This is a genomic window from Hymenobacter monticola (genome assembly GCF_022811645.1).
GTDB classification, from domain to species: Bacteria; Bacteroidota; Bacteroidia; order Cytophagales; family Hymenobacteraceae; genus Hymenobacter; species Hymenobacter monticola.
In genome coordinates, this window is sequence record NZ_CP094534.1 from 3387483 (window position 1) to 3444057 (window position 56575).

The 56575-nt window shown below is 63.4% G+C and carries 50 protein-coding genes (2 of these 50 only partly in view); 20 read left to right on the forward strand and 30 right to left on the reverse strand.

The annotated features are described in order from the left end of the window. Positions 1 to 132, forward strand: partial view of a hypothetical protein gene (locus MTP16_RS14090; protein ID WP_243510380.1) — the end only. It extends 243 nt beyond the left edge of the window; 132 of the gene's 375 nt are visible here — the last part of the coding sequence; its start codon lies beyond the left edge, outside the window; its stop codon occupies positions 130 to 132. 226 nt (positions 133 to 358) lie between these two features. After that, positions 359 to 1774 carry an MATE family efflux transporter gene (locus MTP16_RS14095; protein ID WP_243510382.1) on the forward strand — a complete coding sequence of 472 codons (1416 nt, stop codon included), beginning with the start codon at positions 359 to 361 and terminating at the stop codon, positions 1772 to 1774. A gap of 58 nt (positions 1775 to 1832) precedes the next feature. Here MTP16_RS14095 and MTP16_RS14100 read toward each other — a convergent pair whose 3' ends face one another. Then, positions 1833 to 3047, reverse strand: coding sequence for an MFS transporter (locus MTP16_RS14100; RefSeq protein ID WP_243510383.1), 1215 nt, complete (start codon positions 3045 to 3047; stop codon positions 1833 to 1835). A 143-nt stretch (positions 3048 to 3190) separates the two neighbouring features. Here MTP16_RS14100 and MTP16_RS14105 point away from each other — a divergent pair, with 143 nt between their 5' ends. Next, complete coding sequence (locus MTP16_RS14105; RefSeq protein ID WP_243510388.1) at positions 3191 to 4375, forward strand: MFS transporter; 1185 nt, start codon at positions 3191 to 3193, stop codon at positions 4373 to 4375. Between the two features lie 48 nt (positions 4376 to 4423). Here the strand turns inward: MTP16_RS14105 and MTP16_RS14110 are convergent, their stop codons facing one another. The 4 genes from MTP16_RS14110 to MTP16_RS14125 form a co-directional block, all read right to left on the reverse strand. Next, positions 4424 to 4726, reverse strand: a complete 303-nt coding sequence (locus tag MTP16_RS14110) for a DUF3817 domain-containing protein (protein ID WP_243510389.1) — start codon at positions 4724 to 4726, stop codon at positions 4424 to 4426. Positions 4727 to 4786: 60 nt separating this feature from the next. Beyond that, positions 4787 to 5542: a succinate dehydrogenase/fumarate reductase iron-sulfur subunit gene (locus MTP16_RS14115; protein ID WP_243510391.1), complete on the reverse strand. Its 756-nt coding sequence runs from the start codon at positions 5540 to 5542 to the stop codon at positions 4787 to 4789. Positions 5543 to 5672: 130 nt separating this feature from the next. Further along, positions 5673 to 7607 (reverse strand): fumarate reductase/succinate dehydrogenase flavoprotein subunit, encoded by a 1935-nt coding sequence (locus tag MTP16_RS14120; RefSeq protein ID WP_243510392.1) that lies wholly within the window; start codon positions 7605 to 7607, stop codon positions 5673 to 5675. Between the two features lie 108 nt (positions 7608 to 7715). Next, positions 7716 to 8474 (reverse strand): succinate dehydrogenase cytochrome b subunit, encoded by a 759-nt coding sequence (locus MTP16_RS14125; RefSeq protein ID WP_243510393.1) that lies wholly within the window; start codon positions 8472 to 8474, stop codon positions 7716 to 7718. Positions 8475 to 8743: 269 nt separating this feature from the next. Here MTP16_RS14125 and MTP16_RS14130 point away from each other — a divergent pair, with 269 nt between their 5' ends. The 3 genes from MTP16_RS14130 (at position 8744) to fabD (ending at position 15905) form a co-directional block, all read left to right on the forward strand. Then, a complete protein-coding gene (locus MTP16_RS14130; RefSeq protein WP_243510394.1) occupies positions 8744 to 11677 on the forward strand; it encodes a T9SS type B sorting domain-containing protein in 2934 nt (977 codons plus the stop codon). Positions 11678 to 11895: 218 nt separating this feature from the next. Next, positions 11896 to 14868, forward strand: a complete 2973-nt coding sequence (locus MTP16_RS14135) for a T9SS type B sorting domain-containing protein (RefSeq protein WP_243510395.1) — start codon at positions 11896 to 11898, stop codon at positions 14866 to 14868. Between the two features lie 152 nt (positions 14869 to 15020). Beyond that, positions 15021 to 15905: an ACP S-malonyltransferase gene (fabD, locus tag MTP16_RS14140; protein ID WP_243510396.1), complete on the forward strand. Its 885-nt coding sequence runs from the start codon at positions 15021 to 15023 to the stop codon at positions 15903 to 15905. A gap of 92 nt (positions 15906 to 15997) precedes the next feature. Here the strand turns inward: fabD and folK are convergent, their stop codons facing one another. Both folK and MTP16_RS14150 read right to left on the reverse strand, forming a co-directional pair. After that, the gene (gene folK, locus MTP16_RS14145) at positions 15998 to 16489 is read right to left on the reverse strand and encodes a 2-amino-4-hydroxy-6-hydroxymethyldihydropteridine diphosphokinase (protein ID WP_243510399.1); all 492 of its coding nucleotides are present in this window, start codon (positions 16487 to 16489) and stop codon (positions 15998 to 16000) included. Continuing rightward, positions 16486 to 17343, reverse strand: a complete 858-nt coding sequence (locus tag MTP16_RS14150) for an alpha/beta hydrolase family protein (protein WP_243510407.1) — start codon at positions 17341 to 17343, stop codon at positions 16486 to 16488. Before MTP16_RS14150 ends, folK begins: the two co-directional genes overlap by 4 nt. Positions 17344 to 17569: 226 nt before the next feature. Here MTP16_RS14150 and MTP16_RS14155 point away from each other — a divergent pair, with 226 nt between their 5' ends. Then, the gene (locus MTP16_RS14155) at positions 17570 to 18577 is read left to right on the forward strand and encodes a polyprenyl synthetase family protein (protein ID WP_243510409.1); all 1008 of its coding nucleotides are present in this window, start codon (positions 17570 to 17572) and stop codon (positions 18575 to 18577) included. 191 nt (positions 18578 to 18768) lie between these two features. Here MTP16_RS14155 and MTP16_RS14160 read toward each other — a convergent pair whose 3' ends face one another. Next, positions 18769 to 19065 carry a hypothetical protein gene (locus MTP16_RS14160; RefSeq protein WP_243510411.1) on the reverse strand — a complete coding sequence of 99 codons (297 nt, stop codon included), beginning with the start codon at positions 19063 to 19065 and terminating at the stop codon, positions 18769 to 18771. A 148-nt stretch (positions 19066 to 19213) separates the two neighbouring features. Here MTP16_RS14160 and MTP16_RS14165 point away from each other — a divergent pair, with 148 nt between their 5' ends. After that, entirely contained in the window at positions 19214 to 20617 is a 1404-nt protein-coding gene (locus MTP16_RS14165) for a cytochrome P450 (protein WP_243510413.1), read from the forward strand. Positions 20618 to 20690: 73 nt separating this feature from the next. Here MTP16_RS14165 and MTP16_RS14170 read toward each other — a convergent pair whose 3' ends face one another. Both MTP16_RS14170 and MTP16_RS14175 read right to left on the reverse strand, forming a co-directional pair. After that, positions 20691 to 21566: a universal stress protein gene (locus MTP16_RS14170; protein WP_243510417.1), complete on the reverse strand. Its 876-nt coding sequence runs from the start codon at positions 21564 to 21566 to the stop codon at positions 20691 to 20693. A gap of 169 nt (positions 21567 to 21735) precedes the next feature. Continuing rightward, positions 21736 to 23064, reverse strand: a complete 1329-nt coding sequence (locus MTP16_RS14175; protein WP_243510419.1) for a TlpA disulfide reductase family protein — start codon at positions 23062 to 23064, stop codon at positions 21736 to 21738. 247 nt (positions 23065 to 23311) lie between these two features. Here MTP16_RS14175 and MTP16_RS14180 point away from each other — a divergent pair, with 247 nt between their 5' ends. The 5 genes from MTP16_RS14180 to MTP16_RS14200 all read left to right on the forward strand — a co-directional run bounded on the left by MTP16_RS14180 (position 23312) and on the right by MTP16_RS14200 (position 29107). Then, positions 23312 to 25603 (forward strand): aconitate hydratase, encoded by a 2292-nt coding sequence (locus MTP16_RS14180; protein WP_243510421.1) that lies wholly within the window; start codon positions 23312 to 23314, stop codon positions 25601 to 25603. Positions 25604 to 25705: 102 nt separating this feature from the next. Further along, complete coding sequence (locus tag MTP16_RS14185; RefSeq protein ID WP_243510423.1) at positions 25706 to 25903, forward strand: hypothetical protein; 198 nt, start codon at positions 25706 to 25708, stop codon at positions 25901 to 25903. Positions 25904 to 26270: 367 nt separating this feature from the next. After that, positions 26271 to 27092: an alpha/beta fold hydrolase gene (locus MTP16_RS14190; RefSeq protein ID WP_243510427.1), complete on the forward strand. Its 822-nt coding sequence runs from the start codon at positions 26271 to 26273 to the stop codon at positions 27090 to 27092. A 33-nt stretch (positions 27093 to 27125) separates the two neighbouring features. After that, positions 27126 to 28037 (forward strand): carbohydrate kinase family protein, encoded by a 912-nt coding sequence (locus tag MTP16_RS14195; protein ID WP_243510430.1) that lies wholly within the window; start codon positions 27126 to 27128, stop codon positions 28035 to 28037. Positions 28038 to 28153: 116 nt separating this feature from the next. Continuing rightward, positions 28154 to 29107: a toxin-antitoxin system YwqK family antitoxin gene (locus tag MTP16_RS14200; RefSeq protein ID WP_243510440.1), complete on the forward strand. Its 954-nt coding sequence runs from the start codon at positions 28154 to 28156 to the stop codon at positions 29105 to 29107. A 31-nt stretch (positions 29108 to 29138) separates the two neighbouring features. Here MTP16_RS14200 and MTP16_RS14205 read toward each other — a convergent pair whose 3' ends face one another. From MTP16_RS14205 to MTP16_RS14215, 3 genes are all read right to left on the reverse strand, one after another. After that, positions 29139 to 29897, reverse strand: a complete 759-nt coding sequence (locus MTP16_RS14205) for an EcsC family protein (RefSeq protein ID WP_243510442.1) — start codon at positions 29895 to 29897, stop codon at positions 29139 to 29141. Between the two features lie 78 nt (positions 29898 to 29975). Further along, positions 29976 to 30401, reverse strand: coding sequence for a hypothetical protein (locus tag MTP16_RS14210; protein ID WP_243510446.1), 426 nt, complete (start codon positions 30399 to 30401; stop codon positions 29976 to 29978). A 33-nt stretch (positions 30402 to 30434) separates the two neighbouring features. Beyond that, entirely contained in the window at positions 30435 to 31196 is a 762-nt protein-coding gene (locus MTP16_RS14215; RefSeq protein WP_243510449.1) for a glycosyltransferase family 2 protein, read from the reverse strand. A gap of 137 nt (positions 31197 to 31333) precedes the next feature. On the opposite strand from MTP16_RS14215, the gene MTP16_RS14220 reads away from it, so the two are divergent. Further along, complete coding sequence (locus MTP16_RS14220) at positions 31334 to 32068, forward strand: adenine nucleotide alpha hydrolase (protein WP_243510452.1); 735 nt, start codon at positions 31334 to 31336, stop codon at positions 32066 to 32068. A gap of 91 nt (positions 32069 to 32159) precedes the next feature. Here MTP16_RS14220 and MTP16_RS14225 read toward each other — a convergent pair whose 3' ends face one another. Continuing rightward, the gene (locus tag MTP16_RS14225) at positions 32160 to 33746 is read right to left on the reverse strand and encodes a MutS-related protein (protein ID WP_243510455.1); all 1587 of its coding nucleotides are present in this window, start codon (positions 33744 to 33746) and stop codon (positions 32160 to 32162) included. A 306-nt stretch (positions 33747 to 34052) separates the two neighbouring features. On the opposite strand from MTP16_RS14225, the gene MTP16_RS14230 reads away from it, so the two are divergent. Then, positions 34053 to 34742 (forward strand): TIGR02117 family protein, encoded by a 690-nt coding sequence (locus MTP16_RS14230; RefSeq protein ID WP_243510458.1) that lies wholly within the window; start codon positions 34053 to 34055, stop codon positions 34740 to 34742. A gap of 156 nt (positions 34743 to 34898) precedes the next feature. Here MTP16_RS14230 and MTP16_RS14235 read toward each other — a convergent pair whose 3' ends face one another. Then, positions 34899 to 35147, reverse strand: a complete 249-nt coding sequence (locus MTP16_RS14235; RefSeq protein WP_243510463.1) for a hypothetical protein — start codon at positions 35145 to 35147, stop codon at positions 34899 to 34901. Between the two features lie 229 nt (positions 35148 to 35376). On the opposite strand from MTP16_RS14235, the gene MTP16_RS14240 reads away from it, so the two are divergent. Further along, on the forward strand, positions 35377 to 35829 hold the full coding sequence (locus tag MTP16_RS14240) for a LexA family protein (RefSeq protein ID WP_243510467.1): 453 nt from the start codon (positions 35377 to 35379) through the stop codon (positions 35827 to 35829). Positions 35830 to 35929: 100 nt separating this feature from the next. Next, positions 35930 to 37258 (forward strand): Y-family DNA polymerase, encoded by a 1329-nt coding sequence (locus MTP16_RS14245; protein ID WP_243510469.1) that lies wholly within the window; start codon positions 35930 to 35932, stop codon positions 37256 to 37258. Between the two features lie 199 nt (positions 37259 to 37457). On the opposite strand, the gene MTP16_RS14250 is transcribed toward MTP16_RS14245, so the two are convergent. The 7 genes from MTP16_RS14250 to MTP16_RS14280 form a co-directional block, all read right to left on the reverse strand. Further along, positions 37458 to 40274, reverse strand: a complete 2817-nt coding sequence (locus tag MTP16_RS14250; RefSeq protein WP_243510471.1) for a S8 family peptidase — start codon at positions 40272 to 40274, stop codon at positions 37458 to 37460. Between the two features lie 158 nt (positions 40275 to 40432). Further along, positions 40433 to 40699, reverse strand: a complete 267-nt coding sequence (locus MTP16_RS14255) for a hypothetical protein (RefSeq protein WP_243510474.1) — start codon at positions 40697 to 40699, stop codon at positions 40433 to 40435. A 54-nt stretch (positions 40700 to 40753) separates the two neighbouring features. After that, complete coding sequence (locus MTP16_RS14260) at positions 40754 to 41047, reverse strand: hypothetical protein (RefSeq protein ID WP_243510476.1); 294 nt, start codon at positions 41045 to 41047, stop codon at positions 40754 to 40756. Between the two features lie 90 nt (positions 41048 to 41137). Further along, positions 41138 to 41692: a hypothetical protein gene (locus MTP16_RS14265; protein WP_243510485.1), complete on the reverse strand. Its 555-nt coding sequence runs from the start codon at positions 41690 to 41692 to the stop codon at positions 41138 to 41140. Between the two features lie 32 nt (positions 41693 to 41724). Beyond that, on the reverse strand, positions 41725 to 42477 hold the full coding sequence (locus MTP16_RS14270) for a hypothetical protein (protein WP_243510488.1): 753 nt from the start codon (positions 42475 to 42477) through the stop codon (positions 41725 to 41727). 114 nt (positions 42478 to 42591) lie between these two features. Beyond that, positions 42592 to 43365, reverse strand: coding sequence for a DUF2490 domain-containing protein (locus MTP16_RS14275; RefSeq protein WP_243510491.1), 774 nt, complete (start codon positions 43363 to 43365; stop codon positions 42592 to 42594). A 106-nt stretch (positions 43366 to 43471) separates the two neighbouring features. Then, complete coding sequence (locus MTP16_RS14280) at positions 43472 to 43990, reverse strand: hypothetical protein (protein WP_243510494.1); 519 nt, start codon at positions 43988 to 43990, stop codon at positions 43472 to 43474. Positions 43991 to 44240: 250 nt separating this feature from the next. Here MTP16_RS14280 and MTP16_RS14285 point away from each other — a divergent pair, with 250 nt between their 5' ends. Beyond that, positions 44241 to 46397 carry a TonB-dependent receptor family protein gene (locus MTP16_RS14285; protein ID WP_243510508.1) on the forward strand — a complete coding sequence of 719 codons (2157 nt, stop codon included), beginning with the start codon at positions 44241 to 44243 and terminating at the stop codon, positions 46395 to 46397. 73 nt (positions 46398 to 46470) lie between these two features. Here the strand turns inward: MTP16_RS14285 and MTP16_RS14290 are convergent, their stop codons facing one another. Together MTP16_RS14290 and MTP16_RS14295 are read right to left on the reverse strand one after the other, a co-directional pair. Further along, positions 46471 to 46749, reverse strand: a complete 279-nt coding sequence (locus MTP16_RS14290) for a hypothetical protein (protein ID WP_243510511.1) — start codon at positions 46747 to 46749, stop codon at positions 46471 to 46473. A gap of 30 nt (positions 46750 to 46779) precedes the next feature. Continuing rightward, positions 46780 to 47256, reverse strand: a complete 477-nt coding sequence (locus MTP16_RS14295) for a hypothetical protein (RefSeq protein ID WP_243510513.1) — start codon at positions 47254 to 47256, stop codon at positions 46780 to 46782. A 132-nt stretch (positions 47257 to 47388) separates the two neighbouring features. Here MTP16_RS14295 and MTP16_RS14300 point away from each other — a divergent pair, with 132 nt between their 5' ends. After that, entirely contained in the window at positions 47389 to 47664 is a 276-nt protein-coding gene (locus tag MTP16_RS14300) for a GNAT family N-acetyltransferase (protein WP_243510515.1), read from the forward strand. Positions 47665 to 47905: 241 nt separating this feature from the next. Here the strand turns inward: MTP16_RS14300 and MTP16_RS14305 are convergent, their stop codons facing one another. Beyond that, the gene (locus MTP16_RS14305) at positions 47906 to 50242 is read right to left on the reverse strand and encodes an endonuclease (protein WP_243510540.1); all 2337 of its coding nucleotides are present in this window, start codon (positions 50240 to 50242) and stop codon (positions 47906 to 47908) included. Positions 50243 to 50433: 191 nt separating this feature from the next. Between MTP16_RS14305 and MTP16_RS14310 the strand changes: the two genes are divergently transcribed. Then, a complete protein-coding gene (locus tag MTP16_RS14310) occupies positions 50434 to 50739 on the forward strand; it encodes a rhodanese-like domain-containing protein (RefSeq protein ID WP_243510542.1) in 306 nt (101 codons plus the stop codon). An 85-nt stretch (positions 50740 to 50824) separates the two neighbouring features. On the opposite strand, the gene MTP16_RS14315 is transcribed toward MTP16_RS14310, so the two are convergent. The 5 genes from MTP16_RS14315 to MTP16_RS14335 form a co-directional block, all read right to left on the reverse strand. Further along, the gene (locus MTP16_RS14315) at positions 50825 to 51979 is read right to left on the reverse strand and encodes a sterol desaturase family protein (RefSeq protein ID WP_243510543.1); all 1155 of its coding nucleotides are present in this window, start codon (positions 51977 to 51979) and stop codon (positions 50825 to 50827) included. Between the two features lie 376 nt (positions 51980 to 52355). Continuing rightward, complete coding sequence (locus MTP16_RS14320) at positions 52356 to 54293, reverse strand: RecQ family ATP-dependent DNA helicase (protein ID WP_243510548.1); 1938 nt, start codon at positions 54291 to 54293, stop codon at positions 52356 to 52358. A gap of 118 nt (positions 54294 to 54411) precedes the next feature. Next, positions 54412 to 55020, reverse strand: a complete 609-nt coding sequence (locus MTP16_RS14325; RefSeq protein WP_243510550.1) for a hypothetical protein — start codon at positions 55018 to 55020, stop codon at positions 54412 to 54414. 251 nt (positions 55021 to 55271) lie between these two features. Then, positions 55272 to 56075 carry a PA2169 family four-helix-bundle protein gene (locus MTP16_RS14330; protein WP_243510552.1) on the reverse strand — a complete coding sequence of 268 codons (804 nt, stop codon included), beginning with the start codon at positions 56073 to 56075 and terminating at the stop codon, positions 55272 to 55274. Positions 56076 to 56368: 293 nt separating this feature from the next. Next, positions 56369 to 56575 carry the 3' portion of a TolC family protein gene (locus MTP16_RS14335; RefSeq protein WP_243510566.1) on the reverse strand. Its footprint extends 1227 nt past the window's final position, so the window shows 207 of its 1434 coding nt (coding positions 1228–1434); its start codon lies beyond the right edge, outside the window; its stop codon occupies positions 56369 to 56371.

Genomic DNA, 56575 nt, shown 5'->3' on the forward strand with positions numbered 1-56575 from the left:
ACTGACCAGCTGCACCTGCTGAAGCTCTCGCCCACCGGCGACAAGTTCATCTACCTGGCCGTGAACTCGCGCGACACCAACCTCGCCCAAGCCCGTCAGATTATGAAAATGTACTCGGCCAGCCTGGACTAAGTTAAACGGCCTTTGCCTGTTGGGCAGCCCGTCGGCGTTTTGCCGGCGGGCTGCTCTTTTTATGAAGTCGTTTGAGCGAGTCGGAACGTGTACCCCGAAGCTCTGCTTCGGCTCGCGTAGATGTCGTTCAACGAGCCGAAGCGGAGCTTCGGGGTACTCGTTCTGCTACCCAAACAGTAGGCCGCAACCTCGGCCGAATGCGGGCACCGCCCGTACTGATGGACCTATGCACCCCATCGCTGCCCGCCCCAACCTCACCCAAGGCTCCATTCTGAAAGCGCTGCTCACGTTGGCACTGCCCATCGTATTCGGCAACCTGCTCCAGACCGGCTACCAGCTGGTCGATGCCTTTTGGGTGGGGCGGCTGGGGGCCAGCGCGGTGGCGGCCGTGGCCGTGAGCTTCCCGGTCAATTTCCTGCTGATTGCGCTGGGGTCGGGGTTTTCGGTGGCGGGCTCGGTGCTGGTGGCCCAGAACTACGGCGCCCGCAACTTGCCCATGGTGAACCACATTGCAGCCCAAACGCTGGTGCTCGAAACCGGTCTGGCGCTGGTGCTCACGGCGGTGGCGCACTGGGGCTCGCCGCTCATTCTGCGGCTGATAGGGGTGGGGCCCGACATCTTCGCGCAGGCCAACCAATTTCAGCGCATTCTGTTTCTAGGGCTGGGGTTCAACTTCGGCTTTCTCATGTTTCAGGCCCTGATGCGGGGCGTGGGCGAGGTGCGCATTCCGCTCTACATCAACATCGGCACGCTGGCGCTCAACTTCCTGCTCGACCCGCTTTTCATTTATGGCTGGGGGCCGGTGCCGGCGTATGGGGTGGCGGGCGCGGCCGTGGCCACCCTGGTGACGCAGGCGCTGAGCGTGGCGGTGGGCATCATGGTCCTGCTGCGGGGGCGTTCGGGCATTCAGTTGTCTTTTAAGGCATTTAAGCCTGACTTTGCGCTAATGCGCCGGGCGGTGAAGCTCGGCGTGCCCTCGTCCATCGAGCTGTCGGCCCGGGCGCTGGGGCTGTCGATGATGACGGTGCTGGCGGCGGCTTTTGGCACCACGGTGCTGGCCACCTACGGCATTGGCTCGCGCATTCTGGCGCTGGGCATCATCCCGGCGCTGGGCATCTCGCTGGCTTGCTCCACACTGGTGGCCCAAAACATCGGGGCGCGCAACCTACCTCGCGCCGTGAAAACGGCTAACTACGCCATTGCCATTAGCTTCGGCGGGCTGCTGGTGGTGGGGCTGCTGGGCTACCTGGCGGCCGGGCCCCTGGTGCGGTTTTTCTTGAAAGGCGACGAGGCCGTGAGCCGGGATGCCATCGAGTTTGTGCGCATTGCCGTGTTCAGCCTTTGCTTCACGGGGGCACAGCAGTCGGTGTCGGGGGCCTTGCGCGGCTCGGGCAACACGCTGTCAGCCATGATGCTGACCATCATCGGCGTGTGGGTGTTTCAGTTTCCGGTGGCTTGGTACCTGTCGCAGCACACGGCGCTGGGCTTCCACGGCCTGTGGTGGTCGTTTGTGGTGGCCAACGTGCTGGCCGCCATACTGGCGCTGCTCTGGTACCTGCGCGGCGACTGGAAAGGCAGCGACCTGGCCGACCCGCTGCAAGGCAAAGCCAACCAGGCGGTACAACTGGAAGAGAAGCCGTAGGGATGAAGAAATGAGGCATGAAACATAATCAGGTTTTTCTAGAAATCTGATTATGTTCTCACTTCTCACCTTTATGCGCTGCCAGCCCCGCCACGGCCGCCAGGCACAGTGCAAACCATGCCCACGGCAGCCGCAAATCGAGCACCGACAGCGCTCCAAACACCAGCGTGGTGCCAAAGCTGGCCAGCCCCTGAAACGCCTGGTTGAGGCCGAAAATCTCGCCCCGGTCGGCTTCGGTGGTGCGGTGGGCCAGGAGGCCTTCGAGCAAGCCCTGAATGAGGGAAAGGGTGAGGCAATCGATGGTAACCAGCACGTAGAGGGCGGTTTTTGAAGTGCCAATCAGCCCGTAGCCGGCCAGCACCGGCACGCCCAGCGCCGCCAGCCACACAATGGCGCGGCGCTGGTTGATGCGGTCGGCGAGGTAGGCATAGAACCCGTAGTTCAGCACCACGCTCAGGGCCCCGAAGTACATGAAAAAGTAGGAAATGCTGCGTGCATCCAGGTGCAGCGGCCCCAGGCTGGCAAACGGCACGAAGTAGAAATAGTATCCCGTGCTGAGGGTGAGGGCCACTTGCGTGAGCACAATGCGCCGGATGCCGGGGTTCTGCCGGTTTTTTTCGCGCAGCCGCGCCCACAGCGTGAGCGGGTTGATGGCCAGCGCCAGTTCGGCGCGTAGCTCGGTGCCGCGCACGCCGTTGCGCTGCCGGTGAGTTTCGGGCAGCCACAGGGTGAGCAGCACGTTCAGCGCGGCCAGGGCCAGCGCCAGGCGTACCACGTAGGTAGCCTGCAGTCCGGCCGGCACCTGCAGCGAGGTGAGGAGCAGCCCCGACGCCATGGGTCCCAGCACGAAGCCCAGCGAAATGATGGCGCCCTCGATGCCCAGGTTGCGAAACAGCTGCTCGGGCCGCGAACTGTCGGTGATGGCCGAGCGCACCGTGGCGTACATGCCGTTGGTAAGCCCATCGGAAACCCGGTTGACGAAGTACAGGCCCGCCCGCACCGGCAGCAGCAGGGCATTGGCCAGCAGCGTGCCCAAGGCCGAAAGCAGGAAGATGGGCCGACGCCCGTAGCCGTCGCCCAGCCGCCCCAGCAGCGGCGCCGAAAACAGCTGCACGCCCAAAAACAAGCCCGTGCCCACCGAAAGCCACAACTGCGGCTGCCGCAGCCCGCGCACAAACTCCGGCAGCACCGGCCCAATGGCGGCTCCCACCACTACATCAACCAGAATGATGGCGTACAGCAGCGGTAAGGTTCGGCGAGGGAGGGGCGGCATCTCCACAAAATAACGTCTTTATTCGCCGGCAAATGGCCTTTTGCTTTCGTCAGGCGTAGAAACTGGGCTCGTGTTGGCTACCAAACCAACCAAGCCTGCGCCCGACCAAGCGTGGGTGGCGGCAGGACGAGGCAATGGGTATTATGAGTGAAGCAGTTGTTGAGCCGCGCGCTGCGGCGCATCCCTCGCGGGCCCGGGTGGCCATTGCGCTGTTCTTTTTTGTGTCGGGCTTCGGGTTTGCTACCTGGGCGTCGCGCATTCCCGTCATCCAGCACCGCCTGGGGCTGAGCGAGGCCCAATTAGGCGCCGTGCTGCTAGCCCTGCCGGCGGGCCTGATGCTGACATTACCCGTGACCGGACAACTGCTCCAGCGTTTCAGCAGCCGGCAGGTGATGCTGGCGGGCGCCGTGCTCTACAACCTGGCGCTGGGCCTGCTGGGCTTCGCGGCCCACACCTGGCAACTGGCGGCGCTGCTGTTTGCCTTCGGCTGCTCGCGCAACCTGCTCAACCTATCCGTCAATGCCCAGTCAGTGGGTGTGCAAACGCTTTACAGCCGTTCCATCATTGCCACGTTTCACGGCATCTGGAGCGTGGCGGGCTTTGCTGCGGCAGGCCTAGGCGCGTTGCTCATTGGCCACGACGTGGCTACTACCACGCATTTTGCGGCGGTTTCGGTGGCGCTTACGGCGTTGGCTTTTGCCTTCTTCCCCAATACACTGGCCCTGCCGCCAGCGCCGGAGAAGAAGTCCTTCTTCAGCTGGCCCGAGAAAACGGTGTTGAAATACGGCCTCATCACCTTTGCCTCGATGGCCTGCGAAGGCACGTTCTACGACTGGAGTGGGGTGTATTTCGCCGAAACCGTGCACGCCCCGAAAGCCATTGCCGGCCTGGGCTTCACCCTCTACATGGTGGCCATGACCAGCGGCCGTTTCCTGGGCGACTGGCTGGTGGGCCGCTTCGGCATCAAGCAAATCCTGCAAACCAGCGGCGTGCTGATGACCACCGGTTTATTGCTGGCAGCCGCTTTTCCCACGCCGGTAGTGGCCGGGCTGGGCTTCGTGCTGGGCGGTTTGGGCGTGTCGTGCGTGGTACCGCTGGTGTTCAGCCTCGTGGGCCGCGCCAACCCCTTAAGTGCCGGCGCGGCCATTGCCTCCGTGTCCACGGTCAGCTACTTCGGGTTTCTGATGGTGCCGCCGCTGGTTGGGTTCGTGGCCAAAGCCGCCAGCCTGCGCTGGTCGTTTGCGCTGGTTTCGGTGCTGGGCCTGCTGGTGGTGTGGCTGGTGCCGAAGTTGCAGGTCGGAGAGGGGACGACTCAAGCTGACTTATAACCTCTTACGGCCCATTCATTTCATAGCACCTAGGATAACCGCGCGTTACTAAGCGTTGGCCTGAAACAGCTTTTTATCAGCCCAAAAAGTGCCCAGCGGCACCAAAGAGGCAATAAACCCCAGCAGCATTTTCTTAATGGACCAGCCCCGCTCGATGCTTTGCTGAATCAGCAGCAGCACGTAAAGCACAAACAATACCCCATGCGCCATACCCACGTGCCTGACTGCCTGCGGCTGCCCGGCAAGGTACTTCAAGGGCATGGCAATCAGCAGCAATACTAAAAAAGAGACGCCTTCGAGAATGGCCACAAGGCGCAAGCGTCCCAAGCCAGTGAGCAGAAAATGCTTCATACAAAAACAAAAAAGCGCGGCGAATGGACGCCACGCTTTTTATATAAAACGGCGTTATGATTAGGCTAGGTTGTTCGAAGTAGCCTTGGCCGACAGGAACTCGCGGTTCAGAATGGCAATGTTTTCGAGCGAAATGCCCACCGGGCACTCGGCGGCACAGGAGCCAATGTTGGAGCAGGCGCCGAAGCCTTCCTTGTCCATCTGGGCAATCATGTTTTCGACGCGGCTCTTGCGCTCGGGCTGGCCCTGGGGCAGCAGCGCCAGCTGCGATACCTTGGCCGACACAAACAGCATGGCCGAGGCATTTTTGCAAGCCGCCACGCAGGCGCCGCACGAAATGCAGGTAGCCGCTTCAAAGGCACGGTCGGCAATTTCCTTCGGAATCGGAATTTCGTTGCCGTCGGGCGCGCCGCCGGTGTTCACGCTCACGTAGCCACCGGCCTGAATGATGCGGTCGAAGGCCGAACGGTCCACGCTCAGGTCCTTGTTTACAGGAAAGGAAGCTGCGCGCCAAGGCTCGATGGTGATGGTATCGCCATCCGAGAACTTGCGCATGTGCAGCTGGCAGGTGGTGGTGCCTTTCTCGGGGCCGTGCGAGCGGCCGTTGATGAACAAGTCGCACGAGCCACAGATGCCCTCGCGGCAGTCGTGGTCGAAAGCCACCGGGTCTTGGCCGGCGCGTAGCAGGTCCTCGTTCAGCACGTCAAGCATTTCCAGGAAGGACATATCGGGCGAAATGTCCTTCACTTGGTAATCCACAATTTTCCCCTGCGCCTGGCGGTTGGGCTGCCGCCACACTTTCAGGGTCAGGTTCATCGGTTTAGCGTTGGGGTTGGAACCGGCCATTTTTCTTATGAGAGGTGAGACGAGGAGACGTGAGAAGCGAGACAACTCGGATAATACTGAGAATCTTGCTTCTCAAATCTCATTTTCTCATGTCTAAAATTTATTTGTAGCTGCGCTGCGTCAGCTTCACGTTTTCGAACGTCAGGGCTTCCTTATTGAGTTTCTCGGGCTGGTTGTCGCCCTGATACTCCCAAGCTGCCACATAAGCGTAGTTTTCGTCGTCGCGCAGGGCCTCACCTTCGGGGGTCTGATACTCTTCGCGGAAGTGGCCGCCGCAGCTTTCGTTGCGGTTGTAGGCGTCGTCCACCATCAGCTCACCCAGCTCCAGGAAATCGGCCACGCGGCCGGCTTTTTCTAGGGCCTGGTTCATTTCCTCACCGGAGCCCACCACTTTCACGTCCTGCCAAAACTCCTTACGGAGCTGCTGAATCATGCCTTTGGCCTTTTTCAGGCCCTCGGCGGTGCGGGCCATGCCGCAGTATTCCCACATGATGTGGCCCAGGGCCTTGTGGAAATCGTCGGGCGTGCGGTTGCCCTTGATACTGAGCAACTGCTCGGCGCGGGCCTGCACGTAGGCCTTCGACTCGGCAAAAGCGGGATGGTTGGTGTCCACCGGCTTGGGCGGCGTCTGGGCCAGGTAATCGCCGATGGTGTAAGGGATGACGAAGTAGCCGTCAGCCAGGCCCTGCATCAGGGCGGAAGCACCGAGGCGGTTGGCGCCGTGGTCGGAGAAGTTGCACTCGCCGGTGGCGTAGAGGCCGGGCACGGTGGTTTGCAGGTTGTAGTCTACCCACAGGCCGCCCATGGTGTAGTGCACCGCCGGGTAGATGCGCATGGGCATCTGATAAGGGTCTTCGTCGGTGATTTTCTCGTACATGGCAAACAGGTTGCCGTACTTCTGGCTCACCGCGTCGGCGCCCGTGCGCTTGATGATTTCCGAGAAGTCGAGGTACACGGCCAGGCCGGTGCTGCCTACGCCACGGCCCTCGTCGCACATCATCTTGGCGTTGCGCGAAGCCACGTCGCGCGGCACGAGATTGCCGAAAGCGGGGTACTTGCGCTCCAAGAAGTAGTCCCGCTCGTCTTCGGGAATATCCTGTGGCTTAATCTGGCCCTGGCGCACGCGCTCGGCCATTTCCACCGTTTTGGGCACCCACACGCGGCCGTCGTTGCGGAGCGATTCCGACATCAGCGTAAGCTTCGACTGGTAGTCGCCGCTTACCGGAATGCAGGTGGGGTGAATCTGGGTGAAGCAGGGGTTGGCGAAGTAGGCACCTTTCTTGTGGGCGCGCCAAGCGGCCGTCACGTTGCAGTATTTGGCGTTGGTGCTCAGGTAGAACACATTGCCGTAGCCACCGGTGGCCAGCACCACGGCGTGAGCGGCGTGGGTTTCAATCTCGCCGGTAATGAGGTTGCGCGTCACGATGCCGCGGGCCTGGCCGTCGACTACTACCACGTCGAGCATCTCGGAACGGGTGTACATCTTCACCTTGCCGTAGGCAATCTGGCGGCTCAGGGCCGAGTAGGCGCCCAGCAGCAGCTGCTGTCCGGTTTGGCCGCGGGCGTAGAACGTGCGGCTCACCTGGGCACCGCCGAAAGAGCGGTTGGCCAGCAGGCCGCCGTATTCGCGGGCGAAGGGCACGCCCTGGGCCACGCACTGGTCGATGATATTCACCGACACCTGGGCCAGGCGGTACACGTTGGCTTCGCGGGCGCGGTAGTCGCCACCCTTGATGGTGTCGTAGAACAGACGGAACACGGAGTCACCGTCGTTCTGATAGTTTTTAGCGGCGTTGATGCCGCCCTGCGCAGCGATGGAGTGCGCGCGGCGGGGCGAATCGTGGTAGGTAAAGGCCTTCACGTTGTAGCCGAGCTCGGCGAGCGAGGCGGCGGCGGCACCACCGGCCAAGCCCGTGCCCACCACAATCACGTCGTATTTCCGCTTATTGGCGGGGTTTACGAGCTTGACGTTGAACTTGTGCTTCTCCCACTTTTCGGCGAGAGGACCTTCGGGAATTTTGGAATCCAACTGCATAGCAATACGGAGTGAGGTTAGTTATTCAGTTGTTGGTTGTCAGTTAGTAGCAAGCGCTAGGTTATTGCCACAAACCGGCAATAATTAACCAATAACCAACCGCGAAAGTTAGAAAGCGGAAGCTACGGATTGCAGCAGGGCCGGGGTATTGGCCGCCAGCTCGCCTTGGGCATTTGTAAATAAGAAGAAGTAGAGCGGCATAGACGCAAAGCCAGCCGATACCAGCACGGCGAAGGCATAGCCCACGTACTTAATCATCGGGGTGTATTTGCGGTGGTTCAGGCCCAGCGTTTGGAAGCCCGAGCGGAAGCCGTGCCACAGATGGTAGCCGAGGCTGATTTGGGCGGCTACGTAGAGCAGCACGTACCACCAGATGTGGAAGGAGTCGACCACGGCCATGTACAGGTTGTCGTAGTCGCGGGTCGTCGGGTCGGCACCGCCCATCTTGGGGATGTCGCCGGCGAAACGGGCGCGCCAGAAGAAGTTGTAGAGGTGCACCAGCAAGAAAATCAGGATGATGGTGCCCAGAATGCCCATGTTGCGCGAGGTCCATTCCGAGTTCTGCTCGGAGTGGTTGCTCACGTACCCCTGGCTGCCGCGGGCCACTTTGTTGCGGCGCGTCAGCATCAGGGCCTCGTAGATGTGGAAGCCGAAACCCAGCACCAGGCCCCATTCGATGGTGCGAATGATGGGGTTGGTGCCCATGAAGTGGGAGTAGGTGTTGAAGGCTGCGCCCCCGTCGTGCTTAAAGAGCTGCAGGTTGCCAATGAGGTGAACCAACAGAAAGGTGCACAGAAACAGGCCCGTGAGGGACATGATAATTTTCCGGCCGATGCTGCTGGTGAATGTTTTCGTTATCCAACTCATAAAGTAGCCAAACTTGGAACGTGGGAGGGTGTGTTTAGAGGGCTCAAAGGTAGCCCCCACTCGCTAACCGGGCAACGGACGAGTGGTTTACTTCCACGGCAATGGCCATTGAAGAAACATTGCGGGCCGTGGTGAATCTATCCTGAGCCGGCATCGTTTACACACGCACGGGTACAGCTCCCATACTTTGCGTATCTTGAGTTAGGCTAGCGGCACGGCGGCTGAGGCTGGGCGGACACCCGAAGGGTATTTTTTGTAATTCAATCAGTATGATACAGTTTTCTCTACTTCGGGTTGGGACATGGGCGCGAGCCGCGCTGCTGCTCACCATCATTGCCGCAGGGCTGAGCTTGCGTCCGGACTCGGCCTGGGCGACCCACATCCGCGCCGGCGACATTCAGGCCAAGCCCGACACGGTGACCAATAACCCCAGGCGCGTCTTTTTCAAGCTGGTGCTTTATACCGACAACAGCTCGAGTGTGCCGGCCGATTTTGCCACGGTTTTCTACGGCGACGGCACCTCCAGCTGCAGCCCGGGCGTGCCGCGGTCGGGCCCGCGCCGCGCCATTCCCGGCAACACCGATACCAGCGTCAATATTTACTATTTCGACCACGTGTACCCGTCGACGGGCAGCTTCACGGTGAGCTACATCGGCGAAAACCGCAACGCGGGGGTGCTGAACATGGACAATTCGGTAAACACGACTTTCTACATCAGCACCACCATTACCATTGACCCCGCGCTGGGCCGCAACCGCTCACCCATTTTCACGGCCCCGGCTGTTGACAAAGCGGCCAGGAACCAGGTGTACCTGCACAACCCCGCGGCCTACGACGCCGACGGCGACTCGCTGGCCTTCCACCTGCGCTCCAGCCAGATGGTGCCGCTGGGCATTACCGGCACGCAGGGACCGCCCTGCGCCGGCACGGGCACCAACAACCCGGCTCCGGTGCCGGTGACCAATTTCCGGCTCCCCAACAGCACGAGCATAACCGGCTCGACGCCGCTGCAGGTGGCCTACGGGGGCACTCCCCCGGGCCGGGTCGGTGACCCCGCCATTTTTGAGCAGGACGTGAACACCGGGCAGATTACCTGGAATGCGCCGGAGGCCCTGGGCTTCTACAACGTGGCCTTTGAAGTGGAAGAGTGGCGCCGCACGCCGCTGGGCCGGCGCCGCATTGGCGTGGTTATCCGCGACATGCAGATTATTGTGACGGCCAGCAACAACCTGCGGCCCACCATCACCGTGCCGGCCGACATCTGCGTGGTGGCCGGGCAAACCGTGACAGGCTCCGTGACGGCCGTGGACGACGCCACCGGCGGTGCCCAGCAAACGCCGATTTCGCTGTTTGCTTATTCCGGCATCATCCCGCCGGCCACCTTCCGGCAGTCGCAAACCGGGCCGCCGCAAGCGCAGGGCACTTTCACCTGGCAAACCGATTGCAGCAACGTGGCCCGACTGCCCTACTTGGTGGTGTTCAAAGCGCAGGACTCGCCGGCTGCGCCGGCGCCGCCGCTCATCGACGAAAAGGCTTGGCGTATCACGGTGGTGGGCCCGCCGCCGCAAAACCTGCGCGCCACCCCGGCCACCGGCACCCTGACGAGCGCCGTGCTGACGTGGAACCCCTATATCTGCACCAATGCCTCGCAGATTCACATCTACCGCAAGGTGAACTCGTCGAACTTTGTGCCCGGGCCCTGCGACACGGGCATTCCCGCCTCGGCCGGCTACACGCGCATTGGCACGGTGGCGGCCTCGGCCACCACGTTCACCGACACTAACCTGAATGCCAGCGGCGTGGCGCAGGGCCTCGACCGCGGCCAGACGTATTGCTACCGCATCTATGCCGAGTTTCCGCTGCCGGCCGGCGGGGCCAGCATCGCCTCGCAGGAGGCCTGCGTGTCGTTTCAGGGCAACGCGGCCCGCTTGGTGAAAGTGGATGTGGAAAACACCAGCACGACCACCGGCCAGATGCAGGTGTGCTGGACGCGCCCGCGCCCGGCCGGCGGTGGCACCTTCGACGGCACGCCCAGCTACGTGCTGTCGCGCGGCGAAGGCTTGAACCCGAGCACGTTTGCGCCCATTGCTACCCTCAGCTCGCTGGTCGATACCTGCTACACCGACACGCAGCTGAACACTCAGGACCTGCAGTATACCTACAAGCTGGAGTTTGTGCGCACCTTTCCACCCGGCGACGCGCGTGCGCCCATTCGGGAGGCCTCGCCCACGGCCAGCAGCGTGCGCACCAGCGCCGTGCCGGCCTCGGCCGCGGCCACGGCCGTGCGCGTAAGTTGGACCTATAACGTGCCCTGGGACAATGCGTCGCGGCCAGCCATTGTCTTCCGCCGCACCGGCAGCAGCGGGGCCTTTGTACGCATCGGCACGGCTCCTACTACAAATTCTGGCGGAACCTATACCGACAGCGACCCCACCCTGGTGAAGGGCCAGACCTACTGCTACTACGTCCAGACGGACGGCCAATACCCCGGCGTGGCCTACCTGAACTCGTTGCAAAACCGCAGCCAGGTACGCTGCCTGGTACTCCAGAGCCCGCCGTGCACGCCCAAGCTGACGCTGGAGCCCACCAACTGCGACGAACTGGCGGCCCGCCCGCAGTACCCCACGCCCAACGACCGGTATACCAACCGCCTGAGCTGGACGCTGAGCGACTCGCCCACGGGCTGCGACACGAACGTGAGCGGCTACCGCGTGTATTACCGGCCAACGCCCTCGGGGGCCTTCACCTTCCTGGGCACCACCGCGCAGCCCAGCTACGTGCACAGCGACCTAGCTTCGAATGGTGGTTGCTACGCGGTGCAGGCCGTGGGCAACGGCGGGGTGCTGAGCGACACCAGCAACGTGGCCTGCCAGGATAACTGCTTGTTCTTCGTGCTGCCCAACGTGTTCACGCCCAACGGCGACAACCAGAACGCCGTGTTCCGGCCCAAAAACAACTCGCCCGTGCGGCGGGTGCACTTCCAAGCCTTCAACCGCTGGGGCGTGAAAGTATTTGAGAACACCACCACAGCCAGCGACCCCGTGCTCATCAACTGGGACGGCGGCGGGCCCGTGGGCGAGGCAGCGGCTGGCCCGGGCCGAAAAGCCTCCGATGGCGTGTACTTCTACTTGGCCGAAGTGGAATTTGCCGACTTCAGCAGCACGAAGCGCACGTACAAGGGCTGGGTGGAAATTATCCGCTAACCCGCGCCGCCGTCCGGAATGTTCAACAAAAAGAAAAGGCCGTCCTGCAAAGGGCGGCCTTTTCGGCTTAATTTGTGTGGGCAAGAAAGGCCGGCAAGAAAACCGCGCAGTTTGCCGTATCTGCTTTCAAACCTCGCGCGTTCGGCCGGGTTGCTAGCCAAGACCGGTATTGCGAAGAAGGGGGATGTTTGTTCTGGGTTTCGTTTTTTAAAAGTGTTATGATAGAATCTCTTCTCCTTCGCGCCCGGGCTTGGGCTGGCTTCTTGCTGCTGATAGTGGGGGCAGGACTGCGGCCGGAAACGGCGCAGGCCAGTCACATTCGGGCCGGATTCATCCAAGCCAAGCCCGACACCACGCCCGCCCGCAACCCGCGCCGCATCTTCTTCAAGATGATACTTTACACCACCACGCTGCCAACTGGTACCACGCCGCCGGTGGATGAGAAGGACGTGACCATTTTTTTCGGTGACAATACTTCCAGCTGCTACCAAGGCATTCCCCGCGTGGGCGGGCGCCAGCCCATTCCACTGGTGCCGGATACCGGGGTCAACGTGTACACATTTGAGCACACCTATGGGACGACGGGCAGCTTTTTGGTGAGTTATACCGGCGAAAACCGCATTGCGAGCGTGCGCAACATGGATAACTCGAGCGCCCAGTCGTTTTACATCAGTACCACCGTTTACATCTTCCCCGAGCTGCTCGGCAACCGCTCGCCGGTCATCACGGCGCCGTCGGTCGATAAGGGCGCGGTGGGGCAGCCGTTCACGTACAACCCCGGCGCCTACGACGCCGACGGCGACTCGTTGGTTTACAGCCTGCGGCCCAGCCAGAAGGTCAGCCTTTTGGCACAAGACATTGTGGGCCCGCCGTGCTCCGGCGCTACGGGCAACAATACGCCGCAGCCAGTTAACGTGCCTAACTTTCGGTTTCCGAACGACCCGGCGGTTACCCCGGGCACGCCTCCTGTTCAGGTGGCCTACGGCGGCGTGCCCCCGGGGGTGCCCGGGGCGCCGGCCATATTTGTGCAGAACCCCAACGATGGGCAGATAACCTGGAACGCACCCGTCGAGGCGGGCATCTACAATTTTGCGTTCAGCATCACGGAAATCCGCCGGACCCCGCTGGGGTGGCGCAAGATTGGCGAGGTGGTGAGCGACGTGCAGGTCATCATTGTGCCCACCAACAACCTGCGGCCTATTCTAACCATCCCGACCGACATCTGCGTGGTGGCGGGCGCCACGGTGACGGGCGTGGTCACGGCCGTCGACGGCGTGGCGGCCGGCAGCGCGGCCCAGACGCCGGTTTCGCTGTTTGCTTATTCGGGCATCAAGCCACCGGCCACCTTTGTGCAGACCGCGCAGGGGCCGCCCCAGGCACGCGGCGTCTTCACCTGGCAAACGCAGTGCAGCAACGTGGCCCGGCTGCCCTACCTGGTGGTGTTCAAGGCCCAGGACACGCCGCCGGGCTCGGGCAGCACCAGCACGCCGCCAAGCAGCCAGCCGCTGGTGGATGAGCAGGTGTGGCGCATCACGGTGGTGGGCTCGCCGCCGCAAAACCTGCAGGCCACCACCGCCACCAGCCCGTCCGGCCTGAACCGGACCGTGCTCAACTGGAGCACTTATAATTGCACCAACGCCAGCACCATCCACATCTACCGCAAGGTGGGCCCGGGCCCGGGCCCGGGGGCCTGCGAAACGGGCATTCCGCCCTCAACAGGCTACGTGCGCATCGGCTCGGTGAACGCCAACGTGACCACCTTCACCGACGACAACCTCGATGCCAACGGCGCCCCCCGCGGGCTGGCCCGGGGCCTCACCTATTGCTACCGTATTTATGCCGAGTTTCCGCTGCCGGGGCTGGGGGCCAGCCTGGCTTCGGCCGAGGCCTGCGCCACGTTTGCCGGCCGCACGGCCCAGCTCAAGAACGTAGACGTGGAGGCCACTAGCGCCACCGCCGGCCAGATTGCCGTGCGCTGGACTACGCCCCGCACCACCACGGGCGTGGCCTTCGACGGCACGCCCGGCTACGTGCTGTCGCGCGGCGAGGGTCTGGCCCCGACGACGTTTACGACGGTGCGCACCTTCACTTCGCTCACCGACACTTCGTTTGTGGATACCGGCCTCAACACCCTGGACCGGCAGTACACCTACCGGCTCGATTTTGTGCGGACCTTCCCCGGCGGCCAGCCCAGCATCACCGAAACCAGCCTTCCGGCCAGCAGCGTGCGCACCACCGTGGTGGCCAACAACCCGCCCACGGCTTTCACCGTGCGCTGGACCTACAACGTGCCCTGGGACAACACGGCCCGCCCCGTGACCATCTACCGCCGCGCCGACACCCCGGGCAGCGTGTTTGTGCCCATTGCCACGGCCCCAACGGGGGCGGGTGGAGGCACCTACCTCGATAACAGCGCGACGCTGGTGCCGCGCCAGAGCTACTGCTACTACGTGCGCACCGAGGGCCGCTACGCCCCCACGGGCTACCTCAGTGCGCTGCTCAATAAAAGCCAGGAGCAGTGCCGCCAGCTCATTGCGCCGCCCTGTACGCCGGTGCTAGCCCTGCAGGCGGTGAACTGCGACAGCCTGGCGGCCTTGCCCCAGTCGTCGGGCACCACCCAAACCTACACCAACCGCCTAAGCTGGACGCTGAGCAGTGCCCCCACGGGCTGCGACGCCAACGTGGCTGGCTACCGCGTGTACTACCGCGAAGGCACCGCAGGGGCGTTCACGCTGCTCACCACCACTGCCCAAACCTCCTTCGTCCACGCCAACCTGCCCACTTCGGGCGGCTGCTACGCGGTGCAGGCCGTGGGCAGCGGCGGCGCGGCCAGCGACACGAGCAATGTGGCCTGCCAGGCCAACTGCCTGTTTTTCTCGCTGCCCAACATCTTCACGCCCAACGGCGATGCGCAGAACGCCGTGTTCCGGCCCCGCAACAGCTCGCCGGTGCGCAGCGTGCACTTTCAGGCCTTCAACCGCTGGGGCCGCAAGGTTTTCGAGAACACCACCACGGCCAGCGACCCCGTGCTCATCAACTGGGACGGCGGCGGGCCCGTGGGCGGCGACTCCTCCGGCAGCCGCGGCAACAAGGTGTCCGACGGCATCTACTTCTACTTCGCTGAGGTAGAGTTTGCCGACCCCGCCAGCACCAAGCGCACCTACAAAGGCTGGGTGGAAATTGTGCGTTAATCAGGCTGATTCGCAAATCAAAGGCAGTTCCATTAGCACCATCGTTTCGAGCAGCGCGGGCCCCGAGGTCCGCGCTGTTTTTTTGGGCCAATGCGGGTTTGTGTGCAGCTTGCGCCCCAATTCATTTTCCCTCCCTCAGCACCAAACTTCCCATGAGCTCGACCACCGCCATTGTTTTCCCCGGCCAGGGCAGCCAGTTTCCGGGCATGGCCCGCGACCTTTTCGACCAGAGCCTCGACGCCCGCGCCCTGCTCACCCGCGCCAACGACATCCTTGGCTTCAGCCTCACCGACATCATGTTTTCGGGCACTGAGGAAGACCTGCGCCGTACCGACGTCACCCAGCCGGCCATTTTCGTGCATTCGGTGGCCCAGTTTGTGGCCCGGCCCGAGCTGCAGCCCGGCATGACGGCCGGCCACTCCTTGGGCGAGTTCTCGGCCCTGGTAGCGGCCGGCGTGCTGCGCTTCGAGGATGCCCTGCCGCTGGTGGCCCGCCGCGCCCAGGCCATGCAGGCCGCCTGCGAGGAGCAGCCCGGCACCATGGCCGCCATTCTGGGGCTTGATGACGCCATCGTGGAGCGCATCTGCCAGGAAATCACCGACGGCGGGGACGTGGTGGTAGCCGCCAACTACAACTGCCCCGGCCAGCTCGTCATTTCGGGCAGCACGGCCGGAGTTGCCAAAGCCTGCGAAGCCCTGAAAGCTGCCGGCGCCAAGCGCGCCCTGCCGCTGCCGGTAGGCGGCGCTTTCCACTCGCCCCTGATGCAAAGTGCCGCCGCTGCGCTGGCCGAAGCCATCGAAAAAACGACCTTCAGCGCCGCTAAGTGCCCCGTTTACCAAAACGTAGACGCGCTGCCCCACACCGACCCCGCCGAAATCAAAGCCAACCTGCTGGCCCAGCTCACCGCCCCCGTGCGCTGGACACAGCTGGTGCAGCGCATGGCCGCCGACGGCGCTACCGATTTCATCGAGTGCGGCCCCGGCAAAGTGTTGCAAGGCCTAGTGAAGAAAATTGTGCCCACCGCCACTATTGGATAAGAGGGCGAGTACCCCGAAGCTCCTGCTTCGGCCCGTGAGAACAATTGACGTTCTGCCGAGCCGAACCAGGAGCTTCGGGGTACTCGTGGCATTCACTCCACGCGCTGAACGGCTAGTGGGTCGGGGCACTGCACCAGCAACTCAGCCACGCTGCTCCCAAGCACCGGGTGCTGCAAGCTGCCGGCAATTTCGGCCAGCGGCACCAGCGCAAACCGCCGCTCGGCCAAGCGCGGGTGTGGCACTACGAGGCTGGGCTGGTTGATAATTTCGTGGCCATAGAGCAAAATGTCCACATCGAGCGTACGGCTGCCCCAGCGTTCCAGGCGCTCACGCCCGGCCCTTTGCTCCGTGGCCAGGCATTGGGCCAGCAGCTCCTGGGCCGACAACTCCGTGCGCAGAGCCAGGACTTGGTTGAGGAAGGCCGGCTGGTCTTCGCGGCCCCAGGCGGCCGTTTCATAAAGGCCGGATGCGGCCGCAATTGTGCCAGTGATAGCAGCCAGCTGCGCCCGGGCCCCGGCCAGCAGCGCCGCCCGGTCGCCGAGGTTGCTGCCGAGCAGCAAGTAGGCGGTGACGGTGCGGCTCATGCGCGGCGTTGGAAAAAATCAGCGGTGCGCTCGGCCACGAAGCGGGCGGGCTCCGGTAACTCCTGCCGGACCCAGGGGTGCGCCCCGCCAAACATGTGCGTGGCGTCGGGTATGAGCAGCAGCTCGGCATCGGGCTTGAGCTGGTGCAGGGCGTGGGCGGCGTCCACGTGCACGGTTTCGTCCTGGTCGCCGTGCACGAGGAGCAAAGGCTGGCGCAGCTTGCGGCGCACGTTGTGGGCAATGTCGAGGCGCGGGCGGTGTTGGTGGTAGTCTTCCACCAGCTGGTAGTGCAGGGGCAGCTGCTGGCCGGTGCGGGTGTTGGGCACGTGCAGCACACCGGTGCGCTCCCACTCGTCGAAAACGGCCTGGGGCCAGTGCGGGTGCACTTCGGCAATGGCGGCCCAGGTGGCCACGGCCCGCACGCGCGCATCTTCGGCGGCTTTGAGCAGCACCAGGCCGCCCCCGCGGCTGTGGCCCACCAGGCACAGGCGCGCCAGGTCCATTTCAGCGGCCGGCACGGGCGTGCTGCCCGCAAACAGCGCATCGATGACCTGGCCAATGTCATCGAGCTCAATGCTGAAGTTGTTGCGGCCAAACGCTTCCAAATCTTCCAAATCGCCGGTGCCGCCCACCACGAGGCCGTTGTGCGAAAGGTTGAGCTTGAAGAACACGAAGCCGCGCTCGGCAAAAAAGTCGGCCAGCCGCGGGAAATGGCCCCAGTCTTTGAACCCCTTAAACCCGTGCACGAAAAGCACCACCGGCTTGGCCTGGCCATCGGGCCGGAAGGTGGCATCCGCCTCGAAAGCCCGGCCGTGGCCGGTGCCGGTGAGTAGGAAAGAAGCGTGAGTGAGCATGAGGCGAAGGTAAGAGGTGGATTGGTGGGTGAAAAGGGTGATGGATGGGTGACAGCTGTCATCCTGAGCGTAGCGAAGGACCTTCTCACGGCTGAGTAATTTAGGATAGGTGTGTCGGTGCAGGCGTGATAAGGTGCTTCGCTATGCTCAGGATGACCGTTCTGATAATTGTTTAGCGTCGCAAAGACTTCCACCTAGCCCGTTCTGCCGTATCATTGCCGGCGCAATGCCCCAACAACCCACTTTCTCCCTCGACCAGATTCAGGCGCCCATCGCGGCCGAAATGGAAGAGTTTGAATACAAGTTTCGTCAGTCGATGCGCACCAAGGTGCTGTTGCTCGACAAGATAATGGGCTACATCGTGAAGCGCAAGGGCAAGCAGATTCGGCCCATGTTTGTGTTTCTTACCGCCCGTGCCGCCCGCCCCGAGCCCAATACCGGCGACCCGCTGCCCGATGCCTCCTTCCGCGGCGCCGCCCTCATCGAACTGCTGCACACCGCCACCCTGGTGCACGACGACGTGGTGGACGAAAGCAACTACCGCCGTGGCTTCTTTTCCATCAACGCGCTGTGGAAGAACAAGATTGCCGTGCTCGTGGGCGACTACCTGCTCTCGCGCGGCCTGCTGCTTTCGCTCGAAAACGACGACTTCGACCTGCTGAAAATTGTGAGCAACGCCGTGCGCGAGCTGAGCGAAGGCGAGCTGCTGCAAATCGAAAAAGCCCGCAAGCTCGACATCACCGAGGACGTTTATTTCGACATCATCCGGCAGAAAACCGCCTCGCTCATTGCCTCGTGCACGGCGGTGGGCGCGGCCTCCGTGGGCGCCGATAAGGAGACCATCGAGCGTGCCCGCTTATTTGGCGAGAAAGTGGGCATCGCCTTCCAAATCAAGGACGACTTGTTTGACTACGGCACGGCCGAAATCGGCAAGCCGGTGGGCATCGACATCAAAGAAAAAAAGATGACGCTGCCGCTGATTTACGCCCTGCAGCACGCCGGGTGGCTGGAAAAGCGCCAGGTGATTTTCAACGTGAAAAACAACGAAGGCCACCGCGACCGGGTGCAGCAGGTGATTGAATTTGTGAAGAAATCGGGCGGGCTGGACTACGCCATTGCTACGATGAAAAAATACCGCGACGACGCCTTGGACATTCTGCATACCTTCCCGGCCTCGCCCAGCCGCACCTCGCTGGAGGAGCTGATTAACTATACGATAGAGCGGGAGAAGTAACACGGCCAGATGGGGAAAAAAAGCTTGTCATTGCGAGCGCAGCGAAGCAATCCGTCCTGTTCTCAGCGACCAGCCATGTAAAGTGACAAAGCCCCGGCACCATTGCGGTACCGGGGCTTTCTGATAAAAGGACGTGTCTGGTGCTGGACAGGACGGATTGCCACGGCCTGCGGCCTCGCAATGACAGATGACTACTCCGCCACCTGGTAGCTCACTTCTTTGGCGTCGCTCACTTTGAACGTCACGCCGTCGAAGCTGCTGTCGACTTCCAGGGTGTGGGTCATTTCGCAGCCAGGGCACTTGATTTCTTCGATTTCGTGGTTTTCGGCGTGCTCGGGCGAGTCGGCTTGGTCGTTGGGGGCGGGCACGCCGATGAGGTCGGTGAAGACTTCGGTGTTGCATTGGGTGCACTCAAACTTGAGGCCGACGGCGCGGCCTTGCAAATCGGCGAGCGGGGCGGGGGAGCTGGAGTTCTGCTGAATCCACATAAGGCAAAGGAATTGGAGGAAAGAAAAGAAAGGTGCCGGGCCGGGGCCCGTTCGGCTGTACGCGGCCGGGCCGAAAAAAGATGAACCAGTTGCGGCCGGGCGGTAGTTTTGGGTAGCCGGCCAATGGCAAGCCGCGAAGACATCCAACATGCAAGCATCCGAAAAAGCAAGTCCTGAGACCTTTCACCTGCCGCGGCTGCCGCGCTGGCGCTCCCTGCTGCGCTCCTTCGCGCTGGCCAAAGACCCGCTGCCGGTGCTCAACGACACGCTGGCCCACTACGGCGACACGGTGGAGCTGTTCATCGGCGGCGTGGAGAAAAGCATCCTCACCCGCGACCCGGGCCTGACGCAGCACATCCTGCAGAAAAACAACCGCAACTACGCCAAGTCGAAGTTTACGCGGGGCTTCTCGCGCTACATCGGCCACGGCCTGCTCACCAACGACGGGCCCGACTGGCTGCGGCAGCGCCGGCTCATTCAGCCCGGCTTCCACCGGCAGCGCGTGGCCGCCCTCACCGGTCTGATGCAGGAAATCACCAGCGAAACGCTGGCTCCGCTGGTGGCGCAGGCCCACGCGGCCAACGGCACTGCCACCGTGGAGGTGCACGAGCTGATGACGCGGCTCACCTTCCGCATTATCGCCCGCTCGGTGTTCAGCACCAACTTCCCGGAGGCGGAGCTCGACCGCCTGGCCCGACTCATCACCGAGATTCAGGCGTTTTTCGTGCGCTCCATTCGGCAGCCCTACCTCAAGCCTTGGTTTCACTTACGGGGGCAATTCAAGTACCACGACGACCTGGCTGCCGAGTTGCGCGTGCTGCTGGGTGGCCTCATTGCCAAGCGTGAGGCCGACAACGCCCAGCCCGGCGCCACCCCGCCCGACGACTTGCTGCAGATGCTGCTCGACGTGCGCTATGAAGACACCGGCGAGCCCATGACGCCCGAGCGCGTGCTCGACGAGGCCCTCATTCTGCTCATCGCCGGCCACGAAACCAGCGCCAATGCCCTCACCTGGCTCACCTACCTGCTGGCCCACCACCCGCAGGAAGCCGCTGCCATTCGCGCCGAAATGGACGAGGTGCTGGCCGCCCGCCCGCCCGCCTTCGAAGACCTGCCGCGCCTGGGCAAGGCCCTGCACGCCGTGCAGGAAACCATGCGCCGCTACCCGCCCGCCTGGATGGTGGACCGTGTGGCGCTGGCCGACGACGAGTACCAAGGCTTGCGCATTCCCAAAGGCACGCTGTTTTCGCTCTACTTCCACGGCCTGCACCACGACCCCAAGTACTGGCCCGAGCCCGAGCAGTTCCGCCCCAGCCGCTTTGCCCCAGGCCAGGCGCGCCCGGTGCAGGCCAACACCTACGTGCCCTTTGGCGGCGGGCCGCGCCTGTGCATCGGCATGCAGTTCGCCCTCACCGAAATGCAGCTCGTGACGCTGGAGCTACTGCGGCTGTTCGAGATTGAGTGGGTGGCCGGGCAGGGCCCCGTGACCATGCAACCGCTCATCACGCTCAGGCCAAAAGGGGACTTCCGGGTGCAGCTGCGGCTGCGTTAGCAAACGCTCTTTGGGGTAAACCGGAAGGATGGCGCTTCCGGAAGGACTTTGGCACAACGGTGCGCCACGTCTCCTAGTGGTGTAGGTTCGCTAAATGATACGTCAACACCGGCGGTAGGGCGTGCGTGGCTACGGTTTCGGCAATGCTGGTTTGCAGGAAGCTGCTGAGGCCCGTGCGGGCGTGGGTGGGAATAACCACCAAGTCAGCGCCGATGCGTTTGGCGTACTGGGCGATGCCCTCGGCCGGGCTACTGGCCTGAATGATGGCAACGTGCACGTTGTGCAGGCAGGCGCGCTCGGCAAAGGCCTGAATGGGCGGCGGGGCCAGGCGGCGCTTGGTTTTCTTGCGCACATGCAGCAAATGCAACGCTGCCTCGGGAAAGGCCGCCTGCACCTGGCGCAGCCCTCCAGACCCGATGGGCAGCTCCTGGTTAAAATCAGAAGGGAAAAGGATGGTGCGAACTGAAAACTCTCCCTGCAATTCATTCTTCACGGTGAGCACGGGGCAATGCGAAAGGCGAATGAGCCGTTCGGTATTGGAGCCTAAAAACAAACGACGCACCGCGCTGTGCCCGTGCGCGCCCATCACCACCAAGTGCGAGCCATGCCGCTCGATGGCCTGCAGGATGCCCTCCCCAACGCGGCTGCCAACCACCTCGCCCGCCACGGAAACATTCGTGTCCGATGAGGGCACCTCTTGCTGAAACGCCTCCATGCGGTGTCGGGCGGCTTCCAGTAGCTGAGGGCTGACGGTGGCTCCGGCTCTTGGTGCCTCGTCGCCATCCGAAAAGTCGTTTTCAGGGCCGGGAGCGGACAAGCGCAATTTGGGCGGTGCCACTACATGCAGCAGCACGACGTTTCCGTTGGTCGCCCCGGCCAGTTGCAGGGCCACCAAATAGGCGTGGCGCGATGCCGCCGAAAAGTCGGTGGGAACAAGAATATTTTGCATTGGAAGGGGCCCCGCTAACTGGAAGTGGCAGTAGCGTATCAAATATATACCGTGCCGTCCCCTTAAAGCACAAGGGTTCGGTACCACCCAAACTCACGTGTCGTACCGAACCACATCCTTGCCGTCTCAATGCCGCAGGCATACAGCAAACAAGCCGCGGCTAAAGAGCTTATTCCTTCAGCAGCTTGTTCACCGTCTGCTCAAACCCGGCAATTTCTTCCTGGTAATACTTGCCCGTGCCCGGCCCGGCGAAGCCCGTGTGAATCTTGCGCACGTTGCCTTTCTTATCGAGGAAAATGGTGGTGGGGAAGGCCAGGAACTTGGCCAGTTGCGGCATCGACTTCGCCACCGAATCTTTATTCGACACGCCGGCAAAGGCAACATCGTAGCCGATGTTGAACCGCTCGCGCATGTTGCGCAGCTTGGGAGCCGACTTGGCGAACTCGCCGCTGCGCTCGTAGCCCAGGCCGATGATTTCTACGCCGCGCTGCTTGTTCTTCTCATACCAAGGGGCCAGGAAGTTGGTTTCGTCCATGCAGTTAGGGCACCAAGAGCCCAGTACCTGCAGCACCACCACCTTGCCGCGATACTTGGGGTCCGTAGGGGAGATGCTGCCGCCTTCGATGACGTTCGGGAACTTGAAATTCAGCCGGCTTTCGCCCTTTTTGAGGTAGGTGAGCGTGTCGGCATCGGGCAGCTTGGCCTTAGGGTCGGGCACGGCCGTCCAGGTTTCGTGGCCCGACTTGCCGGAATAGAAGTCGCCGAACAACGTATTGGGCGCGTACTCCTTGGTGATGTCAACGGGTTCTTTCGGGCCGTTCTGGGCAGTGAACAGGAAGGCGTGGCTACCATCGAAGGTGCTCACCGCCATTTTCTGCCCGCTCACCACGCCGCTGAGGTAGCGGTAGTCGCCGGTGGTGGTAAGGAACGTACCCGTCAGGTTATTGCCCTGTTGCGTGAACACGCCCGTGGCCGGGTAGCTGTCGTCGCCATCTTGGAAGGTGGCCCGCCAGGTGCCGCCGAAGTTGCCTGTCTTTTCGGTTGATTGCGCGGCCGGAAACAGCTCCTGCGCACCCGCCGTGGCCGTAAACGGCACGCGGTACGGGTCCTTGGTGTCATACTTCACCCAGGTGCCTTTCAGCTTGTTGGCACCGTCGGCGCGCACCACCAGCGCGGCATCAAAAGCGTGCATGCGGATGGTGGTGGAGTCGCCGGCTGAGGAGATTTCTTCGCAGCGCAGCCGTTCCTCGCCGTTGAGGCCCTTATTAATCAGGTAAACCACCGGCTTGCCGGCCTCGGTTTTTACCTCAAACAAAAATGGAATTTCCTGGCCCTGCGCGGCCAGCACCCCGCGCCAGGGGCCGGGCGTGAGGGTCGGGGCAGCGGCGGAAGTGCCGCCAGTGGCTGCCGTTTCGGAGGAAGAAGTGTTAGACGAGCAGCCGGCGAGGCTGAAACCCAGCGTGGCCGCAGCCAGCAGGGAAAGGGAAGTTGATTTCATGGTAAGCGCAAAAATGCAAACAGAAGCCCCACAACCGTAAGCGACGCCAATAGGTTGCCGCCCGCTCTCTGCGAACCTCTGCGCAAACCACTGCGCCCACTGCGGGAACCCGGTACCGCGCCGTATCCGAACGCAAGCGCCGGAACCCTCGTTAATCCTTACAAAACCCGCATCCGCGCATTTTGGCTAGGTACAACTTAGCGGGGGTGCTACATTTGCACAACCACTCTTTATTAATACGCATCCTATGGCTTTCGACCTGGAAATGATTCGCTCGGTGTATGCCGGCATGGGTTCCCGCATCGAGGCGGCCCGCGCCGCCGTGGCACGCCCGCTTACGCTCACCGAGAAAATTCTCTACGCCCACCTCTACGGCGGCGAAGTAAAGCAGGCTTATGAGCGCGGCGTTTCCTACGTCGATTTCGCCCCCGACCGTGTGGCCATGCAGGACGCCACCGCCCAAATGGCCCTGTTGCAGTTCATGCAGGCCGGCAAGGCCACGGCCGCCGTGCCCTCCACCGTGCATTGTGACCACCTCATTCAGGCCAAAGACGGCGCCACCGCCGACTTGGCCGAAGCCAACTCTGAAAACAAGGAAGTGTACGACTTCCTGGCCTCGGTTTCCAACAAATACGGCATCGGCTTCTGGAAGCCCGGCGCCGGCATCATCCACCAGGTGGTGCTGGAAAACTACGCCTTCCCCGGCGGCATGATGATTGGCACCGACTCGCACACCCCCAACGCGGGCGGCCTAGGCATGATTGCCATCGGCGTAGGCGGCGCCGATGCCGTGGACGTAATGGCCGGCATGGCCTGGGAGCTGAAGTTTCCGAAAGTCATCGGCGTGAAGCTGACCGGCAAGATGAACGGCTGGACTTCGGCCAAAGACGTGATTCTGCGCGTGGCCGGCATCCTGACGGTGAAGGGCGGCACCGGCGCCATCGTGGAGTATTTCGGCGACGGTGCCGAGAGCCTCTCGGCCACCGGCAAAGGCACCATCTGCAACATGGGCGCTGAAATTGGCGCCACCACGTCGGTGTTTGCCTACGACGAGAAAATGGGCGACTACCTGCGCGGCACCGGCCGCGCCGAGATTGCCGAAGCCGCCGCCGCCGTGCGCCAGCACCTGCGCGCCGACGACGAGGTGTACGCTCAGCCGGAGCGCTATTTCGACCAGCTCATCGAAATCGACCTGAACACGCTGGAGCCCTACGTGAACGGCCCGTTCACGCCGGACGCCGCCTGGCCCATCTCGCAGTTTGCCGCCGCCGTGAAAGAGCACGGCTGGCCCGAGAAGCTGGAAGTAGGCCTGATTGGCTCGTGCACCAACTCCTCGTATGAGGACATCACCCGCGCCGCCAGCATTGCCAAGCAGGCCGTGGATAAGGGCCTGACCGTGAACGCCGAATTCACCATCACGCCCGGCTCGGAGCTGGTGCGCTACACGGTGGCCCGCGACGGCCTCCTCGACACCTTCGCCGACATGGGCGGCGTGGTGCTGGCCAACGCCTGCGGCCCGTGCATCGGCCAGTGGGCCCGCCACACCGACGACCCCAAGCGCCGCAACTCCATCATCACGAGCTTCAACCGCAACTTTGCCAAGCGCAACGACGGCAACCCCAACACCCACGCCTTCGTGGCCTCGCCCGAAATCGTGACGGCCTTCGCCATTGCCGGCGACCTGACCTTCAACCCCCTCACCGACACCCTGCCCGGCGCCAACGGCCCCGTGAAGCTCGACGAGCCGATGGGCGTGGAGATGCCCCCCCGCGGCTTTGCCGTGGAAGACGCCGGCTTCCAGGCGCCCGCCGAGGATGGCAGCGGCGTGCAGGTTATCGTGAACCCGACCTCGGACCGCCTCGAACTGCTCGAAGCCTTCAAGCCGTGGGAAGGCACGGATTTGATGGGCCTGCGCCTGCTCATCAAGGCTCAGGGCAAGTGCACCACCGACCACATTTCGATGGCCGGCCCGTGGTTGAAATACCGCGGCCACTTGGACAACATCTCGAACAACATGCTCATCGGGGCCACCAACGCCTTCAACGGCGAGGCCAACTCGGTGCGCAACTTCGCGGTGCAGGGCGACGGCTACACCACCGTGCCGCAGTCGGCCCGCTCGTACAAGAGCCTGGGCATCGGCACCGTGGTCATTGGCGACGAGAACTACGGCGAAGGCTCCTCGCGTGAGCACGCCGCCATGGAGCCCCGCCACCTCGGCGTGCGCGCCGTGATTGTGAAGAGCTTCGCCCGCATCCACGAAACCAACCTGAAGAAGCAGGGCATGCTCGGCCTCACCTTCGCCAACAAGGCCGACTACGACCTGATTGAGGAAGGCGACACCATCGATATCCTCGGCCTGACCACCTTCACGCCCGGCCAGCCCCTGCAGGCCCGCCTGCACCACGCCGACGGCGACACCGACCTCATCACCCTCAACCACACCTACAACGAGGGCCAGATTGAGTGGTTCAAAGCCGGCTCGGCCCTGAACCTGATTCGCATGAAGGAAAGCGGCGAAGCCCAGCTTTCGCAGAAGTAAGCGACTGGCTTTAATAGCAACTAAGGCAACGGCCGCTTCGGGAAACCGGGGCGGCCGTTTGGCTTTTTCACGCTAGCGGCTCGTTTCGGTTTGCTAATTTCCGTGAACCCAACGCAAAGGCGAGAAGATGGATGGGAATATTGCAAGGGCTATAAGAGCCATAACAATCAAGGTAACAATGCGCTTATCACCCCTTGCTCTAAACGCTATAATGATGAACGCAATGAAATACGCAATAGCAAAGGGAATACCAATGAAGATGGCGCCGAATATGCCGAATATAGCAGTTTCGTCAAGTAGCAGAGGCATAAGCTAGAGGATTGTATTTTTTAGCAGAGCAACTATTCCTACGGCAATAATGAACATAACCCCTTAAGCTAGCTTACGAGTAAGCCCCTTAGTTAGTAATCTGAGCAGCGCAAATAGGGCTAAGTAACCAATGGTACAAGACGCCACAACTATTGCCAAGAAGGGATTAATCTTTGTGGTTTCATCAAGTAGAAAAGCCATAGCCAAAGGTAATTACTGCTGGCGTTAAGCCTGTGGGTTAAGCATTTTCTGAACAAAAACTGAACATTTCCTGCGGTGAATCAGAAGCTCAAAGCCAGTGGGCAGCACATTGTAGACGCACGCCAGCCGGGTAGTTATTTCAAATAGCTTTACGGCTATGAAAGCCCGCCTGCTTCTGCTCTTCTTAATCTTCAGCCACCTTCTTGCCGCCCAACCCGTCCCGCCCTACGGCCACAACCCCGCGGCCGGGCACTACCAGTTGGTGCGCGGCGTGAAGCTGTACTACGAAACCTACGGGCAGGGTCCGCCGCTGCTGTTGATTCACGGCAACGGCGACAACATCTCGGCGTGGGCGAAGAACATTCCCTACTTCGCCCGGCGCTACCGCGTCATTGCCGCGGACAGCCGGGCCCACGGTAAGTCGGTGGACGCGGGCGACTCGCTGAGCTTCGAGATGATGGCCGACGACTTTGCCGGTTTGCTCACGAGTTTGCGCATTGATTCTGCCTACGTGATGGGGTGGAGCGACGGCGGCATCAACGCGCTGGCGCTGGCGCTGCGGCACCCGGAGAAGGTGAAGCGGCTGGTGGCCACCGGCGCCAACCTCTGGCCCGATTCGACGGCGCTGATGCTCAGCCTGTGGCGCCAGCAGCAGCGCGGCTACCAGGAAAACAAGGGCGTGAAATTCACCGACCCCAAGCGCCGGAACGATTGGAAGGTGTTCTGCCTCGACGTGTTTCAGCCCCATATTCCGCTGGCGGCGCTGCGGCGCGTGCGGGTGCCGGCCTTCATCATCGCCGGCGACCGGGACGTCATTCGGCCCGAGCACACGGTGGCTATCTACCAAAGCCTGCCCCGCGCCTGGCTCTGGCTGGTGCCCGACAGCGGGCACGCTACCTTGCAGGAACACGCTGATGAATTCAATCGGAAGACGGATGCTTTTTTCCGGGCGAAAGCCGTGTTGGTCCCGGCGCGGTAGTTTCGCGGCTCCATTCCGTCAAAAACACCCGCCATGCCTTCCAGCCCCGCCGCCCAACTTCCCACCATCGCCTGCTTCGGCGAAATCCTCTGGGATGTGCTGCCCACCGGCAAGCAGCCGGGCGGCGCGCCTTTCAACGTGGCCGTGCACCTGCACCAGCTGGGTTTGCCCGTGCGCTTCATCAGCCGCGTGGGCGAGGACGAGCCGGGCACCGAGTTGGTCGATTTCGTGGCGTCGAAGGGCGTGGGCACCGGCCTCATTCAGCACGACCAAACCCACCGTACGGGCGTGGTGAATGCCAACGTAGACAACGCCAGCGAGGTAACCTATGACATTGTGCAGCCCGTGGCCTGGGACTACATCGAGCACGATGCCGCCGTGGAGGCCGCCGTGGCCACCGCCGCCGCCTTCGTATTTGGCAGCCTGGGGGCCCGGCAGGCGGGCACCCGCGAAACGCTCTACCGCCTGCTCGAAAGCGCGAAACTCAAGGTGTTCGACGTAAACATGCGCCCGCCGCACTACACCCGTGAGGTGGTTGAACACCTGCTCGGTCGGGCCGACATGGTGAAAATGAACCACCACGAGCTGGCCGAACTCCTGGGCTGGTTCGGCGCCGAAGCCGAGCCGGCCGCGGCCATGCCCTGGCTGGCCCAGCGCTTCGGCCTGCAAGCCGTGTGCGTCACCTGCGGGGCCGACGGCGCCCTGCTTTGGACAGATAATCAGCTTTACCGCGCGCCCGGCGTGACGGTGCAGGTGCAGGATACCATCGGCAGCGGTGACTCGTTTCTGGCCGCGCTGCTCAAGGGCTGGCTCACCGGCCAGCCGCCCGGCGAGGCCTTGCGGTTTGCCTGCGCCACGGGGGCGCTGGTGGCCACGCACCGGGGCGCCACGCCCAGCATCAGCGAGGCCGACGTAGCGCAGCTGCTGGCGGCGCAAGCGGGGTGACAGGCGTGAGCCGCGGCGAAGTTACCCACCCGAAGCCCTGCCCTGCACTTGAGTTGACGGTGGGCCGCGGGGCCTGTAGCTAAGCCAAACGGGCCTTATATTTCAAGCGAAAGACCATGAAACAGCGCATGAAATGGATGGGCGTCGGGCTTGGGCTGCTGGCAGGCCTGTTGGGGGCCCGGTCGGTTAGCGCGCAAGAAGAAACCGAGAAAGTACTGGTGGAAAAAGCCGGGATAGTCGAAGAGTTCAGCGTGTTGAAAGCCGACCGCACCATCCGGCAGGGCGCCTACATCCGGTACCGCCCGTTGGGTGGGGCGGCGGGCGTGGCCGTGCTGGAAGCCGGCAGCTACGAGCACGGTTTAAAGGAAGGGGAGTGGCGCAGCTTTTACGAAGAAGCCCCGTGGAACAAGCTGCAAAGCCAGGGGAGCTACCGCGCCGGCCTGCCCGATGGCCTGTGGCAATATTACCACTGCTACTGGATGCGGCAGCGCAACGCGGCGGAGCTGGCCCCTAACGGCCGCAAAACCAAGGCGGGCTACCTGGTTTCGGTGGTGGATAGCGCGGCCCGGCTCCAGGCCAAGGGCCTCAACTATGCCGGCACGCGAGCCGGCGTGTGGGTGTATTACGACGCGGCGGGCAACGCCATTCAAAAAGTCAACGAGGCCGCGCACCAGTTGGTGTACTGGCGCCCGCCGACGCGCGAGCCGGTGAGCGGCCCCGCCCTCGGCGCCAACCATCCGCTGCTGTACCTGGGCGGCCGCAACCAGCTGCAAGACGCCATTTACCATCACATCGAGGCCTTTTCGCGGCTGCAGCCCTACAGCGTTGGCAGTGCCAAATTCGTGTTTTCGGTAGATTCGACGGGACACCAAACCCACTTCGGTTTGGACGCCAACGTACTGCCCAATGCATTTGAAACCTTCGTGCTGAGTGCATTAAGCAACCTGCCCACCACCTGGCTGCCGCAAGTGGTGAACGGGCACGCCGTAGCCGCCGAATACCGCGTGCGGTTGAGCATCAAAAACCACCAGGACAGCGGGCGGCTAACCGTGGAGATGCTCGGCGACTGATACCGGCCGTCGGCTGCCTGCTCGACCAGGGCTAGCGGCTGGCCGGCGGCGTCAGCAGTTGCGCCTCTTCGGCCGCGGCGAAATGCCGCATGCGGTAGCAGTTCATGGCCGTGTCGCCGAGCTGCTCGATGAGCTTGTAGTTGGCCACGGCGCCCACCGCCGCCCCGATGACGGGCACGAGCTGGGCCATTTTGGCGAGGTCGATGTAGTCGCGGTATTCCTGCTGAAAGGTGCGCCAGTCAAACTCCTCGGGGTTCAGGGGCAGGCTGAGGCGGTAGGCGTCCCAGTCGGCCAGGCGGTGGTAGGTGGCGTTGCGGGCCTGCTGGCTGCTGAAGGCCAACTGAAAGACGTGAAGCAGGTACAGCCGCTCGGTGTAGTCGTGCACATCGTAGCCGTAAAGCGCCGCGATGTCAAACAGCAGCTTTATTTTCAGGCCAATGAGCAGCGGGAAATCGGCCAGGCCCAGCAGGAAGCCGCCGGCCCCGGTCACGGCGCCTTCGGCCGTGGCCATGGTGCGGTAGTCGCGGATGCGGACGTGCACCTCGGCCTCGCGGGCGGCAAAGGGCACGCCGGCCAGCGGTTTGGCCGTGGTGTGCCGCGAGCCGAACAGCACGCCGCGCACCATTTGCTTGATGGCCCCGGTGATGGCCTGATGCACCTTTTCGGGCAGCAGGGCATTGAGGCGCACCTGCACGCGGTGGGCAAAGTTGTTCAGAAACGAGGGCGGCCGCTGCATCCGGCGCTGCCAGGCGCGCAGCTCAACGCGGGTTTGCTGTTCGTCAGGGTTCATGGGCGAAAGGTAGCGCGGACTCTGCGAGTCCGCGCATCGGTAGGACGTTCGCCCAAGCGCGGACTCGCAGAGTCCACGCTACAGCGTGGCCGTTTGCGCTTCCCGGTTTTCGCGCGGCTTGGTCACCAGGTAATACCAGAGCAAAATGCCCAGCCCGATGAGAAACGGCACCAGCGCCAGGTGCTTGCCCGTGATGGTGGGCGTCACGTGCACCGTGTCGAAGCCGAAAAACTCACTGGTCATCCAGTAGGAGTTGGCCGTTATCCAGAACACGATGGCCAGGTTGTGGGCCAGCTCCGAGGCGTAGACGCGGGTGCGCCAGGTAATGACGAGGGCAATGCCCAGCGTGGGCACCACCATGGCCAAGCCCAGCGGCCGCCACACCATGCACCAGGCAATGTCCTTGAGCAGCCAGAACAGGATGTGCGTGTTTTCCATCTTCCGGTACGTAGCCGGGATGCTGTACACTTCTTCGGAAATCGGGGGCGTGGCGGGGGCGGACATAGGGCAAGGCGAAAGCCCAAAAATAAGCGTCGCCTATTCTCCCGGCGCCCCGATGCCCAAGGCGGCCAGCTGCGGACGGTACTTGTCGTAAATCACGCGCAGGTCGGCGTTGTGGGTGGCCGCGTCTACCCCGATGCTCACGTTGCGGGTGTGGAAGCGGTGCAGGTGGCTGATGTGCGGGCACACCACCGGCAGCTGCCCGGCCAGCAGGAAGCGCACGTAGAGGTCCAGGTCCTCGGCCATCTTCAGTTCGTTGTCGTAGCCGCCTACCGCGTCCACGAAGACGCGGCTGTAGCACACGTTGCCCTGAATGAAGTGCTCGGCCCGAAAAATGGCTTGCAGCATGGCCGTGGGCGTGTCGAACTGCCAGGCGTAATAGTCCTCGTTTAGCAGGTAGCGGCCGTGCTCGTCCACGCGCAGGAAATCGGCTACGAACCAGGAGCGGCCGGGGTTGGCGTTAATTTGACTGCCGTAGTGAAACAGGCTACGCTGCAGCAGGAAGTCGTCGTCATCGAGCGGCACAATCCAGGCGTCGGGCGCGGTTTCCTGAATGAGTTGGTTGCGGGCCGGGCCGGCCAGCAGGCGTTCCGGCGCCTGCCAATGGCGCAGGGGCGGGCCGGGTTCGGCGGCCGCCTCACGCAGGTAGTCGGCGGTGCCATCGTGCGAGCCGCTGTCAAAAATCAGGTGTTCGAAGGAGAAATCGAGGGGGGCGCTCACGGTGGCGCGCACGCTGGCCACGGCTTCGGGCAGCAGCTCGCGGCGCTGGTGCGTGGGGGTAATGACAGAAAAATGCATGCCCGCTTGTTCGGCCGGGGACAGAAAAGGTTGCCGGCCGCAACGCTGTAGCGTGGACTCTGCGGGTCCGCGCGTAGCAGAACGTTCGCTCCGGCGCGGACCCGCAGAGTCCACGCTACCCGGTTACTTTGCCACCCATGACGCAGCCAGCCATTTTCAATTGGAGCGGGGGCAAAGACTCGGCCCTGGCGCTCTACAAGGTGCAGCAAAGCGGCCAATACCGCATCCAGACGCTGCTTACCACCGTGAGCGAGCCCTACCAGCGCATCTCCATGCACGGCGTGCGCACCACGCTGCTCGACCGGCAGACGGCCAGCCTCGGCCTGCCCTGCCGCCAGCTCTTCCTGCCCGAAACGCCCAGCATGGACGCCTACGAGCGCCTGATGGCCAGCACGATGGACGAGCTGCGCCGCGCGGGCGCCGCGACTGCCATCTTCGGCGATATATTTCTGGAAGACCTGCGGCGCTACCGCGAGGAAAAGCTGGCTGCGGCCGGCTGGGAGGCCATTTTTCCGCTCTGGGGCGTGCCCACGTCCGAGTTGATGCGTGAGTTTCTGTCCCTGGGCTTCAAAACCATTACCACCTGCGTCAACGACCGATACCTCGACCAAAGCTTCGTGGGCTGCGTCATCGACGAGCAGTTTCTGCGCGACCTGCCGCCGAATGTGGACCCCTGCGGCGAAAACGGCGAGTTTCACACCTTCGTCTTCGACGGGCCTAATTTCCGCGAGCCCGTGGCCTTCGAGAAAGGCGAAATCGTGCACCGCCGCTACACGCCCGCACCCAAGAATAACGACGCGGACTACGAATGCGGTGCCGACGCCGACCCGAGCCCATTTGATAATGGGTTCTGGTACTGTAACTTGGTGTAGAGACGCATAGTTGCGTCTCATCGGCCGCGCCGTTCGGGCGCCATGCATGGGCGGGCGCTATCGTTCAACGACGAGGCGCAATGATGCGTCTTTACTGCGTAGCCGCGTCCAGTGTGCGGCTCAAATCCATGGCATTCTGCACAATTTTCTCCGGGAAGCCCGCCCGGGCCAGCAGGCGGATGGCGTTGCGGGTGCGCAGCGGGCCAGGCTTGAGCAGGTAGTCAAAGTGCCAGCTGGTTTCGGTCACGGTTTCGGAGAAGTGGTATTCCGTAAACGCGGGCGCCAGCAGTTGGCCCAGCCCGCCGTCGTGGGTGGAAGCTATTACCAGGCTGCGCGGCTGCAAATACGCCAGCACGGCCTGCGTGGCAGCAATGCGCTCCACGGTGTTGGTGCCCTTAAACAGTTCATCCAGAATGAACAGGTAGCCGCCTGCCCCCGCATCGGCAGCTTGCACGAAGCCGAGAATGGTTTCGGCTTCGGCGAAGTAGTAGCTCTTGCCCTCGGTCAGGCTGTCAGCGAGGTTGATGCTCGACACCACCCGCCGAAAGGGCGCGGCGTAGGCCGTGGCCGGGCAGGTGGCAATGGTTTGGGCCAGTAGCGTGTTCAGGCCGATGGCGCGCATGAACGTGGTTTTGCCCGACATGTTGGAGCCCGTGAGCAGCACGCTGGCCTCGGCCACGGCCAAATCATTCGGCACGCAGCCGGGCACCAGCGGGTTGTAAGCGCCCGTCAGGCGCAGGCCTGTGGCTAGGTCGAACTGCGGCGTGCAGTGTGAATGACGCATCCGGAACCCCGCCACCGCCACTGCGCAATCCACATAGCCTACGGCGTCATACACTGCCCGAATGGCCCCAAAGTGCTGCTCTACCTGGCGCCGGCAGCTGCGGTACACGATGAAATCGAGGAGCAGCATCATTTTGAGGTATTCCAAAACCAGCCACGGCAGCACTGCCAGGTCCGATTGCATCAGGTCATCAGCCTGTAGAAAGGCCACCTTGCTCACAATGGAACCCAGCCGGGCCAGCGGCTCGGCCAGGCCGCGCAGCGCCGCCAGCGGCAGTTGCAGCCGGGCCACGCCGCTCCCGGCGCGGTAGAGGCTGCCGAGCTGTCGCATGGGCCGCATGCCTCCCCTGATGCGCTTCCGGTACCAGAAATGCAGTACGGAATGCAGCACAATTAAGGCCCCCGAAAGCAGCCACAGGGCTGGCTGCCAGAAACCTCCCGCCACCGTGGCCAGCAGCAGGAGCACCAGCGCGGGCGCGGCGGCCGTCCAGGGCAGGGACGGTAGGGCATCGCCGGTCAGGATGTCGGGCAGGTAATAGGCATCGGTGGAGGTGAGGCGGCGCAGGGCCAGCAGCGCCCGGCCGCGCGGAGCGGGGTCGGCCATCAGGCGGGCGGCCTGGTCGAAGTCCTGCAAGGCGGCTTCGTCATTTAAGGGGCTGCGCAGGCGGTGGTAGAGGCACTGCTCGCCCACGCGGCTCACCGTGTTGTCGAGTTGGGCAAACAGGTCGTCGCCGTTGAGGTCGGTCCAGGTCTGGTCGTCGAGGCGGTGATAGGCGGGCTCCGTTTGCACGGCGGTGTGGTAGCGGGCCACGAGCGGAAACAGGTGCGAGCGGGGCGCGGGCGTGCGCCACGCGGCTTCGAGAGCAGCCAGCTGGCTGGCGGTGGAGGTCCACATGGGAGCGGGGGAGGGGCCGCGCCCATAAGTGGGCACGGCCGGGCAAAAGTACGGGCCGCCGCGCGGCGCACGGGTTGGGTTACTTTTTCATTTCTGCCGTATTGGACAGCGGCGCCTTTGATTTAGAAGCGCTTCAACAAGGCGGCAATCGGTCCGACGCCGTAGGCGTCCGACCGATTGCCGCTGGCACGAGCCCTAAACGGGCCCTCATGCCCAACCGGTCTGACGCCTATGGCGTCGGACCGGCTACTGGCCTATTTCCTAAGCAAATTCTTCATTGTCTTCCATAGCTTCCTAGCCCCTTCCATGCCCTTCTTCATTCGCAAAGCCCTGAAAGTAGCCGCCTACACCGCCGTTGGTTTGGGTGGCGTGGTGGCCGTTTACCTGGGGTCGGCCTTCGTGCTTTCGCGTATTGCCGTGCCCAAAGCCGAGGCCAATGCCTCGCCCGACGTGCCGGTGTTTCTGAAATCCAACGGCGTACACACCGACATTGTGGTGCCCGTCAAAACCGCCCAGATGGACTGGAGCAAAATGTTGCCTTACAGCAATATTCCCTCCGGCGACAGCACCCTGCGCTACATCGCCTTCGGCTGGGGCGACAAGGGCTTCTACCTCGACACGCCTACCTGGGCCGACCTCAAGTTCAGCACGGCCTTCGTGGCGGCGTTTTGGCTGGGCTCGTCGGCCATGCACACCACCTACCTGCGCAGCCTCACGCCCGGCCCCGACACCGTGCCCCTCACCCTCAGCCACGCCGAATACGCCCGCCTCATCCGCTACATCCAGACCAGTTTCGACTACGACGCCGCTGGTCGCCCCCAGCACATCAAAGGCCACAGCTACGGCCCGGACGATGCTTTTTACGAAGCCCACCGCGTCTACAGCTTCCTCTACACCTGCAACACCTGGACCAACAACGCCCTCAAAGCCAGCGGCCAGCGCGCCTGCCTCTGGACACCCGCCGACAAAGGAATTTTGTATCAGTACGGCCGGTAGGCGTACCCCGAAGCTGTGCGGCGGCTCGGGGGCGACGCCTGTTGCCGGAGGCCGCAGCGCAGCTGCGGGGTACACCCGTAAACAAACCGGCCCCGCCGGCTGCAACGCCAACGGGGCCTAACGGGTGGAACCATGGAGCCACAGGCTCGGGCGGGCTTAGTTCAGCCACACATCGGCCACTTGCTCGAAGCGGTGGGCGGCAAAGGCGCCGTAGGGCCGCTCGGCGTAAAAGCCGAGGATGTGCACCTGCGGCTGGCCGGTGCGCGCGTGCGGCAGCACACGCACGGCGTACACGCGGCCGGCTTCGGGCCAGTCGCCAATGTAGTCGGCCGGGCGCTGCTTGTCGTTCACGCAGCGGGCAAATTGCTGCAACGGCAGCGGCGTGGGGAGCTTGACGTTTGACATGTCCAAAGATACTGATTTTGCAATAAACTAAAAAATTTGGCGAAAAATATTTTAGTCTTTTTTGAAGAAAAGTAGTCCTATTGCCTCTGATAATACATGATTATGCAGTGAAGCAAGATGATGTACGTGGCCTGCTTATTACTGGATTGGAGCGGTCAATAAAACCAATTACTAAATTAATTAGTAAATAGCATGTCTTATCCGTTGGGTTAGACGGACAAGCGTCTATATGCTTACATCGCTGCACGATTTTATTTCGGCCTCCCTGTTTTCCACTCGGGAGCTGCCCTTGTTTGGTTGCCCGGTGCCGGCGGGCTTCCCCTCGCCCGCCGACGACCACCTTGAGGGGCCGTTCGACCTGAACAGGCTGTTGTTTCGGCACCCGGCCTCCACATTCCTCGCCCGCGTCAGCGGCGATTCCATGATTGAAGCCGGCATTCACCCCGGCGATTTGGTGGCCGTCGACCGCGCCCTGCGAGCCGGCCACGGCAGCATCGTGGTGGCCGTGGTGGAGGGGGAGCACACCATCAAGCGCCTGCAATTCCGGGCCGGCCAGCCGTGGCTGGTGGCCGAAAACGCCCGCTACGCACCCCTGCCGGTGGGCCCCGATGCGGGCCTGGTAGTATGGGGAGTCGTGACGCACGTAATTCATTCGCTGGCGGGAACACCGACGGTCAGGTGAGAGCCGGTGAGTGCACCGAAAATGGAATATTTATTTTAAAAAATGCCACACCTATCGATGAATAGCGGATATTCATCGGCAGGCCGCGCCATAAGTTCGGATGTACGCCCTCGTCGACTGCAATAACTTTTACGTGTCCTGCGAGCGGGTTTTTGCGCCGCAGCTGGAAGGCCGGCCCGTGGTGGTGCTGAGCAACAACGACGGCTGCCTGATTTCGCGCTCGCAGGAGGCCAAAGACCTGGGCCTGAAGATGGGCGAGCCCTACCACTTGGTGCGGCCGCTGTTGGAGCAGCACCGGGTACAGGTGTTTTCGTCGAACTACGCCCTCTACGGCGACATGAGCCGGCGCGTGGTGCAGGTGCTGAGCGGCCTGGCCGCCGGCGTCGACGTGTATTCCATCGACGAAGCTTTTCTCGACGTCAGCGGCATGAAGCTGCTGGAGCCCGACTTGCTGGCCTATGGCCAGCGCGTGCACGAGACCTTGAAAAAACACACCGGCATCCCCACCTGCGTGGGCATTGCCCCCACCAAAACCCTGGCCAAGCTGGCCAACCGCCTAGCCCCCAAAACCGGCCCCGTTCGCACCGTGACGCTCGCCACGGCCGCCGACTGGGAACCGGCGCTGGCCCAGGTGCCGGTGGGTAGCATCTGGGGCGTGGGCCGGCGCTACGCCCGCAAGCTGACGGACATGGGCATCGGCACCGGCCTGGAGCTGGCCCGCCTGCCCGAGCACTGGCTGCGCCGCCACCTGGGCGGCGTGGTGGGCCAGCGCCTGTGGCGCGAGCTGCACGGCCAGCCCTGCCTGGAATGGAACCCCGCCGAGTGGGACGACGACCAGCTGCAGCCCAACACCGCCAGCCGCCACAGCGTGACGTGCACCCGCTCCTTCGGCCGCCCCCAGCACCAGGAAGCCGTGCTGGCCGAAGCCGTGGCCACCTTCGCCACCCGCGCGGCCGAGAAGCTGCGCCGCTACGGCCAGGCCGCCCACCTGGTGACGGTGCTGTTGGGCACCGACCGGTTTGCGCCCACCGCCGGCCCCAAAACCCACACGGCTGTCATCAGCCTGCCCACCAGCACCAACGACACCGGCATGCTCATCAAAGCAGCCCTGCAAGGCCTGCGGCAACTACGCCGCCCTGGCGTGGCCTACCACCGCGCCGGCGTGCTGTTCACGGGGCTGGAGCCGGAAGGCCAAGCACAATTGGGCCTGTTTTCGGGCTCGGCGGCCGACCAGCAGCGCAGCCAGCAGCTCATGCAAGCCATGGATGGACTGAATGCGCGTTTTGGCCGGCAGCTGGTGCGGTCGGCGGCTATGGGCGTGGCCAAAAATGTGGATGGATTGCTGCAAAAGCCCGTTTGGGGCGGCCGTGCGGCGCACCGTTCGCCGCGCTACACCACCGGCTGGGATGAGCTGTGGCAACTGCGTTAGCAGTGGCTTTATCTGAGCCAAACCAATACACATAAATGGCGTGTGCCCCGGTCCGACCGCCCTAGGCGGTCCGACCGGATGAAGAACCGCCGATTTCTTCCTCACAACGACCGGTCGGACCGCCCTAGGCGGTCCGACCGGAGCATCCGGGTTTGCTGCGGAGGCTTTTTCGTAAAAGCCAATTAGCCACTTTGGATACCTAGCGCACCACTACGTTCCGCACCAGCAACCCGCTCGCACCTTGCGCCCGCAGCACATACAAGCCGGGCGCGAGGCCCGTAAGGTTTAGCTCAATGGCTGTTTCTGCACGGGTTTGTTTGAGCACTGTCTGGCCCAGCGCATTGGTCAGCCACAGCGTTGCTGGGCCGAACCGGGCCGGTAGTTCCACCCGCAGCTGCCCGACGGCCGGATTGGGGTACACGTTGAAATCGGGCACGGCCGCGGCAGCCCGGGTGGGCAGGAGAGTGGCGTAGGCCGCCGCCGCGGCATCGGCGCTGGCTTGCAGCTGGGCCAGGGTGGGGGCTACCAGCACGGCGAAGGTGACGGTGGTGGAGTCGCCGGGCGCGAGCCGGGCCACGCGGGTGCCCACCACCTGCGACACGTCGGCCCCGTTGGGCAGGCCGGCGGTGCGCTGGCCCCGGGCGGTGCCGCCGCTCAGGGTCAGAAACTTCTCAGCCATTGAAAAGCCGTCGGCCAGGCGCACGGGGCTGCCGGCCGGGGCGCCGTTGTTGATGGAATACACCGTGGGCGCGCCCCCGCGTAGCAGCCGGAAGCCGGCGTAGGCAGTGGGCAGGGGCTGCGGAGCCGTTTGGCCCACAGCATAGGCGTAGCCTAAGGCGCGGGTGCTGTCCCAGGTGGCCACGTTGCGGGCGGCGCCGTCGCCGTTGGGCAGGTCCCAATCGGTGAAAATGCCGGCGTAGAGCGGCTTGAGGGTGTCGGCGGTGAGGTTACGGAGCGAGTACTCCAGCAGTACGAAGTCGCGCCGGCTGGCAGTGGACCAGGCGTAGGCCCGCTGGCGCACGCGCACGCCCACGCTGCGCACCCGGCTGCCGGCTGCCGGCACGGTGTCTTGGAACACGACGCGGGCCTCCTGCGACGCGCGGGGACCGGGCTGCTGGCGGGTGGCCTGCGCCAGGCTGAAAAACGACTGGCGCGACTGCCCGCCGCTGGTGCGCAGCCGGTCCGACACGCGGGTGGCACTGGTGGCCAGCAGCAAGCCGCCTTCGCTCAGAATACTGCTGCTGCCCCGGTACGTGAGGCCCGCCCCGATGGTACCGGCCAGGTTGTCATAGGCCAGGTTGCCGCGGCTGGTCAGGGTCAGGGCCAGGTCGTTGGCGTCGAGCACCACATAGTCAGGGTTCAGGGTCAGGTCCACAAATTGGTCGAGCTGGAAGCCGCCGGCGGCCGTGAGGCGGTAGCGCAGCGTGGCCGTGGTATTGAGCGGAATGCCGCTGGCCACTACTGCTAGCCGGAAGGGCACGGCCGCATTGCTGGCCCTGCCCAGCGTGGCCAGGCTGCCCGCCGCGAAGCTGCCCTGGCGCACCGTGACGTAGGGCGACAGCGAGGTGAGCGTGACCGTGAGGCTCGCCACCGGCTGCAGCAGGTTTTGCACCTCAGCCGTCAGCCGGATGGTATCGCCGGGAAGGTAAACCGCCCGCTGCGGTGCGAACGTGCTGCTCACCACCCGCGCTTCCTGCAGGTTGCTGCGGCTCAGGGCCTTCAGCACGTTGAGGCGGCCCGTGCCCAGGCGGCCCACCCAGGGCGCGTTCGCGGGCAGGTTGTCGATGTTGTCGGTGGTTTGGCGCAGCTGGGCGGCCACTTGGTCGGCGTTGTACTGCGGAAACACGCGCCGCACCAGTGCCGCCGCGGCCGCCACCAGCGGTGCGGCAAACGAGGTGCCGCCCACGGCAATGTAGTCGTTGTCCTGCACGCCGTAAGTAGTCAGCACGCTGATGCCCGGCGCCACCAGGTCGACGCGGCGGCTGAACGTGCCGTTGGGGCTTTTCTGGTCGGTGCTCTGCACGCCCGACACCGACAGCACGTGGTCGTAGGAGGCCGGGTAGAACAGCAGGTCGGCGTTGGTGTTGCCAGCGGCGGCCACCAGCACGGCGTTGCGGTTCACGGCGGCGTAGGTGACGACGTCCTGCTCGAAGCGCGAATAGCCGCCCACGGCCCCCCAACTCATGTTGATGACCTGGCAGCCGTGGTCGGCCGCGTACACAATGGCCTCGTAGCCGGCAAACACGCCGGTGGGCGTGTTGGGGTAAATAGACAGCGGCAGAAAGCGGCAGCGGTTGCCCAGCCCCGCAATGCCCAGGCCATTATCGGCGCGGGCGGCCGTCACGCCTGCCACCAGTGTGCCGTGCACAATGGTGGGGTCGTAGCCGGCGTTGTTGTCGTTGTTGGCCAGGTCCCAGCCGGTGAAGTTGTCGATGTAGCCGTCGTTGTCGTCGTCGAGGCCGTTGATGGGGTCGGCGTAGTTGTGCTTCACCTGCTGGCGCAGCTCCTCGTGGGTGAGGCGCACGCCGCCGTCGGTGATGCCGATGACGAGGCTGCTGTCGCCGCGGGTGATGTCCCAGGCGCGGTAGGCCTTAATCTGCTTCAGGTAAAACTGGCTGGTGGCGATGTCGGTCAGCGTCGAGTCAGCCATGGGGTCGTTGGGCTGGTAGAGCGGCTCGCGGATGTAGAGCGGCTCCACGTACTCCACGGCGCCGGTGGCCAGCAGCGCGGCGCGGGCCCAGTCCAGCGTCACGGTGGCCGGCAGTTGCATCTGGTAGATGTTGCGCAGCTCCACGCCGCCCGGCCGCTCCGGGCTGGGCGGCAGCGCCCGCGGAAACTTCTGCTGCATGGCGCCCGCGCCCAGTGAGCGCAGCACCGCGTCGAGCGCAGCCGGCGCCTTGCCCGCCCGCAGCTTCAGCACCAGCCGGCCGGGAATGGTGGGCGGGGCAGCGGCCGCGCGCGGCGCAGCCAGTCCAACAAAAAACAGGAAAAAGCAGATACGTAATAGGTTTTGCATCAGGCAGAAGGGCGGCGAAATGGGTGGGAAGTTAGAAAAGCTTCTACGTAACTGCAACGGGTTCGGCTTGCCGGTGGCCCGGGAATATTTGGCGCCAAAAACGTGCGGCCCCGGCTTCGTCAGAAACCGGGGCCGCGTTGTGGTGTGCCTTGGCTTGCTTAGCGGGCGCGCTTCAGCTTGTTGCCGTTGCTGTATTTGTAGGGCTTGGGCGCTTTCACGGTTTTGGAACGCTCCAAGCTGTTCGGCCGGAGCTCGATAACCGGCCGTACATTTTCGCGCCGGAACTGGGTCTTGGCGGTTTTACCTTGGCGCGACTCGGAATTGTGAGAGAAAGCGCGCTTGGCTTTCACTTTGGGGCGGTTTTGGGCCTGCACGGTGCCGGCCGCGAAGCAGGCCAGGAGCAGCAGGAGGAAAAACTGTTTCATGGCAGTGTCAGGTTAATGCGTTTAAACAAAAAGGCCAGGTGAAAGGCCGAAAAATTAGTCTTTGAGCAAGCCCTGCACGTCGTCGCGCAGCGAGGCAATGCCGTGCCGGATGGTAGACAGCAGGCCGGAATCGCCGCCCGCGGTGGCGTGCTGGCCGAGCTGGGCAGCCAGTTGGGCGCGCTTGGTTTCCAAAGCGTCGGCGTGCTGCTCGTGGGTGCTGGCCGAGCCGGCCACCGTGGCGTGGGCGCGGTTGCGCAGGGTTTGGATTTTGGCGTCGAGCTCCTCAAGAGCTTGGTGCAGCTCGGCCTCGGAGAGCTGAGGCGCGCGCGGGTTGGTGGGCGTGGACATGGCGTAGGAAATCAGGACAAAGGAACCTAGGCTTTGTACTGCGATTGCGCCGGAAAAGATGCCGCGCCGGGGCCGATGTTGCCAAAAAACCTACGCCGGGAACGTGCGCGGCAGGCCCAGCTCGCGGGCCAGCGGCGCGGCGCCCGACTGCCACAGCGCAGCCAGCACGACGTTGGCGGTTTCGGCCAGCTCCACGTGGTAGTCTTCGTGCAGCTTGGCGGTTTGCTTCAGGGCCTCCTGGGTGCGCTTGGTCAGGTGCTGGAGCAGGGGCTGGGTGGGGCCGTGCAGGCGGGCCGTGGCCTCGGCCTGGTGGCGGAACACGTTGGCCAGCAGGCGCCAGCTCAGCTCCACTTCGCCAAAGGCGTCGTCGGTAATCTTGGCGTGGTAGGCAAGGCGCGCCTGCAACTGCCGAAGTATCACGAGCAGGTCGTTGGGGGTGGGGTGGTAGCCGCGCACGGGGTCGTCGACCTGGGCGCGCAGCGTGGCGCGGCGGGTTTCCAGCGCCTCGGGCCCCTCCAGCAGGCGGAAGGCCAACTGCTCGGTCAGCACCGCGTCCTGGGCCACGAGGCGGGCCAGGAGCTGGTCTTTCTCGCGTTCGGGCAGGGCAAAGAGGGCGCGGCGCAGGTCGGGCGGGAGGGCGGGCATGGCGCAAAAGTACCGCGCGTAGCAGTTGCGGGCTACCGCCGCCAGCGCCAAATAGCCAGCGCTCCAATGCATGCGAATAAAGCAAGTGGCGCCTCCCAGCCGGGCTCGGCAAGTAGCGCCCAGCTTCCGGTGATGTGGTCGGTGTTTATACGCCAGTTCTCAGCCACTGTCATGCGTTTCCAAAGCGGCGCCGGAGTCAGTGCAACCGGTGGTTCAATGTCGTTCTTGGGTTCCGGCGGAATGGCTGGCCGCAGCAGTGGGTCCGCCCAGCGCTGGCGGGCCAAGCCACCGCTGAAAGCATACAAAGTTGGCCGGGAAGAAGGATGGTGCAGGTCCAGGAAATACTTTTTAACGTTGTATTGCGCCATCAAATCCAGCACCAGCACCAAGGATGAGTAGCGGGCCCGCTCACCGAAGTAAACGCGCAGGCCATCCCGTCCCGGGTCGCTTTCCCAGCCCCGGCTCAGCGTGCGGATGGTTGTTTTCAAACGGTGTCCGGCCACTGAATCCGCTGAACGGCTGTGCCCAAATTCAATGGTGTGCCAGGTGCGGAAATAAGCCAGCTGCGAATAGCGCAAGTATGGTCCATAGTGTGGCATTCCACCCCAAAGAAGGTCTGAGTCGGACCGGGGCGGCATGGTCAACTGCATCACGTTGCGCAGCTTTAGTTGCCTCGGATGTTGAGTCACCGCCACACTCCCCAGCCACAGCAGCCCCGCCAGCGCCAGCAGGCCGGGCGGCAACAGCAACGGGCGGCAGTGGCGGCGCGGCAGGTGGAAGTGCATGGCGCGGGAGTGGCGTGAACTCTGTAGTTCGCGTGGCTGAACGAGTCGTTGAAACGGTGCGGGGCACGCGAACTGCAAAGCTTGCGCTACTAGCTAACGGCCTTACCCAGCCCTTTAGTCTAGCAGCGTCAGGTTGTAAGTCACGCCTAAGCGGAAGCCGTTGTTAAACTCGAACACCGGAAACTTCGTGGCCGGGTCGGGGTCGTAGTGCTGGGTAATCTGATTGAGAAATTGCAGCTCCAGGCGAAAGTCCTCGCTGAACCGGTAGCCCAGGCCGGCGGCCACGCGGTTTTGGTTGAAGACGTTGGTGGTGATTTCGCGGCCGAAATTGAGAAACACCTCATCAAATGCCGTGAAGTACCATTCCTTATCATCAAGGGTGGGGCCCTGCAGCGGGATTTCGCTGGCCAACTGGTAGCGGATGCGGTTTTGGCGTTGCCACACCGCATCGTCGCCCAGCGGGCCGCTGGCGCCGGGCACGCCAATGAAGCGCTGCTCCAGGCGCAGGCGGTGCGCCAGCCCCACCCGGCCCAGCGAGTCGGTCACCGTAACGTCTTCGTAAAAGCGTTGTTCGGGAAAGGCACCCGCGTCGGCGGTGGGGTGAGCACCGTAGGGGTGGGTTTTGAGGAAAGTGTAGCCGCCGCCCAGCTTGAGGCGCGGCAGCAGCTGGTAGCCCACGCCGGCCCGCAGCAACTGCTGCTGCCAGCCCGTGATGAAGCCGGTGCGCCGCGCCTGGTACTCGGTGTGAATGGTGAGGCGCGGCCCCAGCCGGTGGTCGCCCTCGTACACGTACCAGCCAATGCGGTTGAAATCGTCAATTCGATTCACCGGCCCTTGGGCCCGGGCGCCCAGGGGCAGTAGCAACAGCAGCGGCAGGAGGTATTTCACCGGGCGAAGATACGTGGAGCCGTTGGCGGCGTGCCCCGAAGCTGGGCTTCGGCTCGCGTCCGAGTTATTCAACGAGCTGAAACCGGGCTTCGGGGTACACCGGGCCTCAGCCTTTCTTGGCTAGCTGCCGCAGCTGCTGTAACTCAGCGGCTGCGGTGTAGCGCAGCTCTTTGGTGCGCGTGCACATGCCGGTACTGTAGTAGGGCGTAATCTTTCGCTCTACTCCGCGCAGGTTTTGAGCGGTGTCCACGGTGTAGGCAAATACCACAAACTCGTCCCCGACTTTATAGAAAACGCCGCACGAAGAGCCCACGCCAGCGGTGAGTACTTCTATCGTAGCTGGGCCGGCCGCCCCCTTAAGCGGTTGCGTCACGGCAAAAGTGTATTTGCGGTACTGCATCCGCCTGGTAATCACCGTGTCTCGGCCGGTGCGGGTGCGTAGGTGCGCGGTGTCTGTCATTTCTACCAAGCTTTCCGACACCACGCGACCCGTGAAAACCAGCTGCGCCTGGGTCCAGGCTTTGGCTATTTTCTCTTTTTCCGGAATCCTTGCTTCGATGCAGGAGCACGCCCACGCATTCGCGCAGTTCATCAGGAGGCAGCAGGCAAGCAGGAAAGCTTTCATTCGTTTTACGAGGCAGGTAAAGGATGTTCGATTGATGCAGCGGGCGGGCGAAATGCACACAGCCAGTGCAAGTAACGCAAGCGGCCGCCTGCTGCCAATGGCCGCGAAGCGGCTCGAAACCACGCCAGTGACGAACAAAGCTGCACCCGAAATGCCGAATGGCCTCGCGCCCGCACGACGTCCCGCATCGGGCCGCATCTAACATTTGGCCCCGCTTCGCCGTTGGCACAAGCCCGACTTCGTTGTTTTCATGCTCCGTTTTTTTTCGCTGGCGCTGCTGGCTGCCTGGCTGCCTGCCGCCCCGCTGCTGGCCCAAACACCGGCCCCCGCCGACACCACCGCCCGCGCCGTGGCCCTGCCCGAAGCCACCGTGACCGGCTACGGCCAGCGCCTGCCGCTGCGCCGCACGGCCGCCGCCATCGGTGTGCTCGACGCCCGCACCATTCAGCAGTTCAACCCCGCCGCCCTCACCCAGGCCGTGAACACGCTGTCCGGCGTGCGGCTGGAGGAGCGGGCTACGGCCAGCTACCGGCTCAGCATCCGGGGCAGCACGCTGCGCTCGCCCTTCGGGGTGCGCAACGTGAAGGTGTACTACAACGGCATCCCCTTCACCGAAGCCGGCGGCAGCACCCCGCTCAACCTGCTCGACCCGGGGCTCATTGGTCGCCTCGAAGTGCTGAAAGGGCCGGCCGGCAGTGTGTACGGCGCCGGCACGGGCGGCGTGGCCCGGTTCGGCACGCCCGAGGTGGCCGCCGGTACCAGCCGGGTAGCGGCCGGCGCCACCGTGGGCAGCTACGGCCTGCGCCGCGCCACCCTCACGGCCGAAACGGGCAGCGCCACCAGCAGCGTACGCGCCCAGTACGCCCACCAGGAGCTGGCCTGCTACCGCCAGCAAAGCGCCCTGCGTCGCGACGTTTTCGCGCTGGACGTGCGCTCGGTGGCCTCGCCCAAAACCACGCTGGCCGCCCACCTGCTCTACGCCGACATCAACTACCAGCTGCCCGGCGGCCTCACCCGCGCGCAGTTCGAGGCCAACCCACGGCAGGCGCGGCCGGGCACCGCCACGGCGCCTGGCACCGTGGCGCAGCAGGCGTTTTACGCCTCGCGCACCGGCCTGCTGGGGCTCACGCACGAGTACCGATTTTCGGATAAGCTGGAGTTGGAAACCACGCTTTACGGCAGCGGCACGGCCATTCGCACGCCGTATCTGGTCGACTATGAGCGGAACACCGGGCTGGGGCTGGGCGGCCGCTCGGTTCTGAGCTACCGCACTGCGCTGGCGGGCCGGGTGTTGCGTCTGCAGGGCGGGGGCGAGTTTCAGGCCGGCTTCACGGACGGGCGCAGCTATGCCAACAACGGCGGCACACCCGGCGCGCTGCGCTACAACGACGAAATCACGACCACCACCGGCTTCGTCTTTGTCCAGGCCGACTACAGCCTGCCGGCCGACCTGCTGCTCACCGTGGCCGCCAGCTACAACCGCCTACGCTACGGCATCGCGCGGGTAAGCAATGCTGCTACCCAGCCCAACGCCTACCAGTTCAGCCGCAGTTTCCGACCCGAAGTGTCGCCCCGGGTGGCCCTGCTCAAGGAATTTAATCCCAGCCTCTCGGTCTACGCCAGCGTGAGCACAGGCTTCTCGCCGCCCACCATCGAGGAAATCCGCCCTTCGGATGCCAGCCTGAACGGTGACTTGCAGGCCGAGCGCGGCACCAGCTACGAGGTGGGCACCCGTGGCAGCTTCTTTCGCGAACGGCTGCGCTACGAGGTGAATCTATTCGATTTCGAGCTGCGCCAAACCATTGTCAGCAGCACCACCGACCAGGGCATTGTGGTGTTTCGCAACACCGGCCGCACCCACCAGCGCGGCCTCGAAGCAGCCCTGAGCGGCTGGCTGTGGCAGCAGCGGGTGGTGACGAGCGAAATGTCATTTACCGGACCTGCGGGCTCTAACACTACTTATCGGAACGAAGCAATAGTGGGCGGCCTGCGCGCCTGGGCCAGCTACGCCTACAACGACTTCCGCTTCGGCCGCTACCCCAGCGGCGGCACCGACCTCAGCGGCAACCGCCTCACCGGCAGCACGCCGCACACGCTCAGCGCGGGTCTGGAACTCAGCGAGCGGCACGGCTTCTATCTCAGCCCCAACCTCAGCCACCAGGCCCGCGTGGTCCTCAACGACGCCAACACCGACACGGCGCCCGGTTACTGGGTGTTTGGAGCGCGCGGCGGCTGGCGGCGCACCCTGGCCGGCCACATCGAAACCGATGTATACGCCGGTCTCGATAACGCCACCGACCGGCGCTACAGCCTCGGCAACGACCTCAATGCCTTCGGCGGGCGCTATTTCCAGCCGGCGCCGGGCCGGGCCTGGTACGCGGGCGCGCAACTGGGCTGGCGCTGGTAGTTGGGAATGGCGCTAAACAAAAAGGCTTCCGTGCCTAGCACGGAAGCCTTTTTGTTGCTTGAAGCCAACGAGGTTAGTTGGGGCCCTGTTCTTCGGGCAAGGTGTAGGCCCGGTCGCTGGGGTCGGTAAGCTCGCGGGGCAGGTTTTCGTCGGAAGCGGGAGCGGGGCCAGCGGCGGCCATGGCCTCGCGGTCCATGCGCAGGGAATCGTCCTGCATGTCGTTTTGGGTCTGGCCGCCGGCGGGCTTGTTGTCGTCCACTATCTGGCCGTAGGTTTCGGCGTTGAGCATGGGCGTCGAAGCACCGTCTTCGGCGTTGAGGTCTTCGTTGGCGTTGTTATTTTCGGGAGACATGAGGCTGGCGATGAAGGTGAGAGCAAAAGCTTACTTGTCGTTGTTCGGGTAGTTGGCGTCGGCGTCTTCCTCGCGGGTGTTGTGGGTGCCGCCGCCGGCGTAGCGCGGGTCGTCGATGGCCCAGGCTTTGCGCAGCTCCTCGTTGTCTTCGCTGGTGGCCTGCACGGCGGCCACCAGGCCGGGGGCCTGGTTTTGCACCACGTGGCCGGGCTGGTCCTCGGCGCGGTCGGGGGCGTTTTGGGCGTCCTTCTCACGGTCGCGGAATTCGCTGAACTCGTCGGGGTTGTCGTTGGCGCCGCTGCGGCCGGGGGCCGAGCTGTTGGTGGGCGTGGTGTAGTTGGCGGCCGTGGGGCCCGCGGCCGGCACGCCCCCAAACTCACCGTAGTTGGGGCTGGCGGCGTTCACGGCCGGGTCGTGGGGGTTGGGGCGGGCGGTGGCGGCGCGCTCCTTTTGGTCTTCGGGGCGGAAGTCGTTTTCGGACGGCTGGGAGGGGTTTTGCGTATCCATAAAAAAGAAGAAGGGAAAGAAAGTAAAACCAAACGGGCCGGGCCCATCTTTACCCTGCTGTACGCAAACCAGCCGTCCCCGTTCACTTTCCGGCCCAAGGGCCGCCATTTCCACTCCTTACCCCTTGTTTACATGGACATTACTCACCACGCCGCCGACCAGGAATTCACCGTTCTCCGCGACGGCTACACCGCCGAGCTCGCCTATGCCCGCCCCGCCGACGGCGTCATCGACTTCACCCACACCTTCGTCGACGAGGGCCTGCGCGGCCAGGGCGTGGCCGACGAGCTGGCCCGCACCGGCCTGGCTTTCGCCCGCGAAAACCAGCTGAAAGTCAAAACCAGCTGCACTTTCATGCACGGATTCGTGAAGCGCCATCACGACGAGTACGCCGATATTTTGGCTTAGGAAAGAGGCTGCCGGTCATTGCGAGGAGGCACAACATTCCGCGAATCAAGCGGAGACAATCCGTCCTGTTCTCAGCGACAAACCTAGTAATGTGACTAAGCTAATTAAAAAGCCCCGACTCAATCCAGAGTCGGGGCTTTTCACATTTCGAGGGTGTCTGGCTTGGAGAGGACGGATTGTCTCCGCTTGATTCGCGGAATGTCGTGCCTCCTCGCAATGACAGCCGGCGCAGGCCTATTGCTTAGCGCACCACCACGCGGCCGGTGTACGTCACCTCCTCGCAGAGCACGCGGATGGCGTAGATGCCAGCGGGTAGGCCGCGCAGGTCCACGGGCACGGCATCGGTGGCGCTGAGCTGGGCGGCGCGCTGGCGCACGGGGCGGCTTAGCACATCGAGCACTTCGATGGTGGCGGGGCGGGCCGTGGGCACGCCCGGCAGGCGCAGCTGCACGGTTTCGGAAGCCGGGTTGGGGTAGATTTCGAGGGTGTTGCGTAGCACCGCGGCGCTGCGGCCGGCCAGGGGCACGTAGCAAGCGGTGCTGGTGTAGGAGCCCACGCTGGCGAAATTGTCGACGCCACCGCCGTGCCAGGTCCTGCTGCCGTTGGGGCCGTTCCAGCGGCCGCCCTGGCTCGCGAAGGGCAAGCGCACGAGGGTATTGTTGAGGGTCGAGCCGCCGGGCACGGTCCACTCGGTGGGGCGCTGGCCGATGACGCCGATGACGTCGAGCGTGTCGGTACCGTCGAATAAGGCCACGGCGTCGTCGCCGTTGAAGAAGGCCACGTTGCTTTGCAGGTCGGCCTGGGCGGCCACGCCGGCGTCTACTACGCCGGTGTTTGCAATGACGTACACATCACCCGGGGCAATGGTGCCGGTGAGGTTTTGCGTGCTGGTAGGGGTGGTGGCGCCGTTGGCGTACAGGGCCACGCTCTTGCCATTCAGCGGCATCGGGCTCAGGGTGGGGTTGTAAATCTCCAGCACCTTGGTGTTGTTGATGAGGCCTTCCACGTAGCGCGAGAAGTAGGGCTTGGTGCAGGGCGCACCGGCCGGGGCCGCGTCGTCGTTCAGAATCGTGAGCGTGTGCGTGTTGGGCTGGCCCACAATGATGGTAGCATTGGAAGGCGTGCCCAGGCGCAGGCGCACGGTTTCGTTGGGCTCGAAGGTTACGTCGCCGTTCACGGTCACGGTCACGGCCTGGGTGAGGGCCGTGCTGCTGAAGGTAAGCGAGGTGGTGTTCAGCACATAGTCGGTGGTGGCGGTGGCGGTGCTGTTGGCCGCGTCCACGCTCACCGGCACGGTGAAGGTGCCGCTGGGCAGAGTGCCGCTGGCCGTCACGTTCACGGTGTAGGTGCTGGTGCCGCTGTTGCCTTCGGCAATGCTGCCGGTGGCGGTGGCAAAGCTCACCATCGGCGGGGTGCCGTCGTCGTTGGTGATGGTGAGCGTGTGGGCGCCGGGCGAGCCCACGCTGTTGCCGGTGCTGGGGTTGGTCAGGGTCAGGACGACGGTTTCGTCGGCTTCGGGCTGGGTGTCGCCGTTCACGGTCAGGGTCACCGTCTGGGAGGTGCTGCCGGCCGGGAAAGTGACGGTGGTGGGCGAGGTGAAGGCGAAGTCGGTGCCGTTGGTGGCGGTCGAGTTGGTGCCGTCCACGTTCACCTGCACGGTGGTGGCCGTGGTGGCGGCGGGCGCCAAATTCAGCGTGAAGGTATAAGTGCTGGTGCCGCTGTTGCCTTCGGTGATGGTGCCGGCGGCCGTGCTGAAGCTAAACGCCGGGCCGGGAGGCGCCAGGCCCCAGGCGGTGGCCACCGTGCCGGGGTACTCGATGTAGGGGTTGTAGTTGCCCTGGCTCACGGCCACGCGGCGGTTGCGCTCAATCTCGCGGGCGTCGACCGGGTCGGCTAGGTGCCAGGCGTAGAGCGTGTTGATGTCGGCCGCCGAGCTGATGTTCTGATGGCCGGTGGCAATGAGGGCCGGCTGGCCGGCGTGCATGGTGTAGAAGTAGAAGACGGCGCGGGCCAGGTTGCCCTTGTGGTCTTCGCGGGGCTCAAACTGGGTGTTGGTGTCTTCGCTCCACTCGGCGATGTTGGCCGTGGGAATGGTGGCTTGGCTCACCAGCAGGCGCATCCAGGTCTGGGTCTGGGCATCGGGAATTTCGGCAAACGGGTCGGAGCCGCGCAGGTTGTTCCAGGTGTCGTAGGTGGGGAAGAGGTGGTGCATGTCGGAGCGCATGCGCACCACTTCGCTAAACCACGACTGCGGCACGGTGTGCTCGCAGTTGATGCGGTTCACCACGCCGGTGCTGGTGTTGGTGGTGCTATAGGGCACGGTTTCCTGGTAGCCCGAGTACACGCAGGTCACCAGGTTGTTGTAGTTGTCGGCGTAGTTATACATCTTGCCGCGGGCCGTGGCGTAGCTCAGCTCCACGCGCTTGCCGGTGTACCAGTTGTCGAGGTACCAGGTGCGCAGGGCCTGGCCCGAGAGGTTGGACGGGGCCGCCGGGGGCATGGGCGGCGCGGTTTGGGCCTGCAGGGCGGCGGGCAGCAGCCCCAGCACCAGCAGGCACGAAGTGAAAAGGTGTTTCATGGGGACTTAGGGACTTGAGGTCTTAGGGTCTTGGAAAGTGAAAATGGAAAGCGGAAGGCCGAAAAGGAAACGGGGCATCAAAGATAACCACGCGGCTGCATGAGCGGGGCAGCAGGTCGGTTACGAAACCAAGAAGCCTTCGGCCGTACTTTCGCCCCACCAAGACCTTAAGTCCCCAACTCCCTAAAATCATGGCCGACATCACCCCCTCCGAACTGCGCCAGCGCCAGCAAGCCGGCGAAACCCCCATCATCCTCGACGTGCGCGAGCCCTGGGAGCACGAAGAAGCCCGCATGGACGGCGCCCAGAACATCCCCCTCGGCACCCTGCCCGACAAGCTCGACGACCTCGACGAGTGGAAAAACCAGGAAATCATCGTGCACTGTAAGGGCGGCGGCCGCTCGGCCTCGGCCAAGACCTTCCTCACCCAGCAGGGCTTCACCAACGTGCGCAACCTGCTCGGCGGCTACCAGGCCTATGCCGCGGAAGGCAAGTAGCCTTAAAAATGAATAGCAAGCGCCCCTTGGGTAAACCCAGTGAATGCCGGGTTTGCCCAAGGGGCGCTTTCGTTTCGCCAGAAGCCTAGCGGCTGCTGGGCTCTTCCATCTGCAGGTCGTGGTCGAAGGGGCTTTTGGTGAAGGGGTGCTTCAGCTGCTTCCAGTAGCCTTTGGGATAGGAGCCTTCGCGCACGCCGGTGGCCTCGGGCCACACCTTGCCCGGCAGGTAGTAGGTGCCAAAAAGCCGGTCAATCAGCGGGAAGTGAATGGCGAAGTTCTTGCCGTAGTGGGCTGGGTCTTCGCAGTGATGCCAGTGGTGGTACTGCGGCGTCACGAGCAGGTACTTCATCCAGCCGAAGTTAATGCGCGTGTTGGCATGAATGAGCACCGCGTGAATGGACACGAAGAGGATGTAGGCGTTGAAGGTGAGCGAGGAAAACCCGCAGACGTAGAGCGGAATAAACGAGATGGAGCGCGTGACGAAAATATCCACGAAGTGCGTGCGCGAGCCCGCCAGCCAGTCCATGGCCTGGGTAGAATGGTGCACCGAATGGAAGCGCCACAGGTACACATGCGAGTGAAACAAGCGGTGCGCCAGGTACTGAAACAAGTCCGTCACAAAAAGCGCCAGCACGAAGCCCGCCACAAACGGCAGCTGCTGCACCCAGTGCTGAAACGGGGCCAGCCCCATCCAGCCAAACAAAAGCTTGGCCGGCGCCTGCGTAATCACGCCGAAAAACTGCACGAACAAGTGGCTCACCGTGAAGTACACCAAATCGGTGCGCCACTCGGCATGGAAGCGCGACTGCCGCTTGTTCTGGGGAAAGAACATTTCGATGGGTATGAAAATGACCGCCAGCAGCAGCAGGTCAATCAGCAGCCAGTCGAGGCCCACGTGCCAAATCGTTTTCTCCACCGCCCGCGGCTGCACCGCAAACCCGCCCGTGACCACCGCCAGGGCCGCAATGCCGATGCCCGTCAGGGCCAGCTTCTTCTGCTGGCTCAGCAAGTAGCTAACCGTCGCAAACAAAAAGGACGCGACAATAACGGCCATGAGCACCGTCTTCATCATCTCGCCGGTGTATAGCTCCCGGAACTCGGGCGTGGTGAGGTACTCCGGGTAGTGAAAGCACAGCACCGCGGCCATGGCCAGCACGGCCAGAAAAATAGACGCATTGCCGCTGATGGTGCCCTCGCCAATCCGTAAGCGCTGGGGCATCGAGTTCTGCAGATTGTTCATTATGGTAGCAAGTTGGTAGGGGCTGCCGCAGCCGGTAAAGCAGTTTGGGCGCTGCGGGTGATGTAAAGGTGGAGGCCCGCCAGAGTTACCGCCAAATTGATTTTGGATAACAGCAGATTTTACAAAATCAATTTTTCGGATGTAAAGCATTGACATGCAATAGTCAGGTTGTAAACGTTCTGACTTTTGTCGCTGCTTTTTTGCTTCGAAGCTGCGTAGTAAGCAATCAAGTTGCCGGCCCGACGCCGCAGGCGTCTGACCGGTTGGCATGAGGTCCCGTCGAGGCGTCGTGCCCGCGGCAATCGGTCGGACGCCTGCAGCGTCGGACCGAAGCAAACCGACGTCCTAAACAACTTTTCCGTCACCAGCTTCGGGACTAAGCGCCAATCACCAGCCGCCCGTCGGCCGCATAGGCCAACTCGCCGCGGTCCACCAGCTCGCGCACGGTGGCCGTCACGGCTGTCGCGTCTTTGGGCGCGAAAGCGGCCAGTAACTCACGCGGCGCCAGCGGCCCCTGGCGCAGGTGCGCCAGCACGGGCTCGCGCAGAGAAGGCGCAGGAGCCGCCTGGGCCGCCTTTTTCTCCGCCAGACAGATGTCGCAAATGCCGCACCGGGCCGGGTCGGCCTCGTCGAAATACGTGAGCAGCAGAATCTGGCGGCAGCGGGTGCCGCTCAGGTACTGGGCCACGGCGTGGGTTTTAGCGCGGGCCAGGTCGCGGGCGGCCGTCATCTTCACCTGGTCGAGGGGCAGCTTGTGGGCGTCGTAGCGCGGCGTGGTGAATAGGGCCTGGGGCGACTCCTGCTTGGGCTGGTAGTGCAGAATGCCAGCCGTGTGCAGGTAGCGCAATTGCTGGCGCACCTCCACCACGCTGCGGCGCAGGTGGGTGGCCAGCGCATTCTCCGAAATGGTTTGGAAGTCCGAAAACAGCTCGCCGCCGTGCAGCCGCAGCAGGGCCTTTATCAGCAAGTCGTGCTGGGCGTTGGCCACCTGGAAGGCGTACAAATCCTGGTGGCTGAGGATGAGGTGCACCCGCGCCGGCTGGTTCACGGCCTCGTTGAGCTGCACGAAGCCCTCGCGCTGCAAAATCTTCAGCGAGTTGTGCGCGTCCACGGCCTTTAGCCGGTAGGTTTCGGCAAACTGCTGCATGTCGAACTCAAAGGCGGCCAGCTCGCCGCCGCCCACCGCCGTCTGGGAGTAGTTGGCCAAGGCCTGGTACACGCGCTTCACCGTATCCAACGGCGGAAACGACTGGTTGGTGCGGCGGCGCAGCTCGTCGCCGTCGTTGGGGCCGGCCAGCAGCACGGCGAAGGCAAAGAGGTTGTCGCGCCCAGCCCGGCCGGCTTCCTGGTAGTAGGCTTCCAGGGTGTCGGGCGCGTCGAGGTGCACCACGAGGCGCACGTCGGGCTTGTCGATGCCCATGCCGAAGGCATTGGTGGCCACGATGAGGCGAATTTTGTCCTGAATCCAGTCCTGCTGCACCTTGGTGCGCTTTTCCGAAGGCAAACCGGCGTGATAGGCCGCCGCCGGAAACCGGTGCTGCTGTAGAAACGCGGCCGTGTCCTCCGTCTGCCGGCGGGTGCGGGCGTACACGATGCCGGTTTTGCCCGGCCCCACGCCGCGCACCACTTCCAGCAGGCGGCGCAGCTTGTCTTCGGTTTGGAGCACCGAGTACGACAGCTTGGGCCGCGCAAAGCTCTGCCGAAACACCCCGAAGCCCGGCCGGAACTGCAGCTTGGCCACAATGTCGGCCTGCACCTGCGCCGTGGCCGTGGCCGTGAGGGCGATGACCGGCGTGCCCGCCGGCAGCTTCTCGCGTAGCTCGGCAATGCGCAGGTAGGGCGGCCGGAAATCGTAGCCCCACTGCGAGAGGCAGTGCGCCTCGTCCACGGCCAGCAGGCCCACGTTCATCTTCGCCACCCGGGCTTGAAACAGGTCCGTCAGCAGTCGCTCGGGGCTCACGTACAGGAATTTCACGTGGCGCCCATACACGCAGTTGTCCAGGGCGTGGTCGATTTCTTGGTGGCTCATGCCGGCGTAAATGGCCTCGGCCTTGAGCCCGCGGCGGCGCAGGTTGTCTACCTGGTCCTTCATCAGGGCAATGAGCGGCGACACCACGATGCAAATGCCCGGCCGGGCCAGCGCCGGCACCTGGAAGCAGATGCTCTTGCCGCCGCCGGTGGGCAGCAGCGCCAGCGTGTCGTGCCCGCTGAGCACGGAGTTGATAATGTCTTCCTGCCCCGGCCGAAATGCCGTGTGCCCCCAGTGCTCCTTCAGCAGAGCCAGCGGCGCGAATTCGGTAGGGGAGGAGGACATGCGGCGAAGATAGAGGCTGCCGGAATCTGAATCATAATCGGCAGATAGCGTGCTAAGTCATTAGGTGGGGATAATACACCACAGCAATTTTCGGGATAGGAGCCAGCGTCTGAGCCTATTAAGGACACTTTTTCAACGAAACGTCTTGCATGGTCAGTCGTGCTTTCCAGTACACCTGCCCCTTTGGCGACAACGCCATGGCATTTCGGCACGCCAGCTCCTCAAACAGAAGCGCCAGGTAGCGTTTCGTCTCGCTTTTTAAAAGCGCTGGGGCCTTATCTGGCGAATCCAGGGGCCAAATGCTTTCAATGCCCAATTCACAACCACCGAAGCCGCAATTAACCAAAGTGAGGGTGTAAAAAGCCGCGGCGCGCTTCAGGTAGAGCACGTACGATTTATGGCCAAACGGTCCGCGGTAATAGCCTTGAGTGCGCAGGCTGTGCAGGGCGGTGCTGTCCCACTGGGCTAAGCTCAGGTGCCAGCCCTTTTCCCAGGCCGCTTTTCGCAATGGTCCCCAAACGGCCAGATTACTGGGGAGGCGGCCTGCCTGAATGGCCGCTTCAATGGTGGCTTCAATCACGTGGCGATTGTAAGCCACAGCTTGCTTGAGCGAGGCGTTCTCGTGGGGTTGCCGAACTCCCAAAAGGAAGCTGCCCACTACCCGCACCTGCGCCGCGACACCCAGCGTCGATAACAGAAAGGCAAACAGCCACAGGCAGGTACGCATGGCGGAGCAAGGCGCGTTGATATAGGTAAAACTATGGCTTTCCGGCTGCTACTCGTATGGCATTAAGTACAAACAGCGGTGCGCAAATTTTAATAAAAAAAGCCCAGCGCTAAAGGGCCTCTGGCTTCGTGCTCAACTCAATGCTACCTTCAGCAACCATAGCGTCTTGGTGCCGCTGCCACCAACAAAACGAGCGGACCCAACGGGTCCGCTCGCATGATGTGAGGGCAAATGGCAAACGGCTTCAGCGCTTAATACTGCGCCTGTAGCTGCTGCAGCCGCCGGTGCGTCTGCTGCGACACTTCGTACTGGCGCTCAATCTCCCGGCGCAGCGTGCCCGTCACGGTGCGGTCGCGCAGGGCTTCCTGATAAGCGGCCAGGGCCCACTCTTCGCCGAAGACGTTGGAGGCCAGCACGGCGGTTTCGCTGTAGCCGGTCACAGCAGCTTTGGCCTCCATCCAGGCACGGTAGAGCTTGCCTTTGAGGGTGGTGCCGGTTTCGGGGGCATTTTGCTGCACGCGCAGGTAGCCGTTGAGGCGGATGGCGAACTGCTTGCTCTGGCCCGCCAGGTCTTCGTAATAGTTGCGCAGGTCGGCGTCCTGGCTTTCGCTGGCGGCGCGGCGGTAGCCCTCCACCCGGTCATTCACGAACAGCAGCAATTCGTGCAGGGTGTCGACTGGGTTCACGGCCTTGCGGCGCCTGGCCGCTTTATTGGGGCGCAGCAGGAGCCAACCCGCGCCGGCCAGCAGGGCGCCGCCCACCACTTTTTGGGTGGTGGAAAGCTGGCGCCAGCCACTGCCGGCCTGGCCCGCGAGGCGCTTAAGGGGTGCCGGCACTTCTTTTAGCGAAGCAGGCAGGCTGACGCCCTGCGCCCATTCTTTGGCTTGGGTCAGCAAAGCGGCCGGGCTAGTGTTGGAAGCTGCCGAGTCGGCGCCGCTGTTGTCGGCGGTCGTGGTGGTGTCCTGAGTGGTTTGTGCCTGCTCGTCGCCGGCATGGGACAGGGCAGTGGCAGCAGCGGAATCGTTGCTGACGCGGGGGCTATTGGGGTGGCTCATAAGCTATGGAAAGGTGGTGCATGGTGAAGCCGGGCCAGTGCGGCCCGCCGGTGTCTCTTTCGGCGAAGCCCACCGAAAGGTTGCGAAAAAAAGCAGACGGCCGAGGTTGGATGACACTGGCAAAGTGCTGAAAACAAGCCATGTTCAATTCTTTGCAAGCCCTACTGCGGCAATGCATTAAAACATCACAAATAAAGACTTACCGCGTAGCGGCGAAATGAAAAGGCCGGCTCCTTGCGGCGCCGGCCTTTTCTGATAAATCTTAAAGCAGACTACTGTAGCGGCTTTGCCCATTACTGCCAGCCGCCGCCCAAGGCCCGGTATAAGCTCACGCTTTGCAGCAGTTGCCGCTGGCGCGACTCGGCCAAACTCAGCTCGGCTTCCAGTACGCTGCGCTGGGCGGTAATAACTTCTAAATAAGTAGCGTAGCCGGCTACAAACAGCTTGTTCGAGGTCGTCACAGCTTTGGTGAGCAGCTCCACTTCCTGCTGACGGGCAGC

Coding starts and splice junctions, on each gene's coding strand:
- MTP16_RS14095 (WP_243510382.1), top strand. CDS start 359: ATGCACCCCATCGCTGCCCGCCCCAACCTCACCCAAGGCTCCATTCTG.
- MTP16_RS14100 (WP_243510383.1), bottom strand. CDS start 3,047: ATGCCGCCCCTCCCTCGCCGAACCTTACCGCTGCTGTACGCCATCATT.
- MTP16_RS14105 (WP_243510388.1), top strand. CDS start 3,191: ATGAGTGAAGCAGTTGTTGAGCCGCGCGCTGCGGCGCATCCCTCGCGG.
- MTP16_RS14110 (WP_243510389.1), bottom strand. CDS start 4,726: ATGAAGCATTTTCTGCTCACTGGCTTGGGACGCTTGCGCCTTGTGGCC.
- MTP16_RS14115 (WP_243510391.1), bottom strand. CDS start 5,542: ATGAACCTGACCCTGAAAGTGTGGCGGCAGCCCAACCGCCAGGCGCAG.
- MTP16_RS14120 (WP_243510392.1), bottom strand. CDS start 7,607: ATGCAGTTGGATTCCAAAATTCCCGAAGGTCCTCTCGCCGAAAAGTGG.
- MTP16_RS14125 (WP_243510393.1), bottom strand. CDS start 8,474: ATGAGTTGGATAACGAAAACATTCACCAGCAGCATCGGCCGGAAAATT.
- MTP16_RS14130 (WP_243510394.1), top strand. CDS start 8,744: ATGATACAGTTTTCTCTACTTCGGGTTGGGACATGGGCGCGAGCCGCG.
- MTP16_RS14135 (WP_243510395.1), top strand. CDS start 11,896: ATGATAGAATCTCTTCTCCTTCGCGCCCGGGCTTGGGCTGGCTTCTTG.
- fabD (WP_243510396.1), top strand. CDS start 15,021: ATGAGCTCGACCACCGCCATTGTTTTCCCCGGCCAGGGCAGCCAGTTT.
- folK (WP_243510399.1), bottom strand. CDS start 16,489: ATGAGCCGCACCGTCACCGCCTACTTGCTGCTCGGCAGCAACCTCGGC.
- MTP16_RS14150 (WP_243510407.1), bottom strand. CDS start 17,343: ATGCTCACTCACGCTTCTTTCCTACTCACCGGCACCGGCCACGGCCGG.
- MTP16_RS14155 (WP_243510409.1), top strand. CDS start 17,570: ATGCCCCAACAACCCACTTTCTCCCTCGACCAGATTCAGGCGCCCATC.
- MTP16_RS14160 (WP_243510411.1), bottom strand. CDS start 19,065: ATGTGGATTCAGCAGAACTCCAGCTCCCCCGCCCCGCTCGCCGATTTG.
- MTP16_RS14165 (WP_243510413.1), top strand. CDS start 19,214: ATGCAAGCATCCGAAAAAGCAAGTCCTGAGACCTTTCACCTGCCGCGG.
- MTP16_RS14170 (WP_243510417.1), bottom strand. CDS start 21,566: ATGCAAAATATTCTTGTTCCCACCGACTTTTCGGCGGCATCGCGCCAC.
- MTP16_RS14175 (WP_243510419.1), bottom strand. CDS start 23,064: ATGAAATCAACTTCCCTTTCCCTGCTGGCTGCGGCCACGCTGGGTTTC.
- MTP16_RS14180 (WP_243510421.1), top strand. CDS start 23,312: ATGGCTTTCGACCTGGAAATGATTCGCTCGGTGTATGCCGGCATGGGT.
- MTP16_RS14190 (WP_243510427.1), top strand. CDS start 26,271: ATGAAAGCCCGCCTGCTTCTGCTCTTCTTAATCTTCAGCCACCTTCTT.
- MTP16_RS14195 (WP_243510430.1), top strand. CDS start 27,126: ATGCCTTCCAGCCCCGCCGCCCAACTTCCCACCATCGCCTGCTTCGGC.
- MTP16_RS14200 (WP_243510440.1), top strand. CDS start 28,154: ATGAAACAGCGCATGAAATGGATGGGCGTCGGGCTTGGGCTGCTGGCA.
- MTP16_RS14205 (WP_243510442.1), bottom strand. CDS start 29,897: ATGAACCCTGACGAACAGCAAACCCGCGTTGAGCTGCGCGCCTGGCAG.
- MTP16_RS14210 (WP_243510446.1), bottom strand. CDS start 30,401: ATGTCCGCCCCCGCCACGCCCCCGATTTCCGAAGAAGTGTACAGCATC.
- MTP16_RS14215 (WP_243510449.1), bottom strand. CDS start 31,196: ATGCATTTTTCTGTCATTACCCCCACGCACCAGCGCCGCGAGCTGCTG.
- MTP16_RS14220 (WP_243510452.1), top strand. CDS start 31,334: ATGACGCAGCCAGCCATTTTCAATTGGAGCGGGGGCAAAGACTCGGCC.
- MTP16_RS14225 (WP_243510455.1), bottom strand. CDS start 33,746: ATGTGGACCTCCACCGCCAGCCAGCTGGCTGCTCTCGAAGCCGCGTGG.
- MTP16_RS14230 (WP_243510458.1), top strand. CDS start 34,053: ATGCCCTTCTTCATTCGCAAAGCCCTGAAAGTAGCCGCCTACACCGCC.
- MTP16_RS14235 (WP_243510463.1), bottom strand. CDS start 35,147: ATGTCAAACGTCAAGCTCCCCACGCCGCTGCCGTTGCAGCAATTTGCC.
- MTP16_RS14240 (WP_243510467.1), top strand. CDS start 35,377: ATGCTTACATCGCTGCACGATTTTATTTCGGCCTCCCTGTTTTCCACT.
- MTP16_RS14245 (WP_243510469.1), top strand. CDS start 35,930: ATGTACGCCCTCGTCGACTGCAATAACTTTTACGTGTCCTGCGAGCGG.
- MTP16_RS14250 (WP_243510471.1), bottom strand. CDS start 40,274: ATGCAAAACCTATTACGTATCTGCTTTTTCCTGTTTTTTGTTGGACTG.
- MTP16_RS14255 (WP_243510474.1), bottom strand. CDS start 40,699: ATGAAACAGTTTTTCCTCCTGCTGCTCCTGGCCTGCTTCGCGGCCGGC.
- MTP16_RS14260 (WP_243510476.1), bottom strand. CDS start 41,047: ATGTCCACGCCCACCAACCCGCGCGCGCCTCAGCTCTCCGAGGCCGAG.
- MTP16_RS14265 (WP_243510485.1), bottom strand. CDS start 41,692: ATGCCCGCCCTCCCGCCCGACCTGCGCCGCGCCCTCTTTGCCCTGCCC.
- MTP16_RS14270 (WP_243510488.1), bottom strand. CDS start 42,477: ATGCACTTCCACCTGCCGCGCCGCCACTGCCGCCCGTTGCTGTTGCCG.
- MTP16_RS14280 (WP_243510494.1), bottom strand. CDS start 43,990: ATGAAAGCTTTCCTGCTTGCCTGCTGCCTCCTGATGAACTGCGCGAAT.
- MTP16_RS14285 (WP_243510508.1), top strand. CDS start 44,241: ATGCTCCGTTTTTTTTCGCTGGCGCTGCTGGCTGCCTGGCTGCCTGCC.
- MTP16_RS14290 (WP_243510511.1), bottom strand. CDS start 46,749: ATGTCTCCCGAAAATAACAACGCCAACGAAGACCTCAACGCCGAAGAC.
- MTP16_RS14295 (WP_243510513.1), bottom strand. CDS start 47,256: ATGGATACGCAAAACCCCTCCCAGCCGTCCGAAAACGACTTCCGCCCC.
- MTP16_RS14300 (WP_243510515.1), top strand. CDS start 47,389: ATGGACATTACTCACCACGCCGCCGACCAGGAATTCACCGTTCTCCGC.
- MTP16_RS14305 (WP_243510540.1), bottom strand. CDS start 50,242: ATGAAACACCTTTTCACTTCGTGCCTGCTGGTGCTGGGGCTGCTGCCC.
- MTP16_RS14310 (WP_243510542.1), top strand. CDS start 50,434: ATGGCCGACATCACCCCCTCCGAACTGCGCCAGCGCCAGCAAGCCGGC.
- MTP16_RS14315 (WP_243510543.1), bottom strand. CDS start 51,979: ATGAACAATCTGCAGAACTCGATGCCCCAGCGCTTACGGATTGGCGAG.
- MTP16_RS14320 (WP_243510548.1), bottom strand. CDS start 54,293: ATGTCCTCCTCCCCTACCGAATTCGCGCCGCTGGCTCTGCTGAAGGAG.
- MTP16_RS14325 (WP_243510550.1), bottom strand. CDS start 55,020: ATGCGTACCTGCCTGTGGCTGTTTGCCTTTCTGTTATCGACGCTGGGT.
- MTP16_RS14330 (WP_243510552.1), bottom strand. CDS start 56,075: ATGAGCCACCCCAATAGCCCCCGCGTCAGCAACGATTCCGCTGCTGCC.